The organism is Corallincola spongiicola, from assembly GCF_004284785.1.
Lineage (GTDB): Bacteria > Pseudomonadota > Gammaproteobacteria > Enterobacterales > Neiellaceae > Corallincola > Corallincola holothuriorum.
The window spans coordinates 922,742-980,412 of record NZ_SHLY01000002.1 but is presented as its reverse complement, the minus strand read 5'-3'; the positions used below and the strand labels follow the sequence as shown (position 1 = coordinate 980,412).

At 49.3% G+C, this 57,671-nt stretch carries 61 protein-coding genes (2 of these 61 running past the window's edge); 34 read left to right on the top strand and 27 right to left on the bottom strand.

All coding sequences use genetic code 11. The annotated features are described in order from the left end of the window. From EXY25_RS10040 to EXY25_RS09985, 12 genes are all read left to right on the top strand, one after another. A protein-coding gene (locus EXY25_RS10040; protein ID WP_114338700.1) for a carbohydrate ABC transporter permease crosses the window boundary here: on the top strand, window positions 1-358 show its final stretch. 575 nt of this gene lie to the left of the window's left edge; only the last 358 of its 933 coding nucleotides appear in the window; its start codon lies beyond the left edge, outside the window; its stop codon occupies window positions 356-358. After that, window positions 351-1,238, top strand: coding sequence for a carbohydrate ABC transporter permease (locus tag EXY25_RS10035; RefSeq protein ID WP_199405234.1), 888 nt, complete (start codon window positions 351-353; stop codon window positions 1,236-1,238). The genes EXY25_RS10040 and EXY25_RS10035 overlap by 8 nt, the downstream gene beginning before the upstream one ends. A gap of 33 nt (window positions 1,239-1,271) precedes the next feature. Beyond that, window positions 1,272-2,429 carry an ABC transporter ATP-binding protein gene (locus tag EXY25_RS10030; protein ID WP_130566629.1) on the top strand — a complete coding sequence of 386 codons (1,158 nt, stop codon included), beginning with the start codon at window positions 1,272-1,274 and terminating at the stop codon, window positions 2,427-2,429. A 113-nt stretch (window positions 2,430-2,542) separates the two neighbouring features. Next, window positions 2,543-3,700: a methyltransferase gene (locus EXY25_RS10025; RefSeq protein ID WP_130566628.1), complete on the top strand. Its 1,158-nt coding sequence runs from the start codon at window positions 2,543-2,545 to the stop codon at window positions 3,698-3,700. After that, the gene (locus EXY25_RS10020) at window positions 3,700-4,302 is read left to right on the top strand and encodes a YajG family lipoprotein (protein ID WP_130566627.1); all 603 of its coding nucleotides are present in this window, start codon (window positions 3,700-3,702) and stop codon (window positions 4,300-4,302) included. The genes EXY25_RS10025 and EXY25_RS10020 overlap by 1 nt, the downstream gene beginning before the upstream one ends. Window positions 4,303-4,314: 12 nt before the next feature. Further along, the gene (locus EXY25_RS10015; protein WP_130566626.1) at window positions 4,315-4,902 is read left to right on the top strand and encodes a peptidylprolyl isomerase; all 588 of its coding nucleotides are present in this window, start codon (window positions 4,315-4,317) and stop codon (window positions 4,900-4,902) included. 67 nt (window positions 4,903-4,969) lie between these two features. Next, a complete protein-coding gene (locus tag EXY25_RS10010) occupies window positions 4,970-6,406 on the top strand; it encodes an AmpG family muropeptide MFS transporter (RefSeq protein ID WP_130566625.1) in 1,437 nt (478 codons plus the stop codon). 107 nt (window positions 6,407-6,513) lie between these two features. Then, a complete protein-coding gene (locus EXY25_RS10005; protein ID WP_130566624.1) occupies window positions 6,514-7,020 on the top strand; it encodes a 3'-5' exonuclease in 507 nt (168 codons plus the stop codon). Window positions 7,021-7,286: 266 nt separating this feature from the next. Continuing rightward, entirely contained in the window at window positions 7,287-8,432 is a 1,146-nt protein-coding gene (locus EXY25_RS10000) for a trypsin-like serine protease (RefSeq protein WP_130566713.1), read from the top strand. Between the two features lie 162 nt (window positions 8,433-8,594). Then, complete coding sequence (locus tag EXY25_RS09995) at window positions 8,595-8,984, top strand: VanZ family protein (RefSeq protein ID WP_246019534.1); 390 nt, start codon at window positions 8,595-8,597, stop codon at window positions 8,982-8,984. After that, entirely contained in the window at window positions 8,974-9,885 is a 912-nt protein-coding gene (locus EXY25_RS09990) for a ketopantoate reductase family protein (RefSeq protein WP_130566623.1), read from the top strand. The genes EXY25_RS09995 and EXY25_RS09990 overlap by 11 nt, the downstream gene beginning before the upstream one ends. An 89-nt stretch (window positions 9,886-9,974) precedes the next feature. After that, on the top strand, window positions 9,975-10,544 hold the full coding sequence (locus tag EXY25_RS09985) for a DJ-1 family glyoxalase III (protein ID WP_207232138.1): 570 nt from the start codon (window positions 9,975-9,977) through the stop codon (window positions 10,542-10,544). A 17-nt stretch (window positions 10,545-10,561) separates the two neighbouring features. On the opposite strand, the gene EXY25_RS09980 is transcribed toward EXY25_RS09985, so the two are convergent. From EXY25_RS09980 to EXY25_RS09965, 4 genes are all read right to left on the bottom strand, one after another. Next, window positions 10,562-10,909: a hypothetical protein gene (locus EXY25_RS09980; protein WP_130566622.1), complete on the bottom strand. Its 348-nt coding sequence runs from the start codon at window positions 10,907-10,909 to the stop codon at window positions 10,562-10,564. Then, window positions 10,896-11,291, bottom strand: coding sequence for a hypothetical protein (locus EXY25_RS09975; RefSeq protein WP_130566621.1), 396 nt, complete (start codon window positions 11,289-11,291; stop codon window positions 10,896-10,898). Before EXY25_RS09975 ends, EXY25_RS09980 begins: the two co-directional genes overlap by 14 nt. Window positions 11,292-11,371: 80 nt before the next feature. Next, the gene (locus tag EXY25_RS09970) at window positions 11,372-11,758 is read right to left on the bottom strand and encodes a hypothetical protein (protein ID WP_130566620.1); all 387 of its coding nucleotides are present in this window, start codon (window positions 11,756-11,758) and stop codon (window positions 11,372-11,374) included. 123 nt (window positions 11,759-11,881) lie between these two features. After that, on the bottom strand, window positions 11,882-13,132 hold the full coding sequence (locus EXY25_RS09965; RefSeq protein ID WP_130566619.1) for a DUF819 family protein: 1,251 nt from the start codon (window positions 13,130-13,132) through the stop codon (window positions 11,882-11,884). A gap of 381 nt (window positions 13,133-13,513) precedes the next feature. Here EXY25_RS09965 and EXY25_RS09960 point away from each other — a divergent pair, with 381 nt between their 5' ends. From EXY25_RS09960 to EXY25_RS09950, 3 genes are all read left to right on the top strand, one after another. Beyond that, window positions 13,514-13,855, top strand: a complete 342-nt coding sequence (locus EXY25_RS09960) for a DUF2141 domain-containing protein (protein WP_165419321.1) — start codon at window positions 13,514-13,516, stop codon at window positions 13,853-13,855. Window positions 13,856-14,167: 312 nt separating this feature from the next. Beyond that, the gene (locus EXY25_RS09955) at window positions 14,168-14,377 is read left to right on the top strand and encodes a DUF2061 domain-containing protein (RefSeq protein ID WP_130566617.1); all 210 of its coding nucleotides are present in this window, start codon (window positions 14,168-14,170) and stop codon (window positions 14,375-14,377) included. Further along, window positions 14,377-14,571: a DUF4250 domain-containing protein gene (locus EXY25_RS09950; protein WP_130566616.1), complete on the top strand. Its 195-nt coding sequence runs from the start codon at window positions 14,377-14,379 to the stop codon at window positions 14,569-14,571. The genes EXY25_RS09955 and EXY25_RS09950 overlap by 1 nt, the downstream gene beginning before the upstream one ends. Before the next feature lie 335 nt (window positions 14,572-14,906). Here EXY25_RS09950 and EXY25_RS09945 read toward each other — a convergent pair whose 3' ends face one another. Together EXY25_RS09945 and EXY25_RS09940 are read right to left on the bottom strand one after the other, a co-directional pair. Further along, window positions 14,907-16,223 (bottom strand): glycerophosphodiester phosphodiesterase family protein, encoded by a 1,317-nt coding sequence (locus EXY25_RS09945; protein ID WP_130566615.1) that lies wholly within the window; start codon window positions 16,221-16,223, stop codon window positions 14,907-14,909. Between the two features lie 190 nt (window positions 16,224-16,413). After that, entirely contained in the window at window positions 16,414-16,767 is a 354-nt protein-coding gene (locus EXY25_RS09940) for a DUF805 domain-containing protein (RefSeq protein WP_114338716.1), read from the bottom strand. 256 nt (window positions 16,768-17,023) lie between these two features. On the opposite strand from EXY25_RS09940, the gene EXY25_RS09935 reads away from it, so the two are divergent. The 3 genes from EXY25_RS09935 to EXY25_RS09925 all read left to right on the top strand — a co-directional run bounded on the left by EXY25_RS09935 (window position 17,024) and on the right by EXY25_RS09925 (window position 18,689). Continuing rightward, window positions 17,024-17,533 carry a GNAT family N-acetyltransferase gene (locus tag EXY25_RS09935; protein WP_130566614.1) on the top strand — a complete coding sequence of 170 codons (510 nt, stop codon included), beginning with the start codon at window positions 17,024-17,026 and terminating at the stop codon, window positions 17,531-17,533. 104 nt (window positions 17,534-17,637) lie between these two features. Further along, the gene (locus tag EXY25_RS09930) at window positions 17,638-18,186 is read left to right on the top strand and encodes a zf-TFIIB domain-containing protein (RefSeq protein WP_130566613.1); all 549 of its coding nucleotides are present in this window, start codon (window positions 17,638-17,640) and stop codon (window positions 18,184-18,186) included. Further along, complete coding sequence (locus tag EXY25_RS09925) at window positions 18,186-18,689, top strand: metal-dependent hydrolase (RefSeq protein ID WP_130566612.1); 504 nt, start codon at window positions 18,186-18,188, stop codon at window positions 18,687-18,689. The genes EXY25_RS09930 and EXY25_RS09925 overlap by 1 nt, the downstream gene beginning before the upstream one ends. 83 nt (window positions 18,690-18,772) lie before the next feature. Here the strand turns inward: EXY25_RS09925 and EXY25_RS09920 are convergent, their stop codons facing one another. The 10 genes from EXY25_RS09920 to EXY25_RS09875 all read right to left on the bottom strand — a co-directional run bounded on the left by EXY25_RS09920 (window position 18,773) and on the right by EXY25_RS09875 (window position 24,591). Beyond that, window positions 18,773-19,165 (bottom strand): DUF3192 domain-containing protein, encoded by a 393-nt coding sequence (locus EXY25_RS09920; protein ID WP_130566611.1) that lies wholly within the window; start codon window positions 19,163-19,165, stop codon window positions 18,773-18,775. Between the two features lie 224 nt (window positions 19,166-19,389). Next, entirely contained in the window at window positions 19,390-19,749 is a 360-nt protein-coding gene (locus EXY25_RS09915; protein WP_130566710.1) for an MmcQ/YjbR family DNA-binding protein, read from the bottom strand. A 25-nt stretch (window positions 19,750-19,774) separates the two neighbouring features. After that, a complete protein-coding gene (locus EXY25_RS09910; RefSeq protein ID WP_199405237.1) occupies window positions 19,775-20,092 on the bottom strand; it encodes a CPCC family cysteine-rich protein in 318 nt (105 codons plus the stop codon). An 81-nt stretch (window positions 20,093-20,173) separates the two neighbouring features. After that, window positions 20,174-20,605 (bottom strand): GFA family protein, encoded by a 432-nt coding sequence (locus EXY25_RS09905; protein WP_130566610.1) that lies wholly within the window; start codon window positions 20,603-20,605, stop codon window positions 20,174-20,176. A gap of 279 nt (window positions 20,606-20,884) precedes the next feature. Continuing rightward, window positions 20,885-21,691, bottom strand: coding sequence for a nucleotidyltransferase domain-containing protein (locus EXY25_RS09900; RefSeq protein WP_114338735.1), 807 nt, complete (start codon window positions 21,689-21,691; stop codon window positions 20,885-20,887). 46 nt (window positions 21,692-21,737) lie between these two features. Then, window positions 21,738-21,998 (bottom strand): DUF5062 family protein, encoded by a 261-nt coding sequence (locus EXY25_RS09895; RefSeq protein ID WP_114338736.1) that lies wholly within the window; start codon window positions 21,996-21,998, stop codon window positions 21,738-21,740. 167 nt (window positions 21,999-22,165) lie between these two features. Then, window positions 22,166-22,735: a DUF1415 domain-containing protein gene (locus EXY25_RS09890; protein ID WP_130566609.1), complete on the bottom strand. Its 570-nt coding sequence runs from the start codon at window positions 22,733-22,735 to the stop codon at window positions 22,166-22,168. Next, window positions 22,732-23,097, bottom strand: coding sequence for a hypothetical protein (locus EXY25_RS09885; protein ID WP_114338738.1), 366 nt, complete (start codon window positions 23,095-23,097; stop codon window positions 22,732-22,734). Before EXY25_RS09885 ends, EXY25_RS09890 begins: the two co-directional genes overlap by 4 nt. Beyond that, window positions 23,094-23,447, bottom strand: coding sequence for a DUF2956 domain-containing protein (locus tag EXY25_RS09880; RefSeq protein WP_130566608.1), 354 nt, complete (start codon window positions 23,445-23,447; stop codon window positions 23,094-23,096). Before EXY25_RS09880 ends, EXY25_RS09885 begins: the two co-directional genes overlap by 4 nt. Before the next feature lie 112 nt (window positions 23,448-23,559). Then, window positions 23,560-24,591, bottom strand: coding sequence for a DUF2157 domain-containing protein (locus EXY25_RS09875; RefSeq protein WP_130566607.1), 1,032 nt, complete (start codon window positions 24,589-24,591; stop codon window positions 23,560-23,562). 203 nt (window positions 24,592-24,794) lie between these two features. On the opposite strand from EXY25_RS09875, the gene EXY25_RS09870 reads away from it, so the two are divergent. Continuing rightward, complete coding sequence (locus tag EXY25_RS09870; RefSeq protein ID WP_130566606.1) at window positions 24,795-25,556, top strand: BUD32 family EKC/KEOPS complex subunit; 762 nt, start codon at window positions 24,795-24,797, stop codon at window positions 25,554-25,556. Between the two features lie 20 nt (window positions 25,557-25,576). Here the strand turns inward: EXY25_RS09870 and EXY25_RS09865 are convergent, their stop codons facing one another. The 3 genes from EXY25_RS09865 to yciA form a co-directional block, all read right to left on the bottom strand. Next, window positions 25,577-25,999 carry a 3TM-type holin gene (locus EXY25_RS09865; RefSeq protein WP_114338742.1) on the bottom strand — a complete coding sequence of 141 codons (423 nt, stop codon included), beginning with the start codon at window positions 25,997-25,999 and terminating at the stop codon, window positions 25,577-25,579. A 37-nt stretch (window positions 26,000-26,036) separates the two neighbouring features. After that, a complete protein-coding gene (locus EXY25_RS09860; RefSeq protein ID WP_130566605.1) occupies window positions 26,037-27,317 on the bottom strand; it encodes an N-acetylmuramidase domain-containing protein in 1,281 nt (426 codons plus the stop codon). Between the two features lie 230 nt (window positions 27,318-27,547). After that, on the bottom strand, window positions 27,548-27,970 hold the full coding sequence (gene yciA, locus EXY25_RS09855; RefSeq protein WP_114338842.1) for an acyl-CoA thioester hydrolase YciA: 423 nt from the start codon (window positions 27,968-27,970) through the stop codon (window positions 27,548-27,550). Between the two features lie 184 nt (window positions 27,971-28,154). On the opposite strand from yciA, the gene EXY25_RS09850 reads away from it, so the two are divergent. Beyond that, entirely contained in the window at window positions 28,155-29,657 is a 1,503-nt protein-coding gene (locus EXY25_RS09850; protein ID WP_130566604.1) for an FGGY family carbohydrate kinase, read from the top strand. Here EXY25_RS09850 and EXY25_RS09845 read toward each other — a convergent pair. From EXY25_RS09845 to EXY25_RS09815, 7 genes are all read right to left on the bottom strand, one after another. Continuing rightward, a complete protein-coding gene (locus EXY25_RS09845; RefSeq protein ID WP_130566603.1) occupies window positions 29,548-30,759 on the bottom strand; it encodes a glycerol-3-phosphate dehydrogenase/oxidase in 1,212 nt (403 codons plus the stop codon). The two genes, EXY25_RS09850 and EXY25_RS09845, sit on opposite strands and share 110 nt — an antisense overlap. Before the next feature lie 8 nt (window positions 30,760-30,767). Continuing rightward, on the bottom strand, window positions 30,768-31,475 hold the full coding sequence (locus tag EXY25_RS09840) for a glycerophosphodiester phosphodiesterase family protein (protein WP_165419320.1): 708 nt from the start codon (window positions 31,473-31,475) through the stop codon (window positions 30,768-30,770). 32 nt (window positions 31,476-31,507) lie between these two features. Further along, window positions 31,508-32,704 carry a cyclic di-GMP phosphodiesterase gene (locus EXY25_RS09835; protein ID WP_130566601.1) on the bottom strand — a complete coding sequence of 399 codons (1,197 nt, stop codon included), beginning with the start codon at window positions 32,702-32,704 and terminating at the stop codon, window positions 31,508-31,510. Window positions 32,705-32,843: 139 nt separating this feature from the next. Next, window positions 32,844-33,422 (bottom strand): DUF805 domain-containing protein, encoded by a 579-nt coding sequence (locus tag EXY25_RS09830; protein WP_165419319.1) that lies wholly within the window; start codon window positions 33,420-33,422, stop codon window positions 32,844-32,846. 186 nt (window positions 33,423-33,608) lie between these two features. Further along, a complete protein-coding gene (locus EXY25_RS09825; protein ID WP_130566599.1) occupies window positions 33,609-34,001 on the bottom strand; it encodes a transmembrane 220 family protein in 393 nt (130 codons plus the stop codon). A gap of 111 nt (window positions 34,002-34,112) precedes the next feature. Beyond that, window positions 34,113-35,435 (bottom strand): DUF1552 domain-containing protein, encoded by a 1,323-nt coding sequence (locus tag EXY25_RS09820; RefSeq protein WP_130566598.1) that lies wholly within the window; start codon window positions 35,433-35,435, stop codon window positions 34,113-34,115. Window positions 35,436-35,449: 14 nt separating this feature from the next. Continuing rightward, window positions 35,450-43,930 carry a starch-binding protein gene (locus tag EXY25_RS09815; protein ID WP_130566597.1) on the bottom strand — a complete coding sequence of 2,827 codons (8,481 nt, stop codon included), beginning with the start codon at window positions 43,928-43,930 and terminating at the stop codon, window positions 35,450-35,452. A gap of 497 nt (window positions 43,931-44,427) precedes the next feature. Between EXY25_RS09815 and EXY25_RS09810 the strand changes: the two genes are divergently transcribed. The 7 genes from EXY25_RS09810 (at window position 44,428) to EXY25_RS09780 (ending at window position 51,647) form a co-directional block, all read left to right on the top strand. Further along, complete coding sequence (locus EXY25_RS09810) at window positions 44,428-45,660, top strand: 3-dehydroquinate synthase (RefSeq protein ID WP_130566596.1); 1,233 nt, start codon at window positions 44,428-44,430, stop codon at window positions 45,658-45,660. Then, the gene (locus EXY25_RS09805) at window positions 45,650-46,528 is read left to right on the top strand and encodes a UbiA family prenyltransferase (RefSeq protein WP_165419318.1); all 879 of its coding nucleotides are present in this window, start codon (window positions 45,650-45,652) and stop codon (window positions 46,526-46,528) included. Before EXY25_RS09810 ends, EXY25_RS09805 begins: the two co-directional genes overlap by 11 nt. A gap of 7 nt (window positions 46,529-46,535) precedes the next feature. After that, entirely contained in the window at window positions 46,536-47,390 is an 855-nt protein-coding gene (locus EXY25_RS09800) for an EboA domain-containing protein (RefSeq protein ID WP_130566594.1), read from the top strand. A 76-nt stretch (window positions 47,391-47,466) separates the two neighbouring features. Next, entirely contained in the window at window positions 47,467-48,372 is a 906-nt protein-coding gene (locus tag EXY25_RS09795) for a TatD family hydrolase (RefSeq protein WP_205695319.1), read from the top strand. Beyond that, window positions 48,372-49,577 carry a metabolite traffic protein EboE gene (eboE, locus tag EXY25_RS09790; RefSeq protein WP_130566592.1) on the top strand — a complete coding sequence of 402 codons (1,206 nt, stop codon included), beginning with the start codon at window positions 48,372-48,374 and terminating at the stop codon, window positions 49,575-49,577. The genes EXY25_RS09795 and eboE overlap by 1 nt, the downstream gene beginning before the upstream one ends. Before the next feature lie 32 nt (window positions 49,578-49,609). Continuing rightward, entirely contained in the window at window positions 49,610-50,983 is a 1,374-nt protein-coding gene (locus EXY25_RS09785; RefSeq protein ID WP_130566591.1) for an alkaline phosphatase family protein, read from the top strand. 142 nt (window positions 50,984-51,125) lie between these two features. Beyond that, window positions 51,126-51,647 carry a gluconokinase gene (locus EXY25_RS09780; RefSeq protein WP_205695318.1) on the top strand — a complete coding sequence of 174 codons (522 nt, stop codon included), beginning with the start codon at window positions 51,126-51,128 and terminating at the stop codon, window positions 51,645-51,647. A gap of 40 nt (window positions 51,648-51,687) precedes the next feature. Here the strand turns inward: EXY25_RS09780 and gntR are convergent, their stop codons facing one another. Further along, window positions 51,688-52,707, bottom strand: a complete 1,020-nt coding sequence (gene gntR, locus EXY25_RS09775; protein WP_114338758.1) for an HTH-type transcriptional regulator GntR — start codon at window positions 52,705-52,707, stop codon at window positions 51,688-51,690. A 491-nt stretch (window positions 52,708-53,198) separates the two neighbouring features. On the opposite strand from gntR, the gene EXY25_RS18760 reads away from it, so the two are divergent. The 7 genes from EXY25_RS18760 to EXY25_RS09745 all read left to right on the top strand — a co-directional run. Further along, window positions 53,199-53,351: a hypothetical protein gene (locus tag EXY25_RS18760; RefSeq protein WP_165419317.1), complete on the top strand. Its 153-nt coding sequence runs from the start codon at window positions 53,199-53,201 to the stop codon at window positions 53,349-53,351. Beyond that, a complete protein-coding gene (locus EXY25_RS09770) occupies window positions 53,348-54,082 on the top strand; it encodes an SDR family oxidoreductase (protein WP_130566590.1) in 735 nt (244 codons plus the stop codon). The genes EXY25_RS18760 and EXY25_RS09770 overlap by 4 nt, the downstream gene beginning before the upstream one ends. 180 nt (window positions 54,083-54,262) lie before the next feature. Further along, window positions 54,263-54,853: a hypothetical protein gene (locus EXY25_RS09765; protein WP_130566589.1), complete on the top strand. Its 591-nt coding sequence runs from the start codon at window positions 54,263-54,265 to the stop codon at window positions 54,851-54,853. A 177-nt stretch (window positions 54,854-55,030) separates the two neighbouring features. Next, a complete protein-coding gene (locus tag EXY25_RS09760; RefSeq protein ID WP_114338761.1) occupies window positions 55,031-55,858 on the top strand; it encodes an HDOD domain-containing protein in 828 nt (275 codons plus the stop codon). A gap of 95 nt (window positions 55,859-55,953) precedes the next feature. After that, window positions 55,954-56,778, top strand: a complete 825-nt coding sequence (locus EXY25_RS09755; protein ID WP_130566588.1) for an SDR family NAD(P)-dependent oxidoreductase — start codon at window positions 55,954-55,956, stop codon at window positions 56,776-56,778. A 30-nt stretch (window positions 56,779-56,808) separates the two neighbouring features. Continuing rightward, window positions 56,809-57,069 (top strand): hypothetical protein, encoded by a 261-nt coding sequence (locus EXY25_RS09750; RefSeq protein WP_207232137.1) that lies wholly within the window; start codon window positions 56,809-56,811, stop codon window positions 57,067-57,069. 13 nt (window positions 57,070-57,082) lie between these two features. Further along, window positions 57,083-57,671 carry the 5' portion of an START domain-containing protein gene (locus tag EXY25_RS09745; RefSeq protein ID WP_130566587.1) on the top strand. It continues 122 nt past the right edge of the window, so 589 of the gene's 711 nt are visible here — the first part of the coding sequence; it begins with the start codon at window positions 57,083-57,085; its stop codon lies beyond the right edge, outside the window.

Here is a 57,671-nt window from a genome sequence, read left to right as displayed (position 1 = left end):
GTTTTTAGCTGGGCTGCGTGGCATTGACCCTGCCATTGTCAAAGCTGCACAGATTGATGGCGCAAGTAAACCAACCATCTATCGCAGAATAGTCCTCCCGTGTCTGCGCCCAGTATTTTTCTCCGCCATTATCGTGTTGTCGCACATTGCGATTAAGAGCTTCGACCTGGTGACGGCATTGACTTCTGGCGGCCCCGGATACAGCTCCGACCTACCGGCACTGTTTATGTACTCTCACGCCTTTACGCGTGGCCAAATGGGCTTAGGTGCCGCATCGGCAATGATGATGCTGGCAGGGGTGCTCGCCATCTTGGTGCCCTACCTCTATTCAGAGCTAAGAGGGCAACGCCATGACTAGTACGACGGTAAACACCGAGGTGATGAAAAAACCTCTACAGCCAGGTCGCTGGTTGATCTACGGCATCCTTATTCTGTTCGCGCTGATCTATCTAATGCCCTTAATTGTGATGCTACTAACCTCTTTCAAAACCTCGGCTGATATCCGTTCCGGTAACCTGATGTCGTTACCCACTGAGTGGGTCTTCGACGGCTGGATAAAAGCGTGGGGAAGTGCTTGTACCGGTGTCAACTGTGATGGCATCAAGGGCTACTTCTGGAACTCGATGCAGATGGTGATCCCTGCGGTACTTATCTCCACCATGATGGGCGCTTTTAACGGCTACGTGCTGGCCAAATGGCGTTTCCGGGGGTCAGATCTGTTTTTCAGTCTGATGCTGTTCGGTTGTTTTATCCCGTTTCAGGTGATCTTGTTACCAATGGCGCAAAGTCTCGGCTACGTCGGCTTAGCCAACACCACCGCGGGATTAGTCACTGTACATGTGATTTACGGTGTTGCATTCACCACCATGTTTTTCCGTAACTATTACGTCAGCATTCCTGACGAGCTAGTTAAAGCAGCAAAACTCGATGGTGCAGGTTTCTTTACTATCTTCTTTCGCATTCTGCTGCCTATCTCCAAGCCGATCTTTATGGTTTGCGTGATTTGGCAATTCACCGCGATCTGGAATGACTTTCTGTTTGGTGTGGTGTACTCCGCTGGCGATACCCAGCCGATGACGGTAGCCCTCAACAATCTGGTCAACACCTCCACTGGCGTCAAAGAGTACAACGTGGATATGGCCGCAGCGATCCTCGCTGCGTTACCTACGCTGCTGGTCTACTTCTTTGCCGGAAAATACTTCGTGCGTGGCCTCACGGCCGGTGTGGTTAAAGGATAAAGCGCACCGCGCTTACTGAATTAGGAATTTAAGATGGCAACGCTAAATATCAAGCAGATACGTAAACGCTACGGTAAATCAACCCAGGAGATCCTTAAAGGGATCGATATCAGTATCGACAACGGTGAATTTCTGATCCTCGTCGGCCCTTCAGGCTGTGGTAAATCCACCTTGATGAATATGATCGCTGGATTGGAGGAGGTCAGTGATGGCCAGATCTTGATTGATAATCAGGATGTCACCCACGTGGCGCCTAAAGATCGGGATATCGCCATGGTGTTCCAGTCATACGCCCTCTATCCCAACATGACTGTCCGTCAAAACATTCAGTTTGGTCTGGAGATCCGCAAGATGCCAGCAGCCGAGATCGAAGCGGAAGTTGAGCGGGTCGCCAATCTGTTACAGATTGACCACTTGCTTGACCGCAAGCCGTCACAACTCTCTGGTGGCCAACAACAACGCGTGGCCATGGGGCGAGCACTCTCTCGGCGGCCAAAAATCTACCTGTTTGATGAACCGCTTTCTAACCTCGATGCCAAACTACGGGTAGAGATGCGTACCGAAGTGAAGAAGCTGCACCAACGCCTAGGTACCACCATTGTTTACGTTACCCATGATCAGATCGAAGCGATGACATTAGCAGACCGGATCGCCGTGATGAAAGATGGTGAACTACTGCAACTGGGGACACCAAAACAGGTATACGAAACCCCCTCCAATATGTTTGTTGCCGGCTTTATCGGCTCCCCTTCCATGAACTTTATCGACTGTTTGATCAAGAAGGATGAAAACGGTCTGTTCACTGAGTTAGCCAATTCACAACAACAGATCACACGGCTACCTGCGCCAGACTATATGATCGACTACCTCGGCAAGTCGGTCGTATTGGGATTAAGACCTGAGCAGATCACCACCCCACAGCCCCATAAGCAGACCGATAAACAAGTGACCCGTGGCCAATTCGAGGTGTTAGTGACTGAGCCAACCGGCCCTGACGTTATCGTTGAAGTACAGGCCAATGACCAGGAGATAAGCTGCCGTATCGATCCTGAACACCCGTTAGAGATAGGCCAACCAATAGAGCTGATGTTTGATTGCAACAAAGCGGTCTACTTCGACAAATCTACAGAGCAACGTATCTGTCCGCAAAACAGTACATTGCCAGCACCGACAAAGGCATCGGCCGCCTGAGTATGTCCTTTCCCATACAGGCCGATTGGCACCGCTTATGCGGTGCCTTTTTTTAATCTCTGACGTACAATCCCCCCATCTTACCGCTACCTCTGCGAAAACAGCCGCTGCCAATGAACAGATATGTTGAACTCATCGACCAAGCACTGACCCTCGAACGCTTCCCGTTCAGTCAGGATCCAAATCTGCAGGCGTGGGATGCAGCCGACGAATACCTTTTAAATCAACTACGAGAAAGAGGTTGGCTGCAACAGGGAGGGACTATCCATATTTACAACGACACCTTCGGCGCGCTAACGGCCGCCTTAGTCAGTTGGTTCGCGGAGCAAAATTGTAGCGATTACAATATCATCAATCGTGGCGACAGCTTTCTTAGTCACCAGGGATGCCGTAACAATTTGCAGGATAATCGGCTGGCCGATGACAGAGTCGTCTACGTTGATAGCTTGCAGGACGTCGCAGAAGCCGCTGATCTTGTGCTGTTGAAGGTGCCGAAAAACCATACTCTATTGCAGCAACAACTGGCACAGGTCAAAGCCACTGCCACTGAACACACCAAAATGCTAGCCGCCGCCAAAGCCAAGGCATTAACCCGTAACGTGATCGACATGTTTAACCAACTAGGCGCAGCCAACCCGTCTCTGGCATGGAAAAAATGTCGAGTGGTCGATTGCCAGATAGAGCCAACATCCGACCTGCAAGTGCCAGATCTGAATGTGTGGCCACTTGAAAACACAGAATATAACCTGGTAAATCACGCTAACGTATTTGCCCGCCAGTATTTGGATATCGGTGCACGATTCTTCCTGCAATACTTACCGAAAGAACAGCAATACCATGAAGTGATCGATCTGGGTTGCGGCAACGGTGTTCTCAGCCTGATGCTGTTAGCACAAAACAAAATCGACAAATTGATCGCCATCGACGAAAGCTACATGGCGCTCGCTTCCACCGAACAAACCATCAAAGAGAATCTGCCTGCACAGCTGGTGCATTGCCAATTCCAAGCAAACAACTGCTTAGATGGCTTCGAAGGCGCGCGGTCTGATCTGGTAGTGTGTAACCCGCCGTTTCATCAGAACAACGCGATCACTGACGATATCGCCTGGCAGATGTTTAGAGATGCGAAGCGTGTCCTGAAACGAGGTGGTAAGCTAATGATCGTTGGTAACCAACATCTCGCTTATCACATCAAGCTGCAGCGTTTGTTTGGGAACTGTGAGACCCTAGCCAGCAATAAGAAGTTTGTTATTTTGGAAGCGGTAAAATAATGTTGAAGACTCTCTCTTTGAAAGCACTTTTGTTCGCATTCTGCGGTGTACTCATCGCTGGTTGTAGCAGTCAGTACAGCCCTATCATTATCAGCCCCCCGGTCATTTTTGCCGATGATGTCTGGCCTGATGCCCAACCTATCGCACTCAAAGTTGAAGATATGCGCCCGGCACAGTACCTGGCAAAAATCCAGGGCAGCGGTGAAAAAGTCACCCTGGTACCCGGCAACAATAGTCTGAGTGAAGTGGTTAATGTGCGAGTTGCTGCGGCCTTTAATGAGCATGGCATCGATGTGAACCCATTGTCACCGATTGAGTTCAATATTGAACTGCACAGCGCATTAGTGGACGTCACTAAACCGGGGCACTTTGACTACGATATCGACACGCACATAAAAATCGAAGTCAACATCAAAAAATCAACCGGGCAATTTACCAAGTTGTTTCGTGGCAAACGGCAAACCATCATCGCCATCAAACCCGATACGGCAAAGCTAGAAGAAGAGCTAAACGCACTGCTCGGCAAAGTACTTAACGAGCTAGTGAACGACGGTGAGATACATCAGTTCATTGCTCGTCAACCGACTGATATTGTTCATTAACAGGGGGCTTGCATGCGTTTTATCTGGCTATTGTTGGCCCTGTTTGTTGGTTCAGCACAAGCGGCACATAAGGGTCAACTGCAACCCTCTAACCCGTTTCCCAAAGTGGCAATGAAAACCACCTTAGGCACTATCGTTATTGAGCTTGATCGTACAAGAGCGCCGCTCACCGTGGATGCCTTTCTCGCCTATGTGGTGGACGGCGATTATGACCAAACCTTGTTTCATCGAATCATTCCAGGCTTCGTTGCCCAAGGCGGAGGAATAGATACCAGATATTCGCCAAAGAATGAGAAAAAGAGGCTGGCGAATGAATCAGGCAATGGCCTAAAAAATAGTGAAGGCACCATTGCCATGGCGCGCCAAAACGCTCCACACTCTGCAACCCGCCAATTCTTTTTTAATCTGGCAGAGAATGATTCACTAAATCCTAGCCGACGCGGCTGGGGCTATACGGTGTTTGGTGAAGTGGTTGAAGGTCACGATATTTTACTGAAATTCAATAGTGTACAGACCGAATACAGCGATAAGCTTGGCTGGCCCGATGTCCCCGTTGCGCCGGTAATTTTGGAAAAAGCCACGCTACTACCAGAAGAGTAGAATGAATCAAACCAGCAGTTCACGCCCCTCGCCCGCCGTTGCTCCTTCTACAAAACGGCGCTGGCAAATGAAAGCGAATCTCACGCGTTGGCGTGCGGCGGTGGCTGTCTATGGCCAACGCAGCATGCTGCATATGCTGATCTTTGGCTTTAGCTGCGGCCTGCCTTACATGCTGGTTTTCGCCACCCTCTCTTTTTGGCTCAGAGAAGCAGAAGTCAGTCGCTCGGCGATTGGTTACTTCAGTTGGATCCTAGTGGTTTATGGCATGAAGTGGTTATGGGCACCATTAGTAGACCGCCTAAAACTGCCACTACTGCACCGACTGCTAGGGCGGAGGCGATCATGGATAGGCCTGGCACAAACGGCCATCGCACTTTCGCTACTTGGATTGGCTTGGCTGGATCCAGCGCTGTCACTGCAGAATTTCGCACTCTGCACGCTACTGGTCGCCTGGTTTTCAGCGACACAGGACATCGCAATTGATGCCTACCGAATTGAGATAGCCCCTCAGGAAGAGCAAGGCTCTCTAGCGGCCGCCTATATGCTGGGATACCGTTTAGCCATGATCCTCAGTGGTGCCGGTGCGCTCTATTTAGCCGCTTGGTTTTCAACGGGCGAAGGTTATGACCCTGTCGGCTGGTCACACGCTTATATCGTTATGGCTGGGATCATGGGGCTATGTCTGCTGAATACCCTGCTCTCCCAAGAGCCGGTGCAATCCTCAGCCAGCATAGAAAAAGATGAAGAAGATGCAGCCCTCGCATTAGAGCGCACAGCCCATCTACCATTGCCGATACAACGTATGCTCTCCTGGTGCTATGGCGCTCTGCTCTGCCCATTTATTGATTTCTTCCGCCGTTATCGTTGGCAAGCGTTCTGGCTACTACTGCTAATCGGCACTTATCGTATCTCTGATATCTTTATGGGGGTCATGGCCAACCCATTTTATGTCGATTTAGGTTACAGCAAAGAACAGGTTGCATCGGTCGCCAAGGTGTTTGGGGTCATCATGACCCTCATCGGCACAGGCATAGGCGGCTTACTGGTTACACGGTTTGGCTGTCGCCCAATTCTTACCTTGGGTGCAATTCTCGTCGTCGCCACTAATCAGCTATTCGCTGTCATGGCTTGGCTGGCGGCAGCGCTTACGCCTGAATGCGCCAATATCGTGTGTGAAGCCCCTTCCATCTATTGGCTAATGGCTGTCATATCAGCAGATAACATCAGCGCTGGCATCGCCACAGCAGCGTTCATCGCTTTTCTTTCCTCACTCACTAACGTCGCCTATTCAGCAACGCAATACGCCCTGTTCAGCTCATTAATGGTGTTGTTCCCGAAATTTCTCGCTGGCTTTTCTGGGGTACTCGTCGACGACATGGGGTATGTTTGGTTCTTTACCATCGCATCGCTGATCGGTTTACCGGTACTTCTACTCATCTGGCTAACAAAACAAACCCAGCTTGCCCCCGTTAATGCGGAAAACAACGGTAAACGGTCCGAATAGATTGCTGATTTGTATCTCAGTTTTAATCATTAACAACCGCTAGCCGTTTGATTCAGCTACTATTTATCTATCACTATCTGTTAATTAACTAAAAGGGGCTGTCGTCCGTGACCCAAGTTCGTCCTGCCGACAATCAACAAGCGCCTATCATCATCGATGTTGAAGCCTCAGGATTTGGTTCAGGCAGCTACCCCATAGAGATAGGCTTAGCCATGCCGGCAAATGAGCGCCACTGTTTTCTAATCAGGCCTGCGGAACACTGGCGGCATTGGTCCGAGGAGGCAGAAAAAATACACAAAATATCGCGGCAGGCGCTGCATGAGCATGGCCTAGAGATACAAGATGTTGCTTATCAACTAAATGAAATTCTAGCCGGATTGACCGTCTATTCAGATGCCTGGAGCCACGATAGTAGCTGGGTATACAAACTGTTCGACGAAGCAGAGATCTACCCAAAATTTAAAATTGAGACGTTAAGAAAACTGCTAACGGAAAAGCAACTCTCTCTATGGGATGCAACCAGAGAGAAGATCGAGCAAGAACAGCAAACCATCCGTCACCGTGCCAGCGCGGATGCCCACGTGCTACAACTAACCTTTCTCAGAACCCAATAAACGCTCACTTTTCATACGAAGTAGAAGTAAGTAGATACCCGCATAAACCATCCCGAAACCAGATTAAATTAATTTTTACTAATTTAGACAGTCAGTTATAGATGTGCGTCACATTTATTTACAATCCAAAAGTTCAACAGAGCAAAAACTCAATTATATCAAAAAGCTATAACTTGGATTAAATATTGCTTAACACCTTACGTGGCTTTCTTAGCTACAACATTCACGGAAGTAGTACTACATAAAAAATAAAAGGTGGAATCCAGATGAAAAAGCTAATCGCACTCGCTGTAGCGGCGTCGACACTCGCGATCTCCGGCCATGTCTATGCCGGGCCGCTAAGCAACCTGCACTCCAGTAACGTTGCTCCCATGGTTGTAGCGGGTAATCCAAACGACCCGGTTAATCCAGACTCACCGGGTGACCGCGTTGATCCAAACGTAGCAAGCTCGCCTTTTGCTGGTGTTGTAAGCATCTATATTCAATATGAAGATGGTGGTTATATCTGTACTGGCGCGATGATCGATAAATGGCATGTCGCCACCGCGGCACACTGTGTCGACGAGACTGACACAGGCGTTGCTATCGATCTGACCAATCCAAATAACAACCTGTCCATTCAATTAAATAATGATGGTTCATATCGTGATGACCGCGCGGGTAGCATTATTTCAGCACGCAATGCCACCATCCATCCTGACTATGAAGGCTTTGGGATCTGTCCAGATGGTTCGTTTGGTTGTGTTAATGATGACATCGCACTGATTGAATTAAGCAAGCCTGTCGGCGACGACATTCCAATTTATGAATTTCTTGATCGTCCTGTGATGGCCAACGACCAGTTTGTCATGGTCGGCTACGGTACCTCTGGTGATGCCGTCGATGGCTATTACGTGTCTCCAGACTTTGACGTTAAGCGTGTCGGCGCAAACGTCGTCGACCTGTTTGAAACCGATGACGAAGGTGATTTCGTTTTCGGCCCTGATAATAGCGAAGGCTTAGCAGAAGTTTGGTACGCCGACTTCGACGGTGATCGTGACAGTGATGGCGTCGTAACCGGCGACGAAGATGCACATTGCTTCTACTACGGTATCTGTAGCGAACAACTGCCAAATGCCAATGACTGGGACAACATGGTTTGGGGTGAAGCCAACATTGGTGGCGGCGACTCTGGTGGCCCATCATTTATTTACGATGAAGCAACCGGCGAGTACCTGTTAGCGGCAAACAACACGTTCGGCATTCCAATCTATGATGGTGCGGGTGGTGACATCTTTGGTGGCATCGTTTACGGCGCTTACAGCGACTGGATAAACAACTACCTGAATACCACTAAAGTACCTGCGCCTGCCCCATTAGCCTTACTTGGGCTGGGCCTGGTAGGCTTGATGCTTAAGCGTAGAAAAGCGTAATTAGCTGCGTGATATTTAGTTAGGCGCCTACCACAGGCGCCTTTTTTATGTTTAGCGTGCAAAAACTGAATTTACCCTCGCCATGAGGGACTATTATGTGACCCCAAGATACACCTCTGTTAACATGCTGATTGAGTTCACCATTTTTCCGATATCAGACCCATGGCTCTGTTGAAGTCTTTGCTACAAAACCGCTGGATCTACATAGTAACGCTGGTTATCAGCGTTATTGTTATCTCAGTTTTGGCATTTAACGACCCTCCAAAACAAGCCTCTATGCCCAACGATAAAATCAGCCATTATCTGGCTTTTTTTGCCCTGGCATTGCTTATCTCCCATGGCCTGTTACTTAAGATCCGTTATCAACTGGTGCTGTTGGGAAGTTACGGACTGCTCATTGAATGGGTGCAGAGCTACCTTCCTTATCGCACCGCCAGTATTGCGGATTTTGCAGCGGATATGGCTGGTGCCCTCACCTATTACCTGATTGCAGCCATCATCAGCTTAATCTATCGACATTTTTTCCAGCAGGAGTCAAACCATGCCAGTTAACCCACATATCACCGTACTCGGCATGGGTGCGCTTGGTCAGCTTTATGCTGGCTCTTTAGCAAAACTAGGCGCACAGGTGACGGGCTTAAGCCGCGCAGGCACAGTGGAGTCCGTAAACTTTATGACGCCACAAGGGTTGCAGAAAGTCGCCCTGTCGACAGAGCTGCCTGAGCTATATGACATTTTGCTTGTCACGACCAAGGCATATCAAGCCGTTGATGCGGTACAGTCCCATGCCAGAGCGATTGGTCCGAATACCACAATTTTGCTATTACACAATGGCATGGGTACCCTGGCACCGTTGAAGAAGCGTTTTCCAGACTGCACCATCTGGTTGGGAACCAGTAGCCACGGTGCCTTGCTAGAGCACGGCATACTCAAGCACACTGGCGCAGGAGAAACCTGGCTAGGATTTGGCTATGGTGATCGTAACAGTGAGCAAGAATCAGCGTTCGCCGAGCTGCTCAATCAAGCATTAACGCCCTGTCAATTTAGCGACAACATTAACCACAAGCTATGGCTAAAATTAGCTATCAACAGTGTCATCAACCCGCTAACCGCACTGCATCAATGCCGTAATGGCGATCTCAACTCGCAACGCTTTGCGCCACAGATCCAGGCATTGTGTGAGGAGTTCTCCCTCTTAAGTCTCGCAGAGGGGCTTGATCTGAGTCCTGAGTTTATTCAGCAAACGGTTTATCAAGTGATAGATAAAACCGCGGCCAACTACTCCTCGATGAATAGAGATATCTCAGCGAGACGCCCCACGGAAAACAATCAAATATCCGGTTATGTGGTCTCTCGGGCGGCCCATTTTGGCATCGCTGTTCCTACCCACAGCAAGTTATTTGAGACCCTTTGCCGGCTTGAACGCAGACAAAACAGTACCAGCTTACTGTAGAGAATAGTCACCAACTGTCACCGGCCTGTTATTGACATTCTTCTAGCGACCGCTAAAGCTTGAAGCTCTGGCGACAGGAGCCATGTGTTATGACCATCAAGGTATTAGTCCCGATCGCAGACGGCAGTGAAGAGCTAGAAGCCGTCACCATGATTGATCTGTTAAGACGCGCAGGTATCGATGTCACTGTCGCCAGCTGCACAACTGATGGTGGCTCAGAGATCTGCGCATCGAGAGGCGTCAAGCTGGTCGCCGATCATCATATATCCACACTGACAGATGAACGGTATGCCATGATCGCACTGCCTGGCGGCATGCCGGGCGCAGAGTTATTACGCGACAGTGCCCCGCTTTTAACTCTGTTGAAACAACAACAAAGCAACGGCTGGATCGCCGCTATCTGTGCCGCTCCTGCGGTGGTTCTGCACTCCCATGGCTTAATCAAGGGGTCTGCCACCTGCCACCCGGCTTTCCAGGCGCAATTACCAGCAGCGAATTTAATGTCTGATCAGCCCGTGGTCATTGACCACGACAACAGGCTGGTTACCAGTCAGGGACCAGGTACAGCAATGACGTTTGCACTGACGTTGATAGAGATACTCGCCGGTGCAGATAAGCGTAAACTCACTGCAGCTCCCTTATGCCTAGCCATCGAGTAACCGGCGGAAAATGCGCCTTAGGGTTTTGCCGGTAAACGTACCGCACTGACCTCTGCAACACCTTTTAACGCGCAGCGTCCGGTAACATAGAGTTGCACCGCACGTTCAGCCAGCATACTCCGAAGCAACAGTTGATAGGCTTGTTCTGCCCCAATCGCTTCGAAGTCGATATAGAACAGTCGCGGATTACTGCAACCGCTGATGTTCTTTTCAACTTCCATTTCAATGGTGTAACGTCCTTTATTGGAAACGGACAACCCTTGCAAAGGTGCCGCAGCTAACCAGCCAGAATCCGCATAGCTGGAAGGGGCATGCATGATTAGCATAAGTAGCAGCGGCGCAGCACAATATCTAACGCACTTCACAACGAACAACTCCTAATTCGTCAATATCTAAACTCACTCGGCTGGCCAATGCCCAATCCGTAAGTTTGCCACAGCGCCCCAACGTCGAACTACCATCGGCAAACTGCAAAGAGAACCTCACCACAGCGGCATCGGATAGTGGCAGGTGGTAAATGGTTTGACTGTCGAAAGCCGCGACTTCACCGAAGCTGATATGGGTATGCGACAAATCAAACTGCACTGCAGATAATGGCTTAGCGCCGCCATTATTCACTGATATCTGGGGGCGAAGATCCAACAACAACCAAATCACACCCGCCATAATTAACGTCGCCAGCAAGCCAAGTCGACGGTAATGCTTTTTGGTTAAAGGAGAAGAGGGATGTTGATTTTTATCACTCATGAATACACTTGCTATTGCTGACAATCATCTGCTGAGACTAACAGAATTAATAGCAAAAAGAACAAGTAGGACTAAGCAATTCAAGCTGACGGCGTAGACAAGTGTTGCTCGAGCCAAACAAGAGCCTGCTGTTGGTTTTTAAAAATACCAAAACGCGGCTCTACGCTCAGTGACTCGAAAAGGTGACCAAACATATTGGCATTGGGTGAAACTACCGCTATCGCCTTAGCCCGGTGCTGCAAGCACCAGCGGTAATGCGCTGTGATCAGCTCAATCCCTTGCCTCGTCGTCATGACTTGCTCGCCCAGCACCTCAAGCCGGACAAATTCATCGCATGCCCTGTGTTCTATCGCCGCAACACTTTGCGCAACACCCTGTTCGATGCCCTCACAATTAAACGACTCGTTGGCAATAACCGTCAACAGCTGATCGTGCCAGCTTAGCTCAACATACCCATGGGGCTCCACCTGCACACTCCTTAGCCAAATAGTGAACTGCTAGCGGAAAGTGAATAAATGACATTTTAGCTGCTACATCACCGCAAAACATCAGCCAATCAAACCCATTTGTTCTATCTCCAGCGCATGAGATTAAACCGCAACCAACTGCAGTAACTGACCACAGAACCACGCCATATAAGTCCCTAATACATATCCAAGCACAGCCAGCAACACACCAACCGGCGCTAATGCAGGATGAAACGCCGAGGCAACAACCGGCGCAGAAGCGGCGCCACCAACATTAGCCTGGCTCCCCACCGCCATATAGAACAGTGGTGCTTTAATCAGCTTCGCCACTAACAGCATCAACAGGGCATGAATGACCATCCAGATAGCACCTATCAGGAAGTAAAGCGGCGTTTCCACAATAGCGGTGATATCCATGTGCAAGCCTATGGTTGCGATCAAGATATACAGCATCACCGAGCCCACTTTCGACGCGCCCACAGCTTCCAGTTTTCTAGCTTTAGTGAATGACAGCATCAACCCCAGTGTGGTGGCGATAATGATCAGCCAGAAAAAGTGCTTATTAAGACTTAGCCGGTCAGCAAAACTGACATTGTCTGCAAACCAGGGAGCCAACACATCAGCTAACGCATGACCAATACCAGTCACACCAAAGCCGATAGCGATCATCACCATTAGATCCTTCATATGTGGGATCCGTCCATGCTCAGCGTGGAACTTTTCTACCCGTTCTTTCAGCGCTTCGATGGCCGATGTATCAGCACCGGTTCTTGCATCAATATTCTTTGCATTACCGGCCATCAGCAGCAGAATGGCCATCCAAATGTTGGCCATGACCACATCCACAGTAGCCATCACAGAGAAGATATGGCCGCCGACATCATAGACCTCTTTCATTGCTGCCTGATTAGCGCCACCGCCGATCCAACTACCAGCAACCGTTGTCATGCCCCGCCATACGGCGTCAGGGCCATTACCACCAAGCACTTCTGGAGCAAACACAGAGACCAGCAGAATGGCAATAGGCCCACCGATGACGATGCCTACAGTACCGGTCAAAAACAGAATCACCGCCTTATTGCCTAGCTTCGCAATCGCTTTTAAATCAACACTCAGCGTTAGCAATACCAAACAAGCAGGGAGCAGATAGCGGGACGCAACAAAATAGAGATTAGAATCATGACCATCCACCACGCCAAAGGTGTTTAAAAAAGAGGGCAGGAAATAACACAGTAAAATGGCCGGCACATACTTATAAAACTTGCGCCAAAACGGATGAGAAGAGTAAGCGGTGTAAAAAATACCCCCTAGCATAACGGCCAGGATCCCTAGGATAGTTGCGTCATTGGTGATCAATGCGGTTTCTGCGTGCATGGAAAGATCTACTTCTGTTTGGTTTCTGTTTATTACGCACCAAATCGACAGTCATTGACACCGACTTTGAGATGGCCACTGGAATTTTCGCCCAAGCTTGCCACAATCAATGGCAACATAAAAATCTACCCAGAAATCACTTTGTAAACGCGCCACTAATATTGCTTTCTAACCGTAGTCGCAATCCCCCTAACTTACTGCTAAACATCGCCATTTACGAGTAAACTCTAAATAACACTGCCACCAATGAACAGCTTGGTATTCTTCTTATCTTAAGGGGCCCATAGCATGTACCAAAAACGGCTAACTTTTCTCTTCGCTACCACTATCTGTTGTTGCCAACCAGCTTTAGCGGATGGATTCATTGTGTCAGGCACAGTAATGTTTGCTGGTGCAGGTGATATTTATGTCGCGCTGGTAGATAGAACCAACTTTGACGCACCGAACCAAGCATCACATCAGCTAAAGCTCACCCCGACAAAAGCACAGCGTTCACACGGTTCAATAAGATTCAGCTTTGAGAATGTGGCGGTAGGGAGCTACGCCATCAAAACCTTCCTTGATGAAAATGGAAATGGTGAATTAGACATGGGGATGTTCGGCCCCCAAGAGCCCTGGGCAATTTTTCAACCTGCAAGTTCCAGTTGGGGCGCACCAGACTTTGAAGAAGTGAAGTTCCTATTAGATAGTTCTATGAGCAATATTGAGCTGCTGCTGGAATAACAGTTTACGCAGTTCTTTTGCAGACGCGTTAATCGAATATACGGCAGAAATTTAATCGAAACACCAAGCGTTGATCCGGTTCATCAATTCACCATTGAATACACACTGGCCAATGGTGAGCAATACGTGATGGCAAGCCCACAGGTGACCTTCGTCGCCGAATAAACAAAGATTGTTTCATCCTTCTTTTTCAGGGGAGCTCGATGCTCCCCTTTTTAAAAGCTACAGCCTCTTACAGACATAGATAAAAACCACTAGACACACCAAATGATAATGATTATCATTTACACAAATTAACAAGAGGAATGAACAATGATTAAAACAATCACTTTTGCTGTAATGCACTTTAGCGTGGCTTTTGTCGTAGCTTATTTACTAACAGGTGACATCATTGTCGGCGGCTTAGTTGCCTTAGTGGAACCAGCGGTAAACACTGTGGCTTACTACTTTCATGAAAAGATCTGGTTACGCATCAAGCGTCAGCAAGCGAACAAGATGTTGCCAGCGGTAGAGGGGATATAATGCAAATAAGCCATTTTCAACAGATGGACCCGGATCTGCTGTATAGCTTGATCAATATGAAATTAAGGAATGATTATTCTTCGCTAGCCAGGTTATGCCAAGCGATGGATATAGACGAAGCGGCTCTCATAGCAAAGCTCTCTTCTGCCGGTTACCAGTATCAGTCGGCGCAGAACCAATTTCGACCGACATAATGGCAAATATCCCCTGCCTACCTAGCCTAATGCCGCCCTTAATTTAAAGAGGCTACTGTCACTTCCTTATCAGCCGACTCGCAGTTTTCCCCAGCTCTAAGCATTGATGACAACATAAAACCAAATAACCGTGGTTATTCCCTTCCATGGTAACAACACGGTAGATAACGTTACCAAGAAGGACGAGACAGCTATCGAGTAGGCGATTCAGCCTTTTCTTAACTGTGCGGTGCACTGATTAGATAACACCAATCGCATATAAATAAAGCCCGCATCTATTAGCACGGGCCATGTAAAACCGGTAAACGGCGGTTACTCTCCCAAAGAGAGAAACACTATTTCCCCATACAATTAGCGTAGAAAGTTGTCGTGGCTGGCCAGTCAGAAAAGACACCTATCACACCTACATCATTCGCCAACACGTGCAACACTTCCAAAGTATCGCCATCACGATGGATCACATCTAACCCGCCCGTGTCACCATTGAGGGATTGGTAATACCAACCACCATTGTCTTTCAACAACCCCGAACGCTCCAATGTCCAAGTAATGAGCTTGAGCCCCACGGCTTGCGCGTTCAATGCGTATTGTGACGGTACAATCGCTCCCTCAGCATTCACATCAAGCAACATCCACATTGGCGGTGCCAACACGCGCACACCCTGATCTACCCATTGCTGCATCTTGGCCTGACTAACATGGGTATCGTAGACGCCATCTAACAGCACCGCTTGCTGACTAAACTCACTGTGTTGGTTAATCCAATAGATCACATCGGCGTAGTTAAACGACTGTGGCCAGACTCGCTTAGGATGAATCCCTGCAGCCACATATTCGTTGATCATCTGTGAAGCATATTGCTGCTGCGTATAGTCACCTTCAAATGGCATTGGCACTGAGGGAGACTTAAGCTCAGGAGTGAAATCAACATCCAGTGAGTCTAACAATACAATGCTTTCTGCATGGGTTAGAAGCGTGCCTGGACCGGTATAAATATCAGTACGCCAATCCGCGGTGGCATTCATATACTCCTCAATACTGGTGGCATCAAGGTTGGCAGCATCCATTTTACCCTGCAGAGATTTAAACTCGGCAAGCGTTATATCACTGGTACAACATTGAATATCCGCAGCGTTCGCCAGCTTACCATCAACATCAAACAGAGGCGGTACGGCACACTTATCGGCTAACGGTGTCGCTAGAATATTGGTGGTGCTATGCAGATCACACTGAGAATGGCGACATACCAGCTCACGGTCTTGAGTAAAGGTCACGTCACACTCAACGATCCCCGCTCCCATTTTCGCTGCGGCCACATAAGACTCTCGGGTGTGCTCGGGAAACTGCATCGGTGCACCACGGTGGCCGATAGAAAACTTAGAAGGGTGAAAAACACCCCGTTTACACCGCTTCAATTTCTCTTTCAATGGACTCTGCGCCATATCATCCAGCAGAAAGAATGGACGAGGCCCTAACTGCACGTTGCCGTTTAAGCGGCTGAACTGCGGCGGCACGTTAACAACGATGGGGTTATCAGGATCTTTGACGATAGGTGGCTCAATCTGTGGCTTAGCAGCTGCATTGGCCCAACATGTTACGGTTATAGAGCCCAAACCAAGGAGCAGGGCCGAAGCCACTGTCACTAAACGCATAACGCCTCCTAAATAAGATTAGTTAAATGGAAGTGATCGACCGCAAACTGACCGCGGCTAAACATACTTTGCCGATATGACGTAGTGATGGCATACGTTTGATAGAAATAAGACAAGGGCCGATAGAAGCCAATAATTTACAACAAAAAAAGGACGCAAATGCGTCCTTTTATTCAGTGCCTAATTAAATTTAAGGCGCTGTAGCTACCTTAGGGTTTGGACCGAAATCATTCTCACCTTCAGCGCTGTCAATCAGCATGAAGATTAACAGGATGATACCGCCAACCATAGGTACCAAAACAATCCAGTACCACCAGCCGGAGCGGCCAGTGTCATGCAGACGACGCACAGTGACTGAGATGCTAGGAATGATCAAACCGAGCATAGTCACAACAGTGAAAATTGGAATCCCGATCACGGCATCAATAACAACAGCCACGATAACAGTCAGGAGATAAAACAGGGCAAAGTACCAATACTCACAACGACGCGCACGTCCTGCAAAAGTTGCATACTTCTTAAGTGCGGCAAGAAACCAACTCATAACAACATCCTATTGTGTATTACTAAATTTTGTAGAGGGTAATTTAGAGGAAAGTGGCATTCGGCGGCAATAGCCTGAGCAAAAGTGTGTGAACCACGACTAGAAATAGCTCGCAAAAAGCCAATGTTAGGCACTTTTTTTCCAGCAATAAAAGCTATAAATATCGGTTTCATGCTAAAAATAGGCTCTTCGCCCTGTGATCCACTCATTACACGACGCCACAGAGCTAATTTTCAGCTAGAAAGGCAACGTTTTGATGACCACGCGGATCGAAACACCACGGTTAATCATGCGAGAGTTCACCCTTGAGGATGTCGAGGCGGTATTCGAGTTTGGCACTCATGCTGAAGTCTCGCGCTATACCGGCGATGCGGGAGATATGACAACCTTGGCGGATGCTGAGCAGGTGATCCGTGCTGTCTGGCTCGCAGAGTACCAACAATATGGCTACGCCCGTTATGCCCTGGTACATAAGGCGGATAATCGAGTTATCGGCTTCTGTGGCCTGAAATATATGCCACAGTTCAACGCACCAGACATCGGCTATCGCATGCTGCCGGAATATTGGGGGCAAGGCTTAGGTTTAGAAGCGGTTGCAGCCACCCTCACCTACGCCAAAAACCAACTCGGCATCAACCACATCGTAGGAGAGGTCGTTACCGAGAACCATGCTTCCAGTAAGATTCTCATGCGCCTTGGCTTCAAACATACTGAGCAGTATGAAAAGTTAGGGGTCACTTTTAATCGATATGACTATTTCGGATAGCAAACTCAGCTAACCATTGCGCTAATCGATGGTTTAATCAACTGTTTCTATTGCAAAATAGCTGATAAGAAAGCGTTACCACTTAACAACCAAGGACAATATTCATGAAATGCACTAGCTGTAAACAGGGTGATCTAGTTCCTAGTTTTATCGACGGCCTGTTCCGCGCTCATACCTGTAACCATTGCGAAGGTGATTGGCTACTCATCGAAGACTACGTCAGCTGGAAAGAGCAACATCCTGATCACCCATTTGCATCTAATGCATCTTTAGAAGCGGAAGAAAGTAAAACAGCCCTCTTCTGCCCTGTCTCGGGCACCATCATGCGCAAGTTCAAATTATCCGCTGACACTGCCCACCGCATTGACTACAGCGCTGCTGTTGGTGGCGTTTGGTTAGATAAAGGTGAATGGGAACTGCTGAAAAAAGAGGGGCTGGCAGGCTCACTGAATAGCGTACTGACCCAGCAATGGCAGCGCTCTATTCAGCAACAAAGCAGTCAGCAAACCTTTGCCGAGCTTTATCGAGAAAAATTTGGTGAAGCCGGTTACCAAAAAGCAAAAGAGCTCCGCGCCTGGCTCAGCGAACAACCTAACAAAGCCGATCTACGTGCTTACCTGTTAGCTGAAGACCCTTACAGCGCAGAAAAATAGTGCCTTTTACACCATTTCATATGGGGCCGGGGCTGCTCATCAAGGTCCTGTTTCAAGGCAGCTTCAGCCTAATGGTGTTTGGCTGGAGTCAGATTGTTATGGATATCCAGCCCCTCATTGTCTTACTGACGGGAGAGGGGCACCTGCACGGTTTTAGCCATACATTTATTGGCGCCACCCTGCTCTCCATCCTGTCTTGTGTCAGCGGTAAATACCTTGGCGAGTGGGGGCTCCGTTTGCTCGCTTTGCGCTCGCGCTCTGCACCCCATTTACCCATTCGCTGGCCAGTTGCTGCGACATCAGCAGCGATAGGCTGCTACAGCCACGTACTGTTGGATGCGCTGATGCATGGTGATCTGCAACCTTGGTGGCCGATATCTCTCGAAAATCCGATATTGGGCATGATATCGGCGTCAACCTTACACCAGACATGCCTCTACGCTGGTCTATTGGGGATTGCGGGATTAGTTGTTAACTACAGGCAAAATAGGTCCACTCAGTAACGAAACTGTCGCTGTAACGCCGTTAACTGAGTTGCAGCTTAAGAGCCAAAGTTGTGCGGTGATCATCGATGGAGCTTTTCTCACTACAATGCATCGATATAACGCTTATAAGTCCCCTCACCGAATGCGACCAACTCACCATTTTTAAACAACAAAGGCGTGCATTCATCCTTGGTCGTTTTGGCGTCCGAGCTGACATGTTGGGTACGGTAGAATACAACTTGATAGGTATAGTCTTCGAACGTGATCGCCTCTGCGATATCCGGTGCGCCAAGCTCCTCAATGATTGTGGCTTGCAGTATTGGTGTGTCTAGGCTGAGACTGTTTATGTAATTACGGTTATAAACCTGCCGGTCTTCCCAATCCATATTTTCAGGATAACTACCCATCACTTTATCCCAGGAATACACACCCAGCCCGTAAACCAGTAGGCCAGCAATGACGATTTTTCCAAGTATGCGATTGTCTTTGTTCATGGCCATCCTTACTGCGCTCTGCAACTATTACCTGTCTCCCATTTTAGATTACAGGGTCTCGCCCAGATTGCACTGGCTAACCCCGGCTAAAATGTTTCAAATTAAAACAAACGCCAACCCAGCCCTTTTAAAACAGCACGCTCCGTGAAAAGAAATGAGTTCTCATCAAGACGTTCAATTGTAATGTAATTGAGTGCCTAGATAAGGCTGCTCGATTCAGGGTTTCAGTCAGCCAATAACCCAATTTGCTGCTTCTTAGGCAAGGTCGCGACGACTAAACTGAATGAGTTATCAATCATTCTAGACAGCTCACCTTGCGGCACACTGCCGTCGCATATCACGGTATTCCAATGCTTTTTATTCATATGGTATCCCGGGATCACCGAGGGGTAGATATCCCGCAATGCGCAGGCTTCGTCGGGATCGCATTTCAAATTTAATCTCACCACGCCCTCTTCGATGCCAAACAGAGCAAACATCTTGTTGCGCACTTTGAACACGGCGACATCATCGCCAAATGGAAATGACTCGGTTACATCTGGCTTCGCCAATAGGTATTGGCGAAGCGCTTTCGGTTGGTCCAGGTTTGCCAATTAAAGCTCCTTTTTGCTAGCTGCTAAATCGCTCTTTGGGTACCACCACTGGGCGCTGTATATGCTGGAACATGCTGCGTTTGCTTTCCGCTAGTACATGTTTTTTCATTGACGGGTAACAGGCGCCGATGGCAAGAAAATTAATCCGTGCATCAGCCAGTGCCATTCCCAGATTAGCTGATGACGCTTCACGCTCATCAAGTAATGGTTCATCTTCCCAATAACAGACGGGGCAGATCTCATATCGATCACGTTGGTCGAGAGTAAAGTAATCACAGCAGGGACACTGCATAAGCAACTGCGGGCATGTCGCTTGGTCGGCATTACGAGTCATCTGGAGCCTCCTGTTGAAGATCGCATTGTTATAAAACTGACTAGCGCGAATTGTCTGATACCACCAACTATTCAGGTGATATTAGCGTCTCTCCTCCTCTGATTGAGATAAGGGCTCAGTACCACTGTCACCGCCATATTTTGGCAGCTCATCGGTATCGGTGAGCCAGGGAACATGAGAATCAAAATAGACATGGGCGCTGACCGGGCGGTCTATCGGCTCTTGCATTGCCGCCAGAGCGATGTGTAACTCACCGGGCCAACGTTCGGAACGAAAAAAGAGTGTACTACCGCAGGTACTACAGAAACCGCGCTGGGCATTTTCGGAAGAATCAAACCAACGCAGCGTATTGTCTTCATGCATCAACTTAACTTGCTGCGCAGATACGCCAAACCAGGTCACAAAGGCTGCGCCATGCGCCTGACGACAGCGGCTACAATGGCAATGTGCGCTCCACTTGGTGGGCGACGACACCTCAAACGCAATAGCACCACATAAACATTGTCCGTACATGCCAGCTCCCCAAACCCATTGGCAATATCTTCATAAGATTGCCAAAGAAGTGTCTTAGGTCGATTCCGTTACGATTTAAGTTAGACGAAACTCAACGCCGACGGTAGCTTTTTTTATTGGCTTTGGGTTGACGGCTCAAACGCAGCAACAAGTTTGTGCTTTAGTCACGCAGTTCTCGCGTTCACAGCAAACACCAACAACAAAAAAGCCCGGCCTAGATGGTCGGGCTGATTGCGAGAGCGACTTGTCGCATAAAGTAAGGCATCTCAGCGCTACGAGTTATTTCAACCCTTCTTGCTCTAACAAGGTTTGCAACGCGATAGTCATTCGCTCAACCACAGCGAGTAGCTCCTCGCCTCCCGTGGCTGCACCTTCCAACAACTGCTGCAAATCATCTTGTAGACCGACAGGGAACTTGTTCCCCTTGGCTAACAGCAGTGACAACATGCGCTTCTCGCCGGGGTGGGGGATCTCATTGACCGCAAACAACATGTCAAAATAGGCAGCTAACATCTCGGCGATACGATGATTGACACTGATCCTGTCTTCTCGTTTCAGCGCTTTTTTCAGCTGATGATAGTAAGCAGGGATCTGCGCTTTCATCAATGGAAAGCACTTATCGACAATGGCCTGCTTTAACAAAGGCGGGTATGGTACGTTAAAACGCGACTGTAACTCAGTCGCCTTACCGGTGCGATCAAACAGGATCTTTGAATCGAGTAAATTGGCCCAAAAACAGGTGGTGTAGCCAACACCGACCTGATGAAGTTCAACCACGCGACTTAGCTCGCCTTCCAGCCACTCCAGGCCGCGATAGATAAGCTCGATCTCGACGCCGTCATTGAGCACGCCATCATCTTCTGTTTCCCAGAACTGATTGTTTAGCTCCATCATCTGACAATGACGATCGGTGATCGCCTTACGTTGCTCTACCGGCAGAGCGCGATTGAGGTAAACGTACACATCATAATCTGAATCGGGATCCGCACGCTCCGCGCCACGGGAGCCCGCCAGTAAAATAGCATCCACTTGCGGTAATTCGGAAAATTCCCGGATTAAGTCATTAAAGCAGTCTGAATATGCCATGGTCGTCCTTAAAGTCGTTGGCTTGATCATCAAATTAAAAATGGCATTACTGCAGCAGGGGGTGCTCTGGCGGTAGTTTTTTCATCACCCAAACGGCCAATCGATGACGCAAAGACTGGGCATCTTCTTGGTCTTCAGGAAGTGGCGTCACCAAGCCATCGGATACTAACAGGCGATAGATACACTCAATTTTTTCTTTCGCGTGCGCCGTTTCTGGAAAATCTGAAAAGCCGCGATTGACCGCATAATTCTGGCCAACCTTCAAAGCAAGCTTCACCAACTGTTGTTCATTTTTTAGCTTCTTCAAGGGCCTCTCCATCCGCAGTTGTGCAGTTCCTATATGAGCCAGATGCTCACGATTGCACGCAGCATAGCGGAACTCTCCAATGACAAGTTAGTACCCATGTCAAAAAATGGTGCACCAGGGATGGAATTAGCCAACGCTTAAATAGTTAGCAACACAACGACCATGAGCTAGTAGAGATAAGCAAACAACTCACGCTTCTGCTGCTCTGTGAGATCACTGACACAACGGATATTACGCTCTGGGATCTGCTCAGGGTTGGGATAGTGACGCAATACCCTTTCCATCTGTTCTTCGCGGATCAGATGTAAGATCGGATACGGTGCGCGGTTGGTGAGGTTTTCGGCATCATCAGGGGCTGCGCCGGCAAAGCAGTAATCAGGATGGAAGCTGGCGATCTGATAAATGCCGTCGCGGTCATATTGTTCAAGTAAACCTTCAGCAATATCCAGATATTGATTGTATTCATCAAAGCGTTGCAGCATCTCCGGGATAACCAGAAGCGACGTTTCTAACTGCTCCACCGGAGACTCATCCAGCAAGATCATCTCATCGAGCATGGCGTCCGAGAGCCCAGCGTGGGAGGTGGCTGTCGTCACCTGGATCCGCACAGCTCCACGACGACTTGGCGCGGCAGCAAATGGGCACAGATTAAGCCCAATAACCACCTGCTGCAGCCAATGCTCAACGGCCTTGGTAATAACTCCTGTCTGAGGGTGCGCAGCGACGGTGTCCGTCATCCCTTCTCACCCTGCGCCAGTTGTTTATCTTTCGCTCGCCCCAACAGGTAGCCATCAACTGCAGCAAATATCCAGCAGGCCAGCAGCAGCCACAATGCCCAGCTCATCCAAGCCTCTTCGGGGGCATAGATCGCCTGCCGCACCGACTCGGTGATCAGCTGCATATCCGGCATGATGCCTGTTCGGGTAAAAGGCTCCAGCGCTTCTAATGCCAATGACACCGCATTGATACACACGGCTGTCACCAGCACCACCACCAACGTCATTACTACGTATCCACGGATCGGCTTACCGAGCTGCACTTGTGCCAAGCCAGGCAAAACCACGCCCGAAACCAATAACGCTTGTGTTGCATGCTTCATCCATTAGCTCCCAACGAATGAAACAGATAAGCGCCCATACTTAACCAAGACAGCAACAGTAATATCCAAGGTAGCGGGTGTTGACGGTACCCTGACTTAGCCTCATCTGGGCTTGCACTATCAGCCTGGTCGGCCGAGGCGTCACTGCGTTTGGCCCTTTTCTTACGTTTGTCCTGCTCTCTCAACTTGGCTTTATGTTGCTTCTTATAGAGCTCGATCCCTTTTTGGATCCCTTGAGCAATCAATTTTGTCTGTTCTTTGGTTTGTCCGGGCCTTTGGGTCGCTTTTGCTAACGCGTCCGATTCTTGAACAGTCTCGGAGGAAGGCCCTCCTTTCTTATACTTAGTCATTACATCGCTCAACTAATACTTGGCTGACATTATCCGTCTAATTTACCCAACCAGCGTAGCGCTGTGAAGTTGCGCTTCCCACAACTGCGGCCTGCCAACCAAAGTTGTTTTATCACTGTCGTAAGTGGCTTAAATATTTCGTCACCGTGTTAGGCAAGTGCTGCCAACAATAATCGATAACTCCCGCTTCATGTTTTTGCCAAAGGATCCCCAGGTAAACCACACAACCCCCTAATCCAGTTAATGCCAGCGGAAAAAGCCAACTGTCTTGAAATACATCGCTGGCCAAATGCCCGAGATATAAGCAACACCCCAACGCACCACAAACAACAAAGATACGCCTCATCAACACTATACCAACCACCATCATACTTAAGTTTATCAGCAGGTAGGTGACGGTCTCCCACTGCTCCCCATCTCCGAGCGCGGTGAGCCCCAACCAAAACGAAATGGTGCCCAACATATACAACCAGAAAGAGTAATCCTGATGAGAGCGGTTCTTGATATCTATGACGAGTGCCAGCAACAGCATTATCACACCAGCCCATAATGAAGCCAGTACTCGGAAGTCCCAATCATTTGAGTTATCGGAACTTACAATCGCCAAATACACCAACGAATACCATAGCGTCACGGTCATGGGCATGACCACAAATGGATAACGAAAGCGCCATACCAACACCAGCCCCATCACCAAAGCGGAGAGTGACAAAGAAAGAAAAAGCCACTCTGTCGACCACTGATGTTCACGATAAAGCGTATGGTCTGGCCACAAGCCTAGAGCTTGCTGCAAACCATAAAAAACCATCGGCGTCACCACCACGATAAAGGCGCCACAAATACCAGCGGCAGTAGACTGTTGCTCTGCGGCAAACCGCCTTAACAACCAAAAAGCGACCGCCATGTAGCAAAAGCTGACCACTGAGAAGCCAAGACCACCGAACGTCTCTTCTGCCAAGATGACAAAAATCACCATGGCGCCAATAGCGATAAGGCCGCCGAAGTAGTAAAGAAGGTGCGTAAAACTAAATTCTGCTTTGTCACGTTGGCTGTTCAGCAAAAAGGACCACAATGCATCCACCTGATCGCTCGAAACAATATCGGCGTGCGCCGCATCCTTTAAATTCTGTTTAGATATTCTCATATTTGTTCCAAAAAGCGCGTCATGTTGCCTCACATCAAAGCAATGAACGAAGCACGGAACCCATCGTTCAAAAGAGGGTCGATACAGTACTCAACACTCATGTGCCGTACCAATCAATGAAATACCATACTAACAAAATAAGAAAATTGCCTTGCTTCAACAGTTACTTAAAATCAATAAGCCAGAATAGCGAAAGTGATGAGTTGGTCCGTTCATTTCAAGTCAACGGTCAGCGGTTCTGGCTCAAGCGTGCAGGCGAAGATAAACATCGTTGGTACCATCGGATGCTTCCACTATTGTCTAGAGGAAAACTGAAAGGCTGGTTAAATAGCCATGCCAATATCCCACCCAATGCGCGCCTGTTCGGCGAACTAAAGCGCTTGCTTGCCTTATCCTTACAAGGTCTACCTGTGGTTCAAATCACCAGTTTCACCGACCATAGTTTCATCACTAAAGATGCTGGCGTTGATGCGAAAACCATACTAGAGCAAAGCGCAGAGAAACGAGAAATTGTCAGCCAACTATTTGATGCGCTGGGGACTCTTCACCAAGCGGGTGTCGTTCATGGCCGCCCCGCCCTAAGAGATATCGCCATCAGTGCCAGCGGAAAAGTAACCTTTTTAGACTTTGAAGAGAGCCCAACTCAAACCACGCCAGAGCTAATGGCTAGGGATGCCATCATACTCATCAATGAGTGTCATCGGATCCCAGACCTTACTGCAAGCGATGTTCAAGCAGGGGTAGCTAAGTGGCGAATGAAGACTAACCGCTCAACATGGCATGCCATGTGCTCAGCAACGTGGTGGCTATTGGCGTTGTTAAGTGTTCCCGCCAAACTATCGGCCCGTTGGAGTCAGAAACCTCGTAAACAGCGATTAAGGCGTGCCCTTGCCACGCTGTCACGATTAACCAAAAGCCCTTTACCTAACCACTTTTTTGCAAGAGGTTTGCCCTTCGGCTTCTGACATTAGAGCAGGATAAAAGACTAGCCTTTAGCGTCTGAGCTGCCCGCATTACGTTTATTCACCACTTGTGCGGTTATCTTCTCGGCAGAGCGACCTGCAACGTACCCTCCAAGACCGATCTGCAATAGCAGCCAGGCCTCGTCAGCTAAACGAAACGCCAACAAATCAAAGCTATCCAGCACCACGAGTGCCAAAAACGTTAGCATGGTGATCGGTCGCCAGTTCCGCTGCAGCCACGATTGCCCCGTCGCTTCCGCTTGCACAATCGACGCCTGGTTGTCTAACAGCTTGGTCTCATAATCCAAGACTTTGCCAAGAAATTCATTTTCTACCTGACGCAGCTGACGACGCATGGTCAGCTTTTCTTCTTCACTGGTATGTAGCTCATCCACCAGCTTGGTGGCCGGTTCGAAGATGCTACTGATAAAACTTAAAATGCTCATGGGGCTCTCCTTGCTACGCTATTGCTACTGAATTGAATTAACTGAACTGCTGCTTAAATGCTTGGTAGTGGCGACTGATAGCCGCCCCATAAAACGCCTTCTGACCACTGCCGTTGTAGTAACCGGCAAAACGTTCAAAATCGAGTTGTTGCAAGCTTTGGAGCATTGCCGGAGAAAAGAAGGCGAACATGCCATCAATCTGTCGATCAACATCAATACAGAACTCTGCAAACATCTGCTGTACCGTGGCATAGCCAAGGGTTTGATAATGAAACCCCATGATCTGCGGCGCGCCCATACTGATCGAAAGTAACGCTGCGGTATCATCCAAATTGCGAGCAAAACTAAGCAGTTGCCACTCTTTTTCTTGATTACCGTGAAAGCTCTGCCAAGGATCTTGCCGCGATGCACGCCATTGATGGCCTTTCCACACTTTGTCTTTTGCGTAAACAAAATGGGCGTTAAATATATCCGGGTTAGAACGTCCCCAATATTTCCAAAACTTGTGGTTTTCAAACCGAATAATCATACGATCTTGATTGCTTGGCTCGAAGCCTTTGCCGCCGCTTTCTACACAGATCACGGCAACCACGGTGGCAACATCCAGTTGATGTTCGCTGGCCATTAACTTGAGCGCTGGCCCGAACTTCTGCCAAGCATTGACGACAGCCATCTGCTCTTTGGAATGGGATGCCACAGGCGCAGCGACGGGTTGCTGCATCTCTAGCTGCTGTTCGCTGAGGGGTTGTAGGTAGCGGCTGGCGACATATCCCCTTCCCTTAGAAAAAACAATCTCACTCCAGCCATCAAGTTGTCCGGTCACCGACACCAACTGCTGCGCAACGACTTGGCCAATTAACGTGCTGCCAGCGTCAGGTTGGCCACGTACGTTCAACACCGCCGTGATCACTTTTGCCTGAGTAGGCTCAGGGGAAAGATGCAGATCAACGTACTCTGCCAACACGTATCCAGTTGCCTGATTGAAACTCACTTCCAACCAATCGCCATGGGAGCCTTCAATCTCCAACACACTCGCTTTTACCAACGAACCAAAGATCGGCGCATGGCGATCAGGGCGGGAACGAACGTTAAGTCGGGAAGCATTGATAACGCCACTCTGTCTCGGTGACGTATCGGCGATACGAAGATATTCTGCGGAGACAAATCCGCTATGCTGCTGATAACGGATCTCATACCAACCATTTCTCTGAGCCAACACCGGCAACACGGCATTGCGATTAACCACGCCCAACTTGCGACCATCGGCAGCGGGACGATCACGCACGTTGAGTCTCTGTGTGTTAACTATACCTATCATTACCAACTCCCTTTGCGGGAGGAAGCAGTTTACGACTGCGACTACTGCTCTTCATCATTGAGCAGTACACTCAGGTGGATACGGCGTCACCTGTGCCGAAGCCATGCTTCCTGTTCCAAGGTGTTTCCTACGCCATCCACAACAGGCGTGATAAGTATCAGTCTAGTCTAAATTTTTGGCAGGCAAACAACCACCTACCGACAATTAGCGATTGTCAGATGATTTCGCGACTAGTTCCCACTGGGATAGTTTTCTTTGTCAATTACCTTCTTCTGACCATCGTTGTCGATTGCCACATAGGTAAAGTCCGCTTCCGTCACCTTGATATGGGCACAATCACCATCAGTTGCCCGTAAAATGGGCTCGATCCACACTTCAAGATTGAGCGTCAAAGAGGTATTGCCAATTTTCACGACTGAGCCATAGCAGCCAACAATATCTCCCACCTTAACCGGCTGAATAAACTTAATAGAATTTACCGCCACAGTGACGGTACGACAGCGAGCGATCTCTTTTGCCAAGATCCCACCGGCAATGTCCATTTGCGACATGATCCAACCACCAAATATATCGCCGTTGACATTGGTATCCGCAGGCATCGCCAATGTTCTTAAAATAAGGCTACCCTGAGGCACCGGACAAATTTCGCTCATATCACTCTCGCTCAAAAAAATATTGTAAAAAAAATCAACAGTCACGATAGGGCGCAAACCCAAGCCCTATGCACCAAGTAAGAACACTCTAAAAAGCGCATATTCATTTTGGCCACTTTAGCCCACCACAAAAGGGATAGAAACGGCTACGCTTGTTAGATCTCCATCTACATCAGCAGATATCATGCCGTTATTTCTAATACTCGATCAGGGAGGCCAGAGTGTTCGTGCGCTGGTTGTCGATCATCAGGGAAACGTGGTCACCAGAGCACAACATGCCATTGCCACTCATTATGGTAGCAAAGGTCATATCGAGCAGAATGCTGACGCCATTGCCCGTGATATTAAGCAGTGTGCACTGCGTGCAGTTCAGAAACTCAGCATCATTCAAAGACAACAACTAAGATCCGCCGGGTTAGTGACTCAACGCGCCAGCCTGCTAGCTGTTAATGCAAACAGCCAGCAAGTGTTAACCCCGGTAATGAGTTGGCAGGATATCCGAGGCGGCGGCAACCTGCGAAAAGTGGCGATGACCACGTCGGAGTTGCGCTCAATAACCGGTTTACGCCTCAGCCCCCATTACGGCGTGGCAAAAATGCGTTGGAGCCTGAAACATAACCACGCGGTAAACAAAGCAGCCGAGGCGGATGAGTTGATGTTCACCCCGATAGCCAGCTTTCTTATCCAGCAGCTAACCGGCGGTAAGCAGTACCAGACAGATGCTGTCAACGCCTCCCGCACATTACTGATGGATCATATTAATTGCCAATGGTCAGCAGAGTTACTGGAGAAGTTCGCCATTAAGCAGCAATGGCTACCGACCATCTGTGCCAATGATGAGTATTACGGAGAGATACAGCTGGGTAACCTTTCCCTGCCCCTCCACTACGTCAATGGTGATCAAGCAACAGTGTTATTCAGTCGTGGCAAACCATCACCCACCACTTTATCCATTAATGTAGGTACCGGCGCATTTATCTCTCGGGTCACCGATGGCGATGACACTGCACTGCTACGTAGCTTGGTGCACCATGGCAAAGAGCAGTTTCGCGTATTGGAGGGCACAGTCAACGGTGCCGCGACTGCGATCCAACAAGTGATTTCGGAGGTGACGACCAAACAAGGATCACAATCCGATCTCCTCGCCCAGGTTAATGGCCAGATCAACAACATTCCTCTGTTTCTTAATGGTATTGGTGGTCTTGGTGCTCCCTTTTGGCTACCCGGCTTTAACAGTGAATTTCAACACCCGGAGTCACTAGATGGCGTAACGCCAGTAGCGAAACTGACTGCGGTTATAGAAAGCGTAGCCTTTCTATTGCAGATCATTATCCAACGCCTGTCAGCGCATCCTCCCACCCCCACAAAAATAGAGATATGCGGTGGTCTGAGCCGTCTTGACTACCTTTGCCAAACACTGGCTAATATCAGTGGTATGGAGGTCTTTCGCGAGCAGGAAGTAGAGGGCTCGGCCTTAGGCTGCGCATGGTGGTTAGCGGGATCTCCCGCAGACTGGCGCAATGCAGAAGTAACCAGCCAATTTGTGCCGCAACATGCCCCTGCACTATCGCAAAGGTTTAGCGCTTGGCAGGAGGCGATGCGACAGCGTTTACCGGCGGATAAAGCGGCAATGATGGATAGTCAGCCACAGACTCTCTCGCCCCTAGACGCCTGCAGCTCCAGTTAAGTACGCGGGATGCCGTGTCGCGGTAGGTGGTTAGTTTACCGCCATACACGCTCAACAGATCCGGATGTTGGGGATCGGTGAACAGCAAGGTATCTCGTGGACGAGAAAAGGCGTCACTGTCGAGCTTAGGTAACACTCTAAGCCCGGCAAAACTTGCCACTGTTATTGCTTGGTTATTCGGAAAATAATGACGATAAAGCGTTTCCAAATAGCAGATCTCCTGAGCTGTCGGACGGATCTCCTCTGGTAACGTCTGAAAAACAGTTTCCGTGGTTCCCACCATGGTTTTTCCCTGCCACGGCATCACGAACACGACGCGGTGATCCGTTGGTGACTCCAGATAATAGACCTGCGATGGCGCGGGATGATCGAGGATAATATGGGCACCTTGCACCCACTCCACCGACACCTGTTTGCTGTTTGGCCTGACTAACGAGATCACTTCATTGACCCAGGGGCCAGCGCAGTTCACTACCGCAGCGCAGGTCAATGACTGTTGCTGCACAACCTTGTCTGCAGATAGCAGATCACAATCAATACGATAACCACCATCAACCTGCTGCAACGCCGTCAGTGTCGCAGGGCACAGCAACTCCGCACCACAACGTAAAGCACTTTCCATCACCGCCACGGTTAGTACTTGGTCATCAGTGCTGGCATCCCAATATTGCAAGGCATGACTCACACCATCGCAGTTCAAGCCATCTTTCGCCAGATCCGATATCGCCAGCTGTTGAAATCGGCCAAGGGGGTCGAACCCTGATAGCAACGCATACAGACCCAAGCCTAAACGCAGGGTGCCTGCCTGACGTTGAGAATGGGGGTAAACAGGAATAACAAAAGGCGTCGGCTTGACCAATTCAGGAGCCAGATGTAACAGCGTTGCTCTGGCCTTTAGTGCTTTCCTCACTAATCCGAACTGCCCGGACTCTAAATACCTAAGCCCACCGTGGATCAATTTGCTGGAGCGGGAAGAGGTTTGGGTGCCAACACCGCTCTTTTCAACCACCAAAGTTTTGTAGCCAGCGGCAGCAAGCGCCTCCGCCACACCGACACCATTGATCCCCGCACCGATAGCCACAACGTCATAATCGGTTGCCATGGCGGTGCCTACTTTGCCATCAACTTAGCGGGAAAAAAGCTTTCAATCATGGTGATCCCTCTCCTCGCCAAATCATCCCGCAACGCTTCACTGCCGACCTCATAGATAACCCACTGTGGATGCTGCGTGGTAAAGCACTCCTTCTCAGGAACCCGTTCAATATTGCAAAAGATATATTCTGGAGCGATCTGCTCAATGGTACGGTCCTTTAACCACTCCCAATCCCCTAGCACCACCCCCAAACGCTGACCATGATGGGCGCGAGCGTAGCGTAAGAACGGCAGAGAAAAGCTGATCAGCACGCTTTGTAATAGGATAGGCCGCAATGTCTCCATCAAGGTGTCAAACAGCTGGGCATAACTGAAGCGCTCCAGTGCAGCCCTTTTCACTTCGACAAACAACGTGACATCGGGATGATTCACCAGCTGAGTCACCACCTCGGACAGCAAGGTTAATGACGCACGGATAGCGGGTAGTCTTTCATGCTCTTCTATCTGCCATTGCTGCAGTGTCGCTATCGGGTAATCAGCGATGGCACCCGGCATGGGGTTGCGCAACAACCGCTTGCAGTCACGATCATGGAACAGCACAGGGACACCGTCACTAGAGAGCTGCACATCGATCTCAAGTAAGCGGCAACCAGAATTAAGCGCTGCTTGAATACTGGCTAATGAGTTTTCCGGCGCGGCAGTACAATCTCCGCGATGGGCAATCACTTGGATAGCAGCCTCCCTCAATGCACTAGGCCTTAAATCAGTACTTGTTTAAAGAACTTCATCAGGTTCAGGTCAAACTGCTGAGGCCGCACCGATGTTTCAATCTCCTCCGAGCAATGCTTATCAGCAAGGTCAATCAGTTTGGGTTCGGTATGGTGATGCTGGCGGGTGCTGTAAAACACCATCACTTTGGGTTGTAGCGGATTAGAAAAATTACCCTGCATCACGATCGCTAACTTGCCACTCTTGAGTTTCACCAAGGTGCCCACCGGATAGATACCGACGCACCGAATAAACTGATTCAAGAGGTCCTGGTCAAACTCTCCCGGCGTACCATTTTTCATGATACTAAACGCCGTCATACTGGTGACTGAATCCTTGTAGGGGCGATCCGACGTCAAGGCATGGTAACAATCAATGATCGCCGCCATCCGCCCATAGATATTGATCTCCTCACCGGCCAGGCCATGGGGATACCCTGAGCCATCCATACGCTCATGGTGGAGTTTGATCACATCGAGCGTCTCACTGGAGATATGCGGTATCGACGACGCGATCTCCCAACTGATATCAACGTGATCTTTCACTAACTCAAACTCTTTTCCCGTCAGTTCGCCGGGCTTATCAATCAACTCCCTGGGGATATGGATCTTGCCGACGTCGTGGAATAGCATCCCCACCGCCAGGTTTTGTATGGTGTCGCGATTAAAATCCATATGGCGTGCGAACAGGGTCATCAGAGTCGAACAGTTAATCGCATGCTGATACAGATATTCATCTTTGTCTTTCATCTGCACCATAAAGCACAAGGCATTTTGGTTGCGGAACACCGAATCTATGAGCTGATCAGCTAAATCTGATGCCTGATCTAAATCGACAGGTTTACCTTCACTGATTTCGGTAAAAAGCCGCTTCTGATAATCTCGCGCTTTCTCATATAGCTTTAACGCCCGTCCCGCCTCTTCATCAAACGAAACATTGTCATACTCAACGGCCTGCGCTGTATCATCCACGGGCTCGTCGGCGGTCTGACTCGCTATTTCACTACGAGTCATATCGACCATTAAGCTGGTAACACCGGCGCGTTTCAGGTTCTCGACAGCAGAAGGGATCCGAACCAGGCCCTGTGTCTTGACCGTCACGCCGCCCTTCTGCGCCAACACATTGACCACAAACATGCCTAGTTCAAGCTCATCGATATCGATGCGCTTCAAAGAGTTATCACCCATTTTAGATCCTTAACTGATGCAGCCTTAGGTAAGCGTAGTTGGTATCGCTAAGAAGTATCTGCGGCGGAGATCAATTATTACTGAAACGGGCGCTGAAAAGTGCCGACGCAAAACACCAGCAATCACCTCTGCAAAAAATCTAAACGCCCAGCACTTTACTGGCAACCACTACGCCAGCTGGCCAAAGCAGAACAGCGATAATCGCCTTTACCCATGAGGGTTTTGCAGGGGGCGTACCATAACTGTTCTTATCCCGTTCTCCTGGCCAGATGAATAGCGCAAAGTTGGGTCCCGGTAAGCAGTAGAAAAAGGCCAACACTATCGGCCAGCCCAGATCTTTCACCCGAGCCATGGTATAGAACCAGCTCAATACGACAGCCACCAACAGTATGATTAGATGTAGCGGTGATGGATCAGCAACACTCATGGTTGCGGAAGATGTAGGATATTGAGAAGTAGCGTTAGGCAGGATCTTCGCCAGCAATATCGGAGCCGCTATCCAGGCAAGAAATGAGTTCAAGATATAGCTGATACGCCCCGCTCTTGGAGTCACCAGCGCAGTTTCCCGGCTTGTTTTTATTTTTTTAGCCACCTTTCCCCCCAGAGATGCTTTGGGCGGCGCAAACAATCTGGCTTCGCAAGTCTCACAGTAACGGCTGGTTTCAATGATGCGTAACTTGTTGGCGGGGAAATTACCGGCACAGGAGGAGCACTTCATATATCTGTCTATGGCATGGTCAACGTCAAGTAATCGAAACACCATAACCGTTTTGGCTAAAAAATCGAATCTGTAATCGTTCGCTTTAAAGTAATAGTTCTAAAAGGCCCTAGCTAAAAACAAAAAAGCCGACACAAAGGTGTCGGCAAAGAATGGCAGTTCAAGAAGTATGAGTTATAAAATCGGCTAAACGATATGGGGCAGCGACTCTTCCTGCGTCTTGTTAACAGGCAGATTCCAAGCGGCAATCAACTGCATAATTGCAGCTATCAGTAATCCAAACGCTTCTCTGGTTTCTTCAATATAGGGGTAGCTAAAGCTCATGCCATTGGTCATCCCCATACCATCACTGTTGAAAAGATACTCGATGATACTGGGTGAGTACCAGGCACAGACGATAAGCGACAGCATCGCCCCAAGCCAGAGAGGCAGCTCTTTACCATAGCCCAACGCCACAGCAACAAAGTTAGCCGAAATAGCCGCATAACCAATAAACCAGATAACACCATCTGGATCATTTAGCTGCACTACCGCAAATAACAAGAATACCAACGCACAACCTGCAGCAAACCAACGCATCTTCCATTACTCCTTTTTGCATTCCGACTACTTGTCGACTTCAGGTCAGTATTCACTCGCGATTAAAAACGGGCGACCAGCAGGCCGCCCAAACCTCACATGCCGCTTACTCTATGCAAGGAAACCAGGAATACCGCCATTACTATTGCCATAATTCGACCAACCTAACCCCATCCCTTTTGCCAAGTCGAGGAACAGGTTAGAACTACCGCGGTTACCGGCATCGACAACCACACCTTGGTTTATCGCACCATTACCACCACCCACAACATATACACCGGGGTTTTCCTGCTGGTGGTTACCGCCGCCCATCTCTGACATCATCAGGATCATCGTGGTATCCAACAACGTACCGCCACCGGTAGGATCTTGTCGTGCAGCCAGTTCATCACACAGGTACTTAACCATCATGTTGTACCAACGAGTCTGAGCATCAAACAGATTGTTCTCGTTATGTGAACTTACATGGCTCTTCGTTTCGTTGTAGGTCAGCTTTGGTGGGAAAGCGAAGTCACCCATGTAGGGGTGAATACTTTCAAAGTTAACCTTCAAAGACTCATCTTGAGCCGACATAAACTGGAAGGTAGCAACGCGGGTCAAGTCGTACTCCATGGCATAAGCGATATTTCGCATCTGTGCCTGGGCGACTAACTCCGCCTCATCATTGATACCTGTCATACCGACTGAGGGGCGATTTAAGCCACTCAGGTCGAGGTTACTGTTCAATACCCGTTGTAAGTAGTCCAGCGACTCTTCGTGAGTTTGCAACTTAGCGGTCTGCTTGGCATTCAGCGAGTATGTCTGCATCACATCTAAGTTCTCATGCAGAGTTTCTAACACCCGCTTACGGCTTTCAGTGGCGGGATCAGTCTCGCCGCCACTGCCGCCCCCAAGGGAGGCAAAGTACTTGTCGTAGATAGACTGAGGATCATCATTTGGAATGATTTTATTTCCATTCTTATCAGTAAACGGATGATATTCCTTGTCCGTTTTCTGCGATGACCACAGGCCCATGTGCAGATTGTTGTTCAGCGTACCGGCATTGAGTGCTTCACCAATGGCCACATCAATGGTCGGCGAATACTCATGCCCGCCCGAAAACACACCGCGACACGCCTCAGGGTGGCCCGAGCTACCGCCATGCCCAATGAAGGACAAGTTCTTAAATGCCACCATGCGATCAGCATAAGGGGCAAGAGGCAGTAATGGACTATTAGCAAGACTAGCCTCATTTAACTGGTCACCATAGCTGTGCCAGCTATCTCGCTTACAGCCGTTGGGGTAAAACACCACAATTAAGCGCTTGGCACTGTTTCCAGCTGCATGTGCTTTGCCTGCCACCAAGAACTGACTGGCAAAGGGTACCGCCATTCCAGCCATAGCTAAGCCACGAAGGAACTCACGACGCTGCATTTTATTCTTTAATACGTTCATCTTTGTCGCCTCCGTTACTTACGCAGTATGTAGTTTTGAGTTTGGGTCATATCAACCATCAACTCGAGAATAGAGCGCTCACTGTCAGCCTGTTTGAACTGGTCGCCAAACACCTGCAAGGTACAGCTATCATCTCGTTCTTCTCGCTGCCCCCGTGTTGCTCTATACCACTGCCGCGCAAAACACGCTTTACCATGTCGACTATCAGCAATCAGGCCTGATAGCTCAGTCATACTGCTGAAATTGTAGATAGGGTCTGATGCGGTCAGGAAAGTTTCGGCGGATGCCAAACTACCAATGTAGCCACTCGCATCGACAGGCTTAACCGTACCATCTGCAGTCGTTTCGGTCGTTCTGAACAAGCCACGATTATCATAGCTTTCCAAACCAAAACCGATGCCATCTATGTACTGGTGACACGCCGCACAAGGCTCCTGAATGTGGGTTTCGAAGCGTTCGCGTACCGTCTTCGATGGATCCGTTACAGGTTTAAGCTCTGCGCCCACAGGTGGTGGCGGGAAGTCCTGACACATTAAGTTGCGACGAACAAACAGACCACGTTTGACCGGGTGAGTCGCCTCACCGTTAGCAGATGCGGCCAGCGTAAAGGCATGCCCCAAGATACCTGCCCTATCTGAGTTATCACCGGTATAGGTCACTTTCTGCCAACCATTGCCGCCAGGCCAAGAGAGGCCATAATGCGCGGCCAGTTCTTGGTTCATATAACTGTAATCAGCCGTCATCAGCTCGTTATAAGAGCCGCCGCTAAATACAATTTCACGAACAAAGTGATGAGTCTCTTCACGCATCGACTCCTTCAGAGATTCACTAACCTGACCGTCGATCTCACGGTTTGTGCCTAACCAGCCTTCAATAAAGCGATCAAAAGCCAACTTCGCTTTATCATCAGCCAGTAAACGCTCCACCTGAACCTGGATCTGACTTGAACTGCTTAGCTGACCGGCATCGGCAGCACTCATCAATGTTGCGTCAGGTGTCGTTGCCCAGAAGGTATAACTCAGTAATCCGGCAACTTCATAATCAGTCAACTCGAAGAAACCTTCGCGGTCACCCGAAGTAATCTCTTCACCCACCTCAGAGCGATACAGCATCAGTGGTGACGAGAAGATACCTGTCAACAGTCCTTTATCGCCTTCTGCTGAGTGCAGAGATTTCAATTGAGCAAACTCAGTTGCAGTCAAAGGACGACGGAAAGCACGTTTACCGAAACTATTGATAATACAGTCAGTTTCACCACTACATTCTGGTGCCAAGTCATTCAAGCTAGTCACCATATCAGCAGCCAATTCGGCAGCATCTAGGTAGCCCGATACATGCTCGTTAGTAAACACAGCATTGGCGTCAGTTTTGAAACCATTGACGGCAATATCTTGCGGCACTGAGTCCGTCACATTGATGTCGTTAGTCAAACCTAACAGGTCACGAATTGAGTTGTTGTACTCATAAGCGGTGAGCAGACGGAATCCGCGATCAGGTGGCACCATGTCATTCAGACTATCGGCATCACAAAGTTCATCAGGCACCTTATATGCTTCTTCAAACACCATGGCGGCCACTTCTGTTGCACAGTCGCCGACACAGGCACCAACATTCCCTTTCGGCATGCTCACTTCGATATAATCAGCCAGGTCTTCCAGTGTCATACGGCTAGCGATATTGATTAGATTTGGATAACCACCGCCTTCAGAGCCGTGGCAACTTGCGCACATCGCTTGATATTGCTCCCGACCTGCTTTGTGAGTGTCTTCGATGCTCTCAAATACAGCCAACAACGTAAGAGAGACCGTATCTTCGATGACTAACTTGGTTGCCGCACTGTTTGGATCGAGCAGCAATGCAATGCCAGTACCTTCCCAGCCAGAGAAACGCTGCCCTGGGCCTGCGTCGATTGCCACAATATCAGCCACGGTGCCGGGAACGAACAGCTTACTGGTCAGATTGACCGTGCTACCCGGCAGACTGATACGGCCATTTTGCACCTGCACTTGTGTACCGGCAGGTGCACCATCAACTTCAGGTGCTTGTGCTAACCAAGCATTGTCGGCAAACCACACGTTGGTTGAACCGCGGGTCAGCACCAAGTTGTCAGTCTGACACTCTGCACTGCCACAGTTGAAGATCAGGTTGACGTTATTGCTGCCGCCGAAGAACTCCTCTTTAATCAGCTGACGCTTCCACAAGCCGCCGTACTCTGGCGCCGCTTCCATACTGGTGCCAGGCCAATCGCCCAAGCCTTTGGTTTCGCCACCTTGCGGGCCGTACCAGGTATACATGCTGGCTTCAGCCCAATCCCCTGGCTGCTGGAAGTAGACATAAAAGCCTTCGCCCTGATTTACCACATCAACCGACGTTTCATCGCCCTCAAGGGTGGTGATGGTCAAGGTCGTAGTACCGGCAACACTGCCGCCAGTCACTAAACCAGATGCATCCACAGTGGCAATGTTAGTATCAGCAATGCTCCAGGTGACGTCATAGGTGATACCGTCACGGCTATCCGCTGTTTCGCCAACAGCAACCAGCTGCTGCGTACCACCGGCGAGCAACGTAACAGCACCCGGCACTATGGTTAACGCGTCGTATATACCACTGCTACCGGACTTGGTTGATACGCTACTAAATACCGCTGGCGAGCTGCCTTCGGCATTATTCGCCACAAGTTGATAATAGTAAGCGGTGTCAGCTATCAAGCCTGAATCAACATGGCTAATGGTATCGCTTTCCAGCTCAACCAGTAGCTCCCAAGTATCGTTTGGCTGCAGACGACGATAGAGCAGATAGTTGCTTTCATCATCGGCATTATCATTCCAGGTCAGGCTGATTGCCGACGTGGAAAGCGCCAGTGCAGAGAAGTGAGTCGGTTTAGCTGGGCCGTTACCGACCACCAAGGTGATGCTGTCCGAAGCGCCACCAACAGTCGCCATCAAGGTCACTTCACCTTGAGCTAAGGTAGTCAATTGCAGGCTAGCAGCAGAAAATCCACTCACATCAAGAATCGATGGATCACTGGAGTTCCAGATAACTGAGTCCGTTACCGGTGCGGTAAAGCCATTGTCGAACAGGTCGGATACCGACAGACTGACCGTCGCCCCGAGCTCTGGCGTCAATGAAGAGACATTGAGCTGCAAGCCGGTCACAATCGCATTCTGTGCTGATATCCATTGATCAAACAGGCTCAATGCCAGCGGATTGGTATATTTCGAGCCTTTCGGCATACGGTTGCCATCCGTGGTCTGGAATACATACACCACACTGTTTTCCGGGTGGAATGGATCAACCCGGAATAGATCACCACTGGTGGCCACACCAACGATATTTTTGGCACCGATCGGCGTCTCATATCGCAAGTCCATAAAGCCTTCGCTTTGGTGGCAATGGGCACAGTTTGTATCCATGTAGGTGTAAGCGCGTTCGTTTACATCTTCACTGGTATCAGCAGGATCGACATAAGCAGGATACGACGCAGGCCCAGAGATATTCTGATCAAACATACCGATGAAATTAAGTGTACGTAACTGGTTATCGAGCATGTTTGGATACTGCATATCGCCATTTAGCTGGCGGGTAAACATCGCCAACGGCTCTTTGCTTCCGTTACCCACATGACAGCTGGCACATTCGTTACCCGTACGGATCACACGCTCGCGACTCACCAACGCGCCATCTACCCACTCTGTCACATTGATAGTTTCAAACTCAGCCACCAGATCAGCATCAGTATAGGAGTCATTCCACTTGTAGTTCGCCGCTTCCCAGCCGGCTTCTTGCTTAAACAGCACCGCGGTATTCAATGGGCGAGTGTTGCCATCAGCATCAATGGTCACTTCAATCTGCTTAACCAAAACCGTACCCACCGGGAATGTCCAGTTACCATCATCGGAGAAGCCGATAACCTGGTCGTTTGGTATCGCCATATAGTGACGAACAATCGAGCCATCGAACCAAGCATCTGAGTTCAGTTCATAAGCGACGACGCCAGAGACAGGGATACGCTGCGCCAGGTCACTAAAGATACCTGTCTGGGACAGCTTAGCTGGCACCACGGCTTGCTCAATGTTTTGATCAACCGCTTTATAGATGCGCGAGCTACCATCACCAAATTCAACGCCGTAAGTGGTAATGAATAGGTCTGAGCCATCAAGGCCAGTACCAAACGAGGCGATGTTCTCAGGGAAGGCATCAGACAACACAACTTTCTCTTCACCTTCAGCGATCGACCAGATCAACTTCGAGTTGTAGTCACCAAAGATAAAGCGACCATTCAGTCCTGGGAGGTTACTGCCACGGTAGACAAAACCACCGATAATCGAAGAGCTGCCGGTGTGATAGAAACCGCCAACCGGTGGCACAAAATCACTATTACAGTCGAGATTAGATGTACCGTCGCCACCAAGCGCACCGCGGTTAATCACACCTTCACAGATCGGCCAGCCATAGTTTTGACCCGGCTGAATAATGTTGACCTCTTCATAACCCTGTTGACCCACTTCAGTTTCCCATAGGGTATATGGCGCAACAGTATCAAACGCCCAGCGCCATGGATTACGGTGACCATAGCTCCAGATCTCATCCAGCACGTTGGGATCACCCACAAATGGGTTATCTCCAGGTACACGGTAGTATTTACCCGCCTCTGGGATATCCAATACTTCGATACGGATGATAGAGCCGCGCAGATTATCCGTTTCCTGTGGACTGTTATTAGTACGCGGATCTTCTGGGAATGACTGTGTGGCACTGTGGCCATACGCGCCATCACCAATACTCAGGTATAAGTAACCTTCAGTTGGATGGAACTGCAGCATGCCACCTTTATGGTCAGGGCCGAACTGCGGCACACGCAATACTTCAGCTTTTGATCCAGCAATAGCCGCCGTCGGATTAGCTGGATTGTCCATGGTCCAACGCTCTAAAATCGCGTCACCATAAACACCACCATCACTAGAATCATCATTCAGACCATAGTTGTAATAAACATAGAAATAGCCGTTGTTAGCAAAGTCGGGATCAAATGCTAAACCAAGCAATCCCTGCTCATGGTTGTCACGCACAACACCACGTATGTCGAGTACGGTTTTCACCTCCAGCTGTGTCACATCTTCCCTATTAGGAAAGGCATAAACACGGCCAGGCTTATCGACGACATAAAGTAGATCGTTGAAGCCGTCATGCAGCACCAACACGGCGGCACCGAATAAGCCCTCTAGATTAGGAAAAGCATTTTCAAAACCGTAGTTTCCGTTTGACACCTGACCTGAGGTCGGGAAGTTCAACGGCGCCGCTAACAAAGGACGGGAAGCCAAACCATAACCACTGTCCACAACTGAAATAGTAAAGCTATCAGTCGCTGTCTTACCGTCTGTCGCCGTGACGGTAAGGGTGACCGAGAGATCACCTTCATTCGTCAAAGCAGGGGTCGTCACCTGCGCACCATTCAAAGTACCCCAGGCAGAAGACGTCCAGGCGTAGCTGGCAATGTCACCGACGGAACCATCAGCGGAAAGTGTCACCGTGCCATTGATATTGACAGTGCGATCTCCGCCCCCGTTTGCTGACAATGGCGAGGGCACCCCACACGCCTCTTCCGTCATCCACTCACCCTGCTTGTAGCAGTTATTGGCGCCAGTAAATACTTGGTCGGTGGTTTGATTGTTGCCTGCGTCACTAAAGATGACGTTACTGCTAACCGCTGCGGCTGAGATATCCAAGAAATACAGGTTATCGCCAAACTCGGTTAACGCTTTACCTGGCCAACCATCACTGACAACTGAACCAGCTGGTGTTTCATTCCAGGTATATGCCGTCGGAGTTGCCCAGCCATCTGCGTTATAAAAGTAGATGGCACGCCCTTCGGGATAGTTGTAATCCTTAGGTTGACCAAATTCACACTGCTCCATGGTTACCCAGGCACCATCTTGATAACAGGGCGCTTCATGGGTGAAGGTTTGGTCCAATGTTTGATTAGCGCCGCTATTACTAAACACCACACCGACAGACTCGACATGGGTACCAAAGTCATGGCTGTACCAATCGCCACCTTCACTGGCCAGGGTAACACCAGGCCAAGCCGTATCAGCGACCGATGCTACAGGTACCGCATCGAAAAGATGTGCCGTTGGCGTATTGAAGCCTAAACTGTTCTTAAAATAGAGAGTTGAGTTGTCATTCATAGGCACAGTAATCACGGTCACGGTAACCTGTGCGGTCGCCGTTAGCCCGTCATTATCTGTCACCGTCAAGGTCACCACATAGGTACCTGCGGTATCGTAGATCCGGCTGGTTGTTTCGCCAGTTAAAGTGTTACTCCACGCCCAAGAGACAATGTCGCCATCACTATCATAAGACGCTGAACCATCAAAATTGGCCGTATCGCCAGCGTAAATAGTGATATCCGCGCCGGCGTCTGCGATAGGCGCAATTTTCGGCACAACAATTTTGAAGTTACACGCCTCTAATGTGCTCCAGGCACCATTTTGATAGCAGCCCTGGCCGGTAGAGTTAAGTTCTGCTCCTTGATTAGCTCCGCTATCACTAAAAATCAAATTAACGCTGGAGAGCTCGACAGCGAAATCGTGACAGTAGTAGTCACCCAGCGCCACCATGGTTGCACCCGGCCAATCACTCGCGGCAAGAGAACCCGCAGGAGCTGCCGCCCAGTAATGGACAGTTGGCGTATTAAAACCAGCCTCATTGTCATAACAGATGCTATTCGCTGCGATATCGATAGGATCGGGATCGATAATGACCGTTTGCTTAGTTGCAGAGATCGCCTGCGTCGCATCATTGAAAGTCACTAAGTAATCACCAGCACCTTCGGTGATCAGGAAGTCTTCAGCAGGGTACGCCTCTGTCCAATCTGCAAAACGGGTGATCTTAAAACGTGGGTTATCGGCAGCAAAAGTGGCGTTAACTTCCCACAGTCCGGTCTCACTATTTTGCGCCAGCGCCGTTGTAGCCCAGCCATTGCTGGTGCCACGAAGGTAAGCATTGTCCCAGTTAAAGCCACCACAATCGGTACAAATACCTGTTGAGCTTGCGCCAACATGGATCGCCGACGCAGTAAAGGCTGCCACAGTGAAACTCGCATTCCCTGCCGCATCAACAGTGATCTCGGTACCGTCACACTGCCCTGTATCCTTATCGAAATCACTATTCACTACATCACAATAAGTGCCAGCAGCCATGCCAGTAGCAAAGCTCTGGTTGATAACGCCTGCTTCACGGTTTATTACCACAAAGCCTTTGCCGCTGCGGCCAAAAGCGATCTGATTTCCGCCATTGTCCCACCAGTTACTCACAGCAGAGCCAGCAGTAAAGTTACGGAACGACACCATATTTGCGATCGGACGCCAGCGGTGTTCACACTTCCACTGATCCGCAAAACAGTTGAGGTTGTTGCCGTCATGTACCGGAACTCCCGGCGGTCCCATGTCGGTTTGCACCTTGTCATTAATGTCACCGAACTGGTAACTGGACATCACTTTTGGATAGCCGTAAGGCCAGGCCAACATGTAGACGTTAGCGAGATCGTAAAGCGCGCCATCTTTAAAAGTCAGTACATTGGCACCGCCCGCCCCATGGCCACGCTGATTATCGTGGTTATCGGTAAAGACCACGGCTTTATCGTCGGCCATAAAGCCCCAAGGGCTACCAAAATTGGCTAACCAACTGAGTTGGCCATTCTTAAAGGTATCGCCGATTTTCGCTGAATACTGGAACTCAGTGACATCAGCAAAGCCGGTGTATTCATCGCGGCTGATTTTCTCACCACCGAGATCGATCACTTCCTGGAAGATATAGGCCGGCGCGCTCAGCTTTGCTTGGATCGCCTCAACATCAGCGGGCTCCATATGCTTCGCGGCATCAATACGAAAGCCGGTCACACCCAAGCTGATCATCTCGTTCATGTAACCAGCAATAGTATTCCGAACATCTTCCCGTTCAGTGGCTAAATCAGGCAGGCCAGGAATAGAGCAATTACGTACCCGCCATGCGCTGGTACCGTAATCCTCTGGGGTGATATCACAATTGTTTTGGTGCATCTGCGCTGCACCATAATCAGGATAAGTATTAGGCGAGCTGAAGCTACTGCCAGCGGTGCCTGTACCACCGCCGCCGGCCATATGGTTAACCACCGCATCAACGTATATTTCGACACCAACCGCACTACAACGGTTTATCATGTCGATAAATTCAGCCCGTGTACCACTACGACTGTTGTCTATCTTGTAGCTTACAGGCTGATAACGAGTCCACCAGGCATCGCCCTGTACATGCTCATTCGGTGGAGAAACTTGAACCGCCGAAAATCCTTTCGGTCCCAATTCCTCTTCACATTCAATAGCAATATCCTTCCATTGCCACTCGAAAAGATGCACGAAAGCGGTTCGCGGCTCAGCTGCTGCTTGAGCAGAGATGCTCAAGACGCTTGCGCCTACGACGCCAATCAGGCTTTGCCTTATGGTTTTTGGTAACACGGCTGCCTCCTAGCCAAGGTAGCTCAGCCAGGAAGCGGTCCCCATTGGCTAGAGCTTTGTAAGGTACAGGATGTAAAGACGACGGCTTATGTTATCGATATCTTTTTGTGCCGTTTTGTCTTCGCTATTGCACTGTGACGGATCACCACCAGTACAATTTCCACTCTATTACCGCACAAGAAAGGGGCAATCATGTAGGGTTTTTAACGGCCAATTGCATAGTTTGTGAGCGTTTTCACAAATCTGTTACCGTTATCATTGTAATTTTAACATTCGCTGATGTTCGGCTTGTATTTAAAATCAACTGGTTAGCGAAAGATAACATTTTGACAATGGAAAAAACCTAGAAAAAACAGGTTTGCTTTTACCCAAACTCAGACTACCGTCAATTTAATGACGCTCTATTTATGTCACTCTGTCACTCCCTTTGCCGAATAAATGAACAATTTTTCTGCAGGACGCGGTAATAAACGATTAGAACAAACGCCGAGGCCCCGATGTCCCAAATTCATAGCACCAAAAACAAACAAGTCGCTCCATTGAGTTTCGCTGCAGTGACTGAAACTGTGCACACCCGCATTCAAGTAAGCTTTAGTTATCCGGTCAGTTTTACCCGCGACGCACTGAATTTGCGCAATATGACGCTGGCTAACCTTTTCCCGCGCACCCTGCCCTCCTCACCCAAAATAATGCCTGTCATCGACAGTGAAGTACTGCATCATCATGCCGATTTGCCTCACAAACTGCAGGCATATGCAGAACGCCATGGCTTTAACCTGCTTCCCCATGAAGTGGTCAGAGGCGGTGAAATTTGTAAACAAGAGCCGGAGGCGATGTTAGAGGCGCTTTATCGCCGCATCGCCGACGAGCAGGTTGATCGCCACAGTTATCTGCTGGTGATTGGTGGTGGGGCTGTACTTGATGCCGTAGGTTATGCCGCAGCAACCGCACACCGAGGCATTCGCTTAATCCGCATGCCGACAACTACCTTGGCACAAAATGATGCTGGCATTGGGGTCAAAAATGCAATTAACCACCAACAACGCAAAAACTACCTCGGCACATTTGCGCCTCCGTTTGCGGTGATCAATGACTTCGATTTTCTCGATACCCAATCAGAACGGGACAAGCGTGCCGGGATTGCCGAAGCAGTTAAGGTCGCACTCCTCAAGGACAGCGATTTTTTTAACTACCTTTTGGCCCATCGAACATCTTTAACAGACTTCCATCATGAAGCTGCACTTACCATGATTAAGCGTTGTGCATCATTACATCTAGCGCATATTGCCGGTAGTGGTGATCCATTTGAGATGGGGTCAGCGCGGCCGCTGGACTTTGGCCATTGGTCGGCTCACAAGCTGGAGGCACTGTCTGGACACCGACTACGCCATGGTGAAGCGGTGGCCATTGGTATTGCACTGGATTCCCTCTACGCCTGGCAAACTGGGCGCCTATCAAAACAGCAATGCGCCGATATCCTTATCTGTTTAGAGGGTGCCGGATTTCAGCTCAGCTGCGATGAACTGGAAGCGATGAATATGCAGGATGCACTGAACGAGTTCAGAGAGCACCTCGGAGGCAACCTATGTATTACCCTACTTTCCGGGATCGGTGCAGCCAGTGAAGTATCAGATATTGATGCCCAACTAATGCAACGCTGTGCCCAATGGTTAATACAAGGACACTTGCCCCATATAAAGCTCAAACTGGATGCCACATATGGCCAATAGAACGCTCACTAAGGCAATACTGCAACTGATCCGCCTGCCTAACGGTTTCAGCGCCATTGGCAACATTGTGGCGGCTTTTTTTATTGCCACACAGGGTCATGGTGATATTGCCGAACTACTCACCTTAATCGCCATCAGCCTCTGTTTCTTCCATGGCGGCATGGTGCTCAACGACTGCTTTGATCTCAACGAAGATCGACGAGAGCGACCTGAGCGCCCCCTACCATCTGGTCAGCTCTCGGTTAAGTGGGCGTTTGTTGGCGGCGCGGGTTTGTTGTTAACTGGCTTGGCATTGAGCCTCTCTTTGGGTATGCAGAGCTTTTATATCGCGCTAGCATTGGCGATCAACGTAGTCGCCTATGACGCTATTCGTCATCAAGGATTCGTTGCCGCGGGCTTGATGGGAAGTTGCCGTTACCTGAACTGGTTACTGGGACTATCGATCATTGAACTTAATGCGCTCTGGGCGCTGCTACCTCTGCCCGTATTTGCCTATATCTTTGGCTTGACCCTACTGAGCCAGCAAGAAACCTGCGCCACTAACCCTAAACGTCTGCTTACCGTTGCAGCAGTGATGACGGTAGTGATGCTACTACTGGTGACGTTATGGTTTGGCCAAACGCCTCACGGTTACCTGTTTCTGGCGATGACGCTCTCCGGCTGGATCATACTGATGCTGCGCTTGAAGCAGCTCTATAATGATTTTACCCCTGGTGCAGTAAAAGGCATGGTCATCATGTTGTTGATGGGGATTATCCCATTCGATGCACTACTTTTGTTAGCTGCAGGACTGCCCCTCGCCGCATTGGCACTCCTGTTACTGATGGTGCCGGGAAAGCTGATCGCCAAACAACTTTATATGACGTGAGCCCAAAATGAGTAGTCGCTCTGCCCCCCAACTAGTCGAAGTTATCCGTCAACAGCTTGGACTGCAGCTGTCGCCTCCCCGCTGGCAATGGTTCACAAAGGCTATCGATACCATGACCGAGAGTGACTCTCCGCTCACGACATGGGAGCAAGCTTCTACCTCGGCGATCCACCATATAGGCAAAGCGCCATTTAGCGCAAAGTTGGCTTTGCCAACGACAACCGTGCTATCAGCGCCGAAAAAACCACAAGCCTGGACCCCACAGCATTGGCATTGCACCGATGCCGTGCGCATCTTGCTGTGCCACGCCGCCCAGCAAGCTGCAGGCTGTGAAGAAGATAAGCAGGGTGACACGCTGCTCGCTGGCTATAAACGGGGAGATGAGAACGAACGTGCTGCCCTCATTAAAGGCTTGCAACTGTTAGATCCCAAGGGAAAAAATGCTGCGCTCGCCATCGAAGCATGCCGCATCAATAGCCTAAACTTATTTACCGCTATCGCCCTGTTTAATCCCTACCCAGCGATCTTTTTTAGCCAGGACGCGTTTAATCAGTTAGTGATTAAATCTCTTTTTCAAGGACTTAACATCTCATTTATTTACGGGCTGGAAGCAAGGCGCAATCATAATCTATCGATCATGGCGCTACGTTATGTTGAAGAGCGGTTAGATGCTAACAGGCCGGTACCTGATTCCATCTGGTTGGCGATAGATTGTCTGAATATGACAGAGCGCTGCCAGCGCCTGTTCGATAGCATCATTGGCGATGACACTCATCATGCACTAATGACAGCAAAACAAGCACTGCAACAGTCACAATGTGAACAGCAGTGCAGAGACGAGACGTTTGAAGCATCTCACTGATATCACTCTCTAGATCCGATATAACAACTATATCGTTCAAAGATTATTCGCCATAAGGCAAGCAAAGGTTCGCTTGATGAATTATTTCGACCCCCATATCCATATGGTTTCCCGCACCACCGATGATTATCAGAATATGGCCGACGCTGGAATTATTGGCGTAATTGAACCGGCTTTTTGGCAAGGACAACCGCGAACCTCGGTCGGCAGTTTCGTCGACTATTACGACATGCTGGTCGGCTGGGAACGTTTTCGAGCCAGTCAATTTGGCATTCTTCATTACTGCACTATGGGACTAAATCCGAAAGAGAGTAATGATATTGCACTCGCTGAAGAGGTGATGAAGTTACTGCCCCGCTACTTGGCAAAAGAGGGCGTGGTAGGTGTCGGCGAAATTGGCTTTGACGATATCACCCCCAATGAAGAACGCTTTATGGCAGAACAGATACAACTGGCAAAACAGCTATCACTGCCGGTTCTGGTACACACACCACATCGCGACAAACTCACTGGCACAGAGCGCACCATCGCCATGATCAAAGAGATCGGTATTGACGAAAATATGGTGTTAATCGACCACTTGAATGAACAAACCCTACCACTGGTGCTGGAAACAGAGTGCTGGCGTGGCCACTCCATCTATCCCAACACCAAGATGTCTGAACCCCGCATGGTGAAACTGCTGCAACAATATGGCACCGAGAAGATGGTGATCAATAGTGCTGCAGATTGGGGCGTCAGTGATCCACTAAAAGTCCCGAAAACTGCGCAAGCGATGCGGGATGCCGGTTTCAGTGAGCAGGATATCAGCTTAGTTACCTTTGAAAATCCGATTAACTTCTTCGCCCAGAGCGGCCGCATCAGTGTCGAAGAGGTTAGTCGCCCCGCCATCGACCAAACCCAGCTGTGGTTGGATAACTCCGCCTTACGCGGTCAGGAGCCGGTGGTTGAAACGGATACGACAAAGGTCGATCAAGATTAATGGCTGAGCGTTGGCGCAAACAACAGATCGGCTATTGCAGTAACGTCCATCCAGGTGAGAGCTTGGCTGAAGTACTCCGCAACATCACTGACTTTATCTCCCCGGTACGAGAGCAACGGGGGCTGACAGAGATGGAAGCGGGCTTGTGGCTAAGCGAACGTGCCGCCAGCGAGTTGCTGTCGGCACCAGCGCATCTCAAGCAGTGGCAGCTGCAACTGGAGAAGCACGCGATCCAAGTGCGCAGCTTAAATGGTTTTCCTGCCGGAAATTTTCACCAGGCTCGTGTCAAAGAGCTTGCCTACCTGCCCGATTGGAGTGATCCAGCGCGCCTTGAGTACAGCCTGAAATTGGCAGAGATATTAGTGGCCAGCCTCCCCGATAACGAAAGTTACGGCACCATATCCACTCTCCCTTTGGGATATGAGCAAGACTGGACAGAGAAGAAACAGCAGCAAGCAGCAGAACAGCTAATCCAATTGGCCACCGCCCTGGCCACGCTGGAACAGGAATCTGGCAAACAGATCCGCTTCTGTATAGAGATGGAACCAGGGTGCGCCCTTGAATACACCAGTCAGCTGATCGCTTTCTACGACACTACGCTCCGGCAAACAGCAGCACAAAACCAGATCCCTTTCGCATTGGTTAAACGCCATCTCGGCTGTTGCTACGATATCTGCCACCAAGCAGTGATGCATGAAGATATCTATGCGTCGTTGGATGCGATCCACCGCATTGGCATCACTATCGGCAAGCTCCAAGTATCGAGTGCGTTAGTCGCCAATCAACCTGCACGGGCAGACACCAGAAATGATCTCCAGGCATTTGCCGAACCCAAGTATATGCATCAAGTCGCTACCCAAGTTGAGCAAGGCTGCAGGCGTATCGATGATTTGGCAGCCCTGTTAGATGGCAGCGTCGCATTGCCCTCATCTAACCCATGGCGGATCCACTTCCACGTGCCGCTGCAGGCCACAGAGCTGATTAGCCAGCGGCTCACCACCACCGCTGATCAGATCTCTCACGTTTGCCGGTTTTTAGAGCAACATCAGGATTGTCGCCCCCACATCGAAGTGGAAACCTATACTTGGCAACTTCTACCAGAAGACCAACGCCCAAATTCAAACGATGCTCTCATTACAGGGATCTGCGGTGAACTGTCGTGGCTTGAACAGCAACTGAGCCAATGGCAGCTGCTTAGCAACTAACTCCCCAACCCAATACAGCTCTGGAACCGAATATGTCGCAACAGAAGTCACTGACTATCATCAATATCGTCGGGCTCACGCAATCTTTACTGGGAAAACATACCCCGCAACTCAACAAACTGATCGCCGACGGATTTTGCTGTCCACTGGGTGAAGTCTTCCCAGCGGTCACCACCACAGCACAGGCCAGCATGTTAACCGGGAGGCAGCCCAATCAACATGGCATTGTTGGCAACGGCTGGTATATGCGTGACCTGGCCGAAGTCGCGTTTTGGAAACAGTGCAACCAATTGGTACAGGGAGACAAAGTCTGGGATACGCTGAAAGCCAATAACAGCGCAGCCACAATCAGCCAGCTGTTTTGGTGGTACAACATGTACGCTAAAGTCGACTACAGTATTACCCCTCGACCACACTACCCTGCCGATGGTAGAAAAATCCCAGATCTTTATTCATCACCTGCAGGCCTGCATGAATCACTGGAACAACAGCTGGGTAAATTCCCGTTCTTTAATTTCTGGGGCCCGAAGTCCGATATTCGCTCCAGCGCATGGATCGCCAATGCAGCCAAGCTTGAGTTCGATATGCATCGGCCGACGCTACAAACCGTTTACCTACCTCACCTCGACTACAACATGCAAAAGCTTGGGCCGAAACACCCGGAAATATGGCGAGATATCGAAGCGATTGACCAAGTTGCTGGCGATCTGATCGATCATATTAAAGCCGGTGGCGGAGAGGTAATGGTGGTCTCTGAATATGGCATAGAACAGGTATCAAAACCGGTTCACCTGAATCGTATATTGCGTCAGCAGGGATACCTTAAAATCCGTCCTTCAATGGGCTGGGAACTGCTCGATGCTGGCGCCTCAGATGCCTTTGCCGTCGCGGATCATCAAATAGCGCACATCTACGTCAGTCAACCAAAAGATGTCGCACACATACAGAAGGTATTGATGACCATCCCCGGCGTTGCACAGGTACTTAATAGGGAGCAGCAACAAGCATTGCACATCGATCATGAGCGCTCCGGAGAGTTAATCGCTATCGCGGAGCCCGATGCCTGGTTTACCTACTACTATTGGTTAGACGATACGCTTGCCCCCGATTTTGCCCGCACCGTCGATATACACCGCAAACCAGGCTACGACCCGGTAGAGCTGTTCGTCGATCCCAAACTGCGCCTGCCAATCGCCAAGATCGCTTGGCGCGTACTGCAAAAAAAGCTCGGTTTCCGCATGTTAATGGATGTGATCCCGCTCGATGCAAGCTTGGTCAAAGGCAGCCATGGCCGTTTGGCGTCAACCCCAGAGTCAGGCGCACTGCTGATTGCGCCAAAACAGATGGCTGCTGACAGTTACGGAATGACAGATATTCGCCAACTGATTCAGCAGTACCTATATTAGAAGCCAACGTAAACATTAGTGAACACCGTTGAATGTCACATTATTGAACAGTCCAGCGGTGTTCGCCTTGCGGATATTCAATGTTAGCGATATCTTTCAGGCACCTTGAATTAATCAGCGTGACGACAGGGAGGGTAGCCGTTTGAAAAAAGGACAAGTTGTACTTTTAATGGGTGTCTCTGGTTGCGGAAAAACCACCATAGGACGAATGCTGAGCGAGCAACTTGGTTGGCGTTACTATGATGGTGATGTATTTCACTCTCCCGCTAGCATCGCAAAAATGAAACGTGGCGAGCCCCTCACCGACACAGATCGATTAGGTTGGCTCGAGACTCTGCAACAGCTGATCCACGATAAGATAGCCAACGGAGATAACGCTATCATCAGTTGTTCGACGTTAAAAAAACAGTACCGCAACTTACTCAGAAAGGGTAATACCGATCTAAAGTTGCTGTTTCTTAAAGGCGACTACGACACCATCTTACCGCGTTTTAAACAACGTAAAGGCCACTTCTTTACTGATGAGAACATGCTGACAAACCAGTTCCATACGTTAGAAGAGCCATCAGCAAACGAAGCCACTTCTATCGATATTTCACCACCTGCAGAGCAAGTCACACAGGCTTGTTTATCGGCCGTTCTTGAGTTTAAGAAAGCCAGCTAGTTGAGCTGGCTTTTGTGTCATGATGATTGATAGCGCAAAGCTAAGCACTTTCCCGCGCTTTCACTTCAAAGCCTAAGTCGATCCGAGACTCACTCACCTCTTCCTCATTCAGCATGCGCAATAACTCTTTCGCTGACCGTACGCCAACCTCGTAACGAGGCGTCGCGACAGTGGTCAACGATGGCGCCGTCGATGCGGCTATCGGCAGATCATTAAAGCCGATCACAGCTAAATCATGGGGAACACGAATATTACGGCGCTGACATTCAAACAGCGCACCGGCGGCAAGATCATCGTTACACAGGAATAACGCATCTAAATCAGGCCAACGCTGAACGAACTCAGCCAGCAAGTTTGCCCCCATGGCATAACTGGAAGGCGCTTGTGAGGTGATCAACAGGTCATCACTTAAACCCGCCTGCCACATCGCTTCTCGCCAACCACGAAGTCGTTGCTGCGCCCGGTGATCCATGCGCGCACCAGCGAAGCCGATTGTTTTGTGACCTTTGCCAATCAAGTATTCAGTGACCGCTTTGCCAGCTTGAACTTGATCAAAACCAACGCTAACACCCAACGGGTTATCCGCTAACTCCATCATCTCTACGACGGGGATATTCGCTTGTGTGAGCATCCGCCGAGCACGCTCTGTATGTTGGCTACCAGAGAGAATGACGCCATCGACTGCATACTGTAAGAATGTCTCGATCAAGCGCTCCTCTTCTAACGTTGAGTAGCCACTGTGTCCGATTAATACCTGATAGCCCTCGGACAGCATGACCTCATCAACGCCTTTTACCACTTCAGTGAACACCGTGTTGCTGAATGAAGGAACTAATAAAGCAATAGTTTGGGAATGGGATGACGCCAAAGCACCGGCGGCTCGATTGGGGATATACCCTTGTTCATCAATACAACGTTGGATCTTTAAACGGAGCGATTCGGATACTTTGTCGGGTGTTCTAATGGCACGGGAAACGGTAATTTTGCTGACCCCGACTTTTGCGGCAATATCCGCCAGGGTTACGCGCCCTGATCCTTTACGACGACGCTGACTACTCATTGATTCCTTTCTTCCTCTTTTCTTATAGTCTTTCCAGTATGACCAATAACAGTAATAAAGAATGGCTAATATGCAAGCCTAGCATACTCAGCACATTTATCTAAGCATTTACTTATACTCGCTTTTGTCGCAGTAAATCGACTCCACACGACACGCCAGTGTGTCAGCAAATTTCTCACCGTGGCGAGAAGCGAGATCTAACTAAGCTTTTTTTCCGCAGACACCAGCAAAATACCCCTATTGAGAAAACAAATGTAACCTTCTGTTATATCTTAATTTAATTAAAGGAATTCACTTCTGAACTTAGATAGTCATTCCGAATATCTCACATTGGCACACAACTTCCATTACAAACAACTTGTGACCGAAAAACCTCATTAAACCAGATCCAAATAGGCGTCAGCGGCGTAAATATTTCTGTCCACTGCGTTTTATCTGGTGTAACCAAATTAACCCGCTTTCAAAAGCACACGGTGATAAGTGAGTAGACGATGAAGGTCCCCAAAGAAACGTTAGAAGAACGATTTGAGTTTGAGATGATCGAAATGAAACAAGAGTTGCCCGCCAGGCAAGAAACAACGGCGGATGATGATCACGACTCCCGTGCCGACACCGACACTCAACTAACGGACAAAGCAAAGTGACAACCAGCGATTTCCGTGCAGTTGTTATTGGTGGCGGATCCATTGGCACTGCTCTCGCTGACCAGCTAGCCAATGATAAGCATTGCGAGGGCATCGTCGTGACCCATCGCTCACCGAGCAAACAATCAAGCAGTGGCAAAATTACGCAGCTCGAACTTAACCTTGAATCTGAAGCGTCAATCGAAAGCTGTTTTGCCAACATCGCCCAGCAGTGGCCGAGCATCGAAAAGATTTATATTTGTTCGGGAATGTTGCATGAGGGAGTGATCCGCCCGGAGAAGTCTTTGACTCAGCTAACTTCGGCTCATATGACCCACAGCTGGTTAGTTAACGCCGTCGGGCCGCTACTAGTAGCCAAGCATGCAGAACCCTTACTCAGAAATAGTCGTGGTCAAAGCATATTTGCAGCACTTTCTGCCAGAGTTGGCAGTATCAGTGATAACCGCTTAGGAGGCTGGTACGGCTACCGTATGGCAAAAGCAGCGCTCAACATGGGCGTGAAAAATCTTGCCATTGAATGGCAACGAAAACGAATGAATACCATATGCGTCGCACTGCACCCAGGTACCACAGACTCCCCGCTATCCGCGCCATTTCAGGCCAATGTCGATAGCGACAAACTATTCAGTCCCGCTTATACCGCTAGTCATCTACTTCGATTATCAAGTCAGTTGACTCAATCTCATACGGGGAAATTCTTAGCTTGGGATGGTAGCGAGCTTCCTTGGTAGAAATGTAAGCGTAGACTAATTTAGTTAACGTATTGATAAAACTATATTTTACAGTGCGGTTTTTTTATTTTACTTTTGCTGTAGCAGCAGCCGATATTCCTGCTAAAGTCAGAGATATGGCTAATAATCATACAAATGTCTATTGGCTAACTAGGATCCCCACTAGAGAAGGAGCTTGTCGTGACCCGCGTTATCATCGTTTTATTACTCAGTTTGATGCCTATATGCGCCACCAAAGCCGCATTGCTTCAATTTGATTTTGTAGGTGTTCTAACGACTGATATTCCTGATCACAACTCTGAGTTTTCAGGATGGATCATTGTCGATAGTGACGCCGAACAGATCGAAGCCGTTTTTTCATCATCTGGCGATTCTGACTATTTCTGGCTCAGATCTGACCCCATGATAGAAGGCGAATGGGATCTACCTTGGTTTGTCTATGATGACGACTTAGGATCGTTTGTCTTAGTCATTGAAGGGTTCACCAGAGGTGCATCTCGTCCAGATAATCTCTTCGATATCTATCTGGATATCGAACTTGAAGGTTCAGACGAAGCACTGGAAAATAGTGAATTTGAAAACATGTACGTTGCTGAATTTGGTGCATTCGGTAATTTTATTCGCGGTGATGATGACTCCGAGGCATATTTCGGGGATATCTCACTCAAAGTCGTAGATAGCGTCCCAAATATTGCCACTCCAGCAACATCAGCTATCGTGCTAACAGTGCTTATGCTGCTAGGCTTGCTCGGACAACGTTACCGACAGTAATCGATAACATGGTAGCTAATTTGGCTACCATGTTCTCAATTTAGCCTGCTTCATAACTGTTTGTCGTTATGGATCACGAAATAGATTTAACACTTGGATAGTAAATGCACTAAACTAGTGTCAGGAATTTTTACACGCGTTCATTTATTGAGCGAGCCAGAGAGCAGTAGGCCGCATATGACTCCAAATAATCTCATCAAAGCATTGTTACCCGCATTGAAGCGCCAATTAGGCCCTGAACAGGGCTCTTTGTTGGCGCTACCGCAAAACGTATTGGAAGTTCGCCGCCTATGTAACGAAGATGATAGCAGCATCGGTCAGGTCTCCAGCGCCGTCGTGCAAGACCCCGCATTTGCCGGCTACCTGTTGCAGATGGCTAACTCAGCCATGTATGGGTTTGGCTGGAACGAATGTACCCGCATTGAGGATTCCATTAAACGCTTAGGCCTCCAAAGAGTAGCCAAGACTTCGCTACTCTATGCGAGTCGACAGCTGCATCAAGATCAGCACGTACCGCGGGAAATGCGTCCCCTGTTACAAACGAATTGGCAACGGAGCTGGCAGTTGGTCAAAGACGCATCCGAAGCCTACTGGAAAAGGCGTGGCCGCTTACCTGAGCACCATTTTCCTGTCGCAATCGCTGACGTCTTAACTGCCAGTGTGCTCTACTTTTCCGGCGCACTTGCCATTCTATCTATCGCCGCCAGAGAAAGTGAACTATTGGCAGAGCATACGGACCTGCCGTTGGAACGCACCGCACTGCTATATAACCGAGGTATGCTTCGCTCAGTACTGACCCTGTGGGGCATGGGCTCTGACTACGCCAAAGGGCTTGCAGATCTACCTGTCGAAGGAACAAGCCTTTGCCGTAACGATTTTATTCGTCTGGCGCTACTAAACCAACCAGAGATAGCGATCCAGTTAGGTTTCAATATGGACACACAAGAAGAGTGGCGTGAACGTCTGACAGAGCTACGTATGTTGCAACCAATAAAAGTCGCATAAACGCACCTCTATCTCGATAACCATGTAGAAGCTTGTTGTTTCCGCGATCTTGTCGCGTTACGCTCTAAGATCAGTCAGTTAGCGATTAGGCTTCAATGTCTGTTCCAACACCTATCATAGTCATCACGGGTGCCAGCAGTGGTATCGGCAAAGCACTCGCTGAAGCCCTGCTCAAGCAGGGTGTCTCGTTGATTGCCACAGCGAGAGATCCGGCCTCACTCTCCTCGCTGGTCGCTTTAGGTGCACATGCCCTGCCACTCGATGTCACAGACAAAAGCGCGTGCGAAGCCCTGTTACAGCAAGTGTCTGACGACTTTGGACATATCGATATGCTGATAAATAACGCCGGTTATGGACAGATGGGACCTATGCTGGCAGTTGGTGAAAAACAGCTACGTCACCAGTTCGACGTTAACCTGTTTGCACCACTCCGTTTATGCCAGTTAGCAGCCAAGCAGATGAAGCGCCAAGGTCATGGCTGCCTGGTTAATATCGGTAGCGTATCAGGGATCACGGTCACGCCGTTTGCAGGAGTTTATTGTGCTTCAAAAGCCGCGCTTCATGCTGTCGATGAGGCGCTTCAGATGGAACTGGCGCCGTTCAATATCAAGGTAGTCACGGTACAACCGGGTGCTATTGCATCAAATTTTGCTAACGCCGCAGAGTCAGCGCTACCCGATATCAATAGCGAATATGCTGATTATTCGGCCGGGATCGCAAAACGGACAGCCATGTCGCAACAAAATGCGACTCCCGCAAAACAATTTGCTGATCATGTAGTCAGAGAATTGTTAAGACCCGGAGGACCACCTCTGCTAATTCGTTATGGCCATGGCGCTCGACTGCTACCCCTGTTGGCTTATCTGGTACCAAGACGGTTAAGGCACAAATTATTAAAAAGGGCATTTGGCTTAGGTTAATCTGTACCAGTTCAATTTGAGGAAAGTAAAATGAAGTTTGTCGCCCCACTAGTTGCTTGCTTGTTGTTATTCGGATGCAGCGATGAAACAACACAACAGCCGTTTGAACAAGCATGCACAGATCCCAGACCGCAAATATGCACCATGGATTACAACCCGGTAGATGGTTACCTTGAAACAGGTGAGTGGAACTCTTTTTCCAATGCTTGTAATGCCTGTAGTCATCCGCAAGTGCTCGGATACAAAGAGCCCGATGAGAACAGCAAACAACAAAAAGTCTCTCCACCATAGGTATCCGTAAATAATGCCCATTTTTGTCGTTGCAATCATCTTCATCGCCTTTTCTTCGCAAGCGAAAGATTGGCAATTGCAGCTGTCAGAAAGAGGCGTGGATATCTATACCCAGTCAATGGATAACCCACCGTTTCAGAAATTCAGAGCGGAAATACAGGTGGAAGCAACCCGCGGCGCTTTTCTCACCCTGCTGTTGCACACGGAGGCGAATCCTGATTGGGTTGAGCATGCCGAAGGGGCTGATGTGATCATCTTTCAACCGCCCAATCGACACTTGGTACACACGCGATTCAGCCCGCCGTGGCCGGTCAACAAACGAGATTTGGTCACCGCATCACGTTATTGGCAAGAGCCCGATTCAGGGGTGTTATATTTAGCCGCAGAGTCACGCCCGAACGCGTTTCCTACGCAAGAAGGCTACCTAAGAATGCTTGATGCAGAAGCCTGTTGGCAGATCAGCCCGCTGGAAGGCAACACGATTAAGGTCAGATATGAGGGATTTACCAATCCCTCAGGAAACATGCCCTACTTCTTGACTAACAAAGTGGGAATACAAGCGTTATTTAATACCTTCACCAAACTGAAACGCCAGTTAAAAA

What these genes read in the sequence shown, in the direction of transcription:
- EXY25_RS10035 (WP_199405234.1), top strand. Translation starts at nt 351, where the DNA reads ATGACTAGTACGACGGTAAACACCGAGGTGATGAAAAAACCTCTACAG.
- EXY25_RS10030 (WP_130566629.1), top strand. Translation starts at nt 1,272, where the DNA reads ATGGCAACGCTAAATATCAAGCAGATACGTAAACGCTACGGTAAATCA.
- EXY25_RS10025 (WP_130566628.1), top strand. Translation starts at nt 2,543, where the DNA reads ATGAACAGATATGTTGAACTCATCGACCAAGCACTGACCCTCGAACGC.
- EXY25_RS10020 (WP_130566627.1), top strand. Translation starts at nt 3,700, where the DNA reads ATGTTGAAGACTCTCTCTTTGAAAGCACTTTTGTTCGCATTCTGCGGT.
- EXY25_RS10015 (WP_130566626.1), top strand. Translation starts at nt 4,315, where the DNA reads ATGCGTTTTATCTGGCTATTGTTGGCCCTGTTTGTTGGTTCAGCACAA.
- EXY25_RS10010 (WP_130566625.1), top strand. Translation starts at nt 4,970, where the DNA reads ATGAAAGCGAATCTCACGCGTTGGCGTGCGGCGGTGGCTGTCTATGGC.
- EXY25_RS10000 (WP_130566713.1), top strand. Translation starts at nt 7,287, where the DNA reads ATGAAAAAGCTAATCGCACTCGCTGTAGCGGCGTCGACACTCGCGATC.
- EXY25_RS09995 (WP_246019534.1), top strand. Translation starts at nt 8,595, where the DNA reads ATGGCTCTGTTGAAGTCTTTGCTACAAAACCGCTGGATCTACATAGTA.
- EXY25_RS09990 (WP_130566623.1), top strand. Translation starts at nt 8,974, where the DNA reads ATGCCAGTTAACCCACATATCACCGTACTCGGCATGGGTGCGCTTGGT.
- EXY25_RS09985 (WP_207232138.1), top strand. Translation starts at nt 9,975, where the DNA reads ATGACCATCAAGGTATTAGTCCCGATCGCAGACGGCAGTGAAGAGCTA.
- EXY25_RS09975 (WP_130566621.1), bottom strand. Translation starts at nt 11,291, where the DNA reads ATGAGTGATAAAAATCAACATCCCTCTTCTCCTTTAACCAAAAAGCAT.
- EXY25_RS09965 (WP_130566619.1), bottom strand. Translation starts at nt 13,132, where the DNA reads ATGCACGCAGAAACCGCATTGATCACCAATGACGCAACTATCCTAGGG.
- EXY25_RS09960 (WP_165419321.1), top strand. Translation starts at nt 13,514, where the DNA reads ATGTTTGCTGGTGCAGGTGATATTTATGTCGCGCTGGTAGATAGAACC.
- EXY25_RS09955 (WP_130566617.1), top strand. Translation starts at nt 14,168, where the DNA reads ATGATTAAAACAATCACTTTTGCTGTAATGCACTTTAGCGTGGCTTTT.
- EXY25_RS09950 (WP_130566616.1), top strand. Translation starts at nt 14,377, where the DNA reads ATGCAAATAAGCCATTTTCAACAGATGGACCCGGATCTGCTGTATAGC.
- EXY25_RS09945 (WP_130566615.1), bottom strand. Translation starts at nt 16,223, where the DNA reads ATGCGTTTAGTGACAGTGGCTTCGGCCCTGCTCCTTGGTTTGGGCTCT.
- EXY25_RS09940 (WP_114338716.1), bottom strand. Translation starts at nt 16,767, where the DNA reads ATGAGTTGGTTTCTTGCCGCACTTAAGAAGTATGCAACTTTTGCAGGA.
- EXY25_RS09935 (WP_130566614.1), top strand. Translation starts at nt 17,024, where the DNA reads ATGACCACGCGGATCGAAACACCACGGTTAATCATGCGAGAGTTCACC.
- EXY25_RS09930 (WP_130566613.1), top strand. Translation starts at nt 17,638, where the DNA reads ATGAAATGCACTAGCTGTAAACAGGGTGATCTAGTTCCTAGTTTTATC.
- EXY25_RS09920 (WP_130566611.1), bottom strand. Translation starts at nt 19,165, where the DNA reads ATGAACAAAGACAATCGCATACTTGGAAAAATCGTCATTGCTGGCCTA.
- EXY25_RS09910 (WP_199405237.1), bottom strand. Translation starts at nt 20,092, where the DNA reads ATGACTCGTAATGCCGACCAAGCGACATGCCCGCAGTTGCTTATGCAG.
- EXY25_RS09905 (WP_130566610.1), bottom strand. Translation starts at nt 20,605, where the DNA reads ATGTACGGACAATGTTTATGTGGTGCTATTGCGTTTGAGGTGTCGTCG.
- EXY25_RS09900 (WP_114338735.1), bottom strand. Translation starts at nt 21,691, where the DNA reads ATGGCATATTCAGACTGCTTTAATGACTTAATCCGGGAATTTTCCGAA.
- EXY25_RS09890 (WP_130566609.1), bottom strand. Translation starts at nt 22,735, where the DNA reads ATGACGGACACCGTCGCTGCGCACCCTCAGACAGGAGTTATTACCAAG.
- EXY25_RS09885 (WP_114338738.1), bottom strand. Translation starts at nt 23,097, where the DNA reads ATGAAGCATGCAACACAAGCGTTATTGGTTTCGGGCGTGGTTTTGCCT.
- EXY25_RS09880 (WP_130566608.1), bottom strand. Translation starts at nt 23,447, where the DNA reads ATGACTAAGTATAAGAAAGGAGGGCCTTCCTCCGAGACTGTTCAAGAA.
- EXY25_RS09875 (WP_130566607.1), bottom strand. Translation starts at nt 24,591, where the DNA reads ATGAGAATATCTAAACAGAATTTAAAGGATGCGGCGCACGCCGATATT.
- EXY25_RS09865 (WP_114338742.1), bottom strand. Translation starts at nt 25,999, where the DNA reads ATGAGCATTTTAAGTTTTATCAGTAGCATCTTCGAACCGGCCACCAAG.
- EXY25_RS09860 (WP_130566605.1), bottom strand. Translation starts at nt 27,317, where the DNA reads ATGATAGGTATAGTTAACACACAGAGACTCAACGTGCGTGATCGTCCC.
- yciA (WP_114338842.1), bottom strand. Translation starts at nt 27,970, where the DNA reads ATGAGCGAAATTTGTCCGGTGCCTCAGGGTAGCCTTATTTTAAGAACA.
- EXY25_RS09850 (WP_130566604.1), top strand. Translation starts at nt 28,155, where the DNA reads ATGCCGTTATTTCTAATACTCGATCAGGGAGGCCAGAGTGTTCGTGCG.
- EXY25_RS09845 (WP_130566603.1), bottom strand. Translation starts at nt 30,759, where the DNA reads ATGGCAACCGATTATGACGTTGTGGCTATCGGTGCGGGGATCAATGGT.
- EXY25_RS09835 (WP_130566601.1), bottom strand. Translation starts at nt 32,704, where the DNA reads ATGGGTGATAACTCTTTGAAGCGCATCGATATCGATGAGCTTGAACTA.
- EXY25_RS09830 (WP_165419319.1), bottom strand. Translation starts at nt 33,422, where the DNA reads ATGAAGTGCTCCTCCTGTGCCGGTAATTTCCCCGCCAACAAGTTACGC.
- EXY25_RS09825 (WP_130566599.1), bottom strand. Translation starts at nt 34,001, where the DNA reads ATGCGTTGGTTTGCTGCAGGTTGTGCGTTGGTATTCTTGTTATTTGCG.
- EXY25_RS09820 (WP_130566598.1), bottom strand. Translation starts at nt 35,435, where the DNA reads ATGAACGTATTAAAGAATAAAATGCAGCGTCGTGAGTTCCTTCGTGGC.
- EXY25_RS09810 (WP_130566596.1), top strand. Translation starts at nt 44,428, where the DNA reads ATGTCCCAAATTCATAGCACCAAAAACAAACAAGTCGCTCCATTGAGT.
- EXY25_RS09805 (WP_165419318.1), top strand. Translation starts at nt 45,650, where the DNA reads ATGGCCAATAGAACGCTCACTAAGGCAATACTGCAACTGATCCGCCTG.
- EXY25_RS09800 (WP_130566594.1), top strand. Translation starts at nt 46,536, where the DNA reads ATGAGTAGTCGCTCTGCCCCCCAACTAGTCGAAGTTATCCGTCAACAG.
- EXY25_RS09795 (WP_205695319.1), top strand. Translation starts at nt 47,467, where the DNA reads ATGAATTATTTCGACCCCCATATCCATATGGTTTCCCGCACCACCGAT.
- eboE (WP_130566592.1), top strand. Translation starts at nt 48,372, where the DNA reads ATGGCTGAGCGTTGGCGCAAACAACAGATCGGCTATTGCAGTAACGTC.
- EXY25_RS09785 (WP_130566591.1), top strand. Translation starts at nt 49,610, where the DNA reads ATGTCGCAACAGAAGTCACTGACTATCATCAATATCGTCGGGCTCACG.
- gntR (WP_114338758.1), bottom strand. Translation starts at nt 52,707, where the DNA reads ATGAGTAGTCAGCGTCGTCGTAAAGGATCAGGGCGCGTAACCCTGGCG.
- EXY25_RS18760 (WP_165419317.1), top strand. Translation starts at nt 53,199, where the DNA reads ATGAAGGTCCCCAAAGAAACGTTAGAAGAACGATTTGAGTTTGAGATG.
- EXY25_RS09760 (WP_114338761.1), top strand. Translation starts at nt 55,031, where the DNA reads ATGACTCCAAATAATCTCATCAAAGCATTGTTACCCGCATTGAAGCGC.
- EXY25_RS09755 (WP_130566588.1), top strand. Translation starts at nt 55,954, where the DNA reads ATGTCTGTTCCAACACCTATCATAGTCATCACGGGTGCCAGCAGTGGT.
- EXY25_RS09750 (WP_207232137.1), top strand. Translation starts at nt 56,809, where the DNA reads ATGAAGTTTGTCGCCCCACTAGTTGCTTGCTTGTTGTTATTCGGATGC.